General features: G+C 68.5%; 60 protein-coding genes (2 of these 60 running past the window's edge). 31 read left to right on the forward strand and 29 right to left on the reverse strand.

Annotation, left to right across the window (positions count from 1 at the left end; all coding sequences use genetic code 11):
* A protein-coding gene (locus VEB62_RS10415; RefSeq protein WP_324798995.1) for an ArsR/SmtB family transcription factor crosses the window boundary here: on the reverse strand, positions 1-4 show its start. Its footprint begins 593 nt before the window's first position; 4 of the gene's 597 nt are visible here — the first part of the coding sequence; its start codon is at positions 2-4; the stop codon falls past the left edge of the window.
* Positions 5-46: 42 nt separating this feature from the next.
* Positions 47-1360, reverse strand: coding sequence for a diguanylate cyclase domain-containing protein (locus VEB62_RS10420; protein ID WP_324798997.1), 1314 nt, complete (start codon positions 1358-1360; stop codon positions 47-49).
* A 258-nt stretch (positions 1361-1618) separates the two neighbouring features.
* Between VEB62_RS10420 and VEB62_RS10425 the strand changes: the two genes are divergently transcribed.
* Positions 1619-2473 carry a YihY/virulence factor BrkB family protein gene (locus tag VEB62_RS10425; RefSeq protein ID WP_414642031.1) on the forward strand — a complete coding sequence of 285 codons (855 nt, stop codon included), beginning with the start codon at positions 1619-1621 and terminating at the stop codon, positions 2471-2473.
* On the opposite strand, the gene VEB62_RS10430 is transcribed toward VEB62_RS10425, so the two are convergent.
* Both VEB62_RS10430 and VEB62_RS10435 read right to left on the reverse strand, forming a co-directional pair.
* The gene (locus VEB62_RS10430; protein WP_324799003.1) at positions 2436-2666 is read right to left on the reverse strand and encodes a sulfurtransferase TusA family protein; all 231 of its coding nucleotides are present in this window, start codon (positions 2664-2666) and stop codon (positions 2436-2438) included. The genes VEB62_RS10425 and VEB62_RS10430 overlap by 38 nt on opposite strands.
* Entirely contained in the window at positions 2663-3154 is a 492-nt protein-coding gene (locus VEB62_RS10435; RefSeq protein WP_324799005.1) for a CinA family protein, read from the reverse strand. The genes VEB62_RS10430 and VEB62_RS10435 overlap by 4 nt, the downstream gene beginning before the upstream one ends.
* An 81-nt stretch (positions 3155-3235) precedes the next feature.
* On the opposite strand from VEB62_RS10435, the gene VEB62_RS10440 reads away from it, so the two are divergent.
* A complete protein-coding gene (locus VEB62_RS10440; RefSeq protein WP_324799007.1) occupies positions 3236-5545 on the forward strand; it encodes a fused MFS/spermidine synthase in 2310 nt (769 codons plus the stop codon).
* On the opposite strand, the gene VEB62_RS10445 is transcribed toward VEB62_RS10440, so the two are convergent.
* On the reverse strand, positions 5546-6697 hold the full coding sequence (locus VEB62_RS10445) for a bifunctional 2-C-methyl-D-erythritol 4-phosphate cytidylyltransferase/2-C-methyl-D-erythritol 2,4-cyclodiphosphate synthase (RefSeq protein ID WP_324799012.1): 1152 nt from the start codon (positions 6695-6697) through the stop codon (positions 5546-5548).
* Positions 6698-6760: 63 nt separating this feature from the next.
* On the opposite strand from VEB62_RS10445, the gene dusB reads away from it, so the two are divergent.
* The 7 genes from dusB (at position 6761) to VEB62_RS10480 (ending at position 15131) form a co-directional block, all read left to right on the forward strand.
* On the forward strand, positions 6761-7813 hold the full coding sequence (gene dusB / locus VEB62_RS10450) for a tRNA dihydrouridine synthase DusB (RefSeq protein WP_324799296.1): 1053 nt from the start codon (positions 6761-6763) through the stop codon (positions 7811-7813).
* A complete protein-coding gene (locus VEB62_RS10455; protein WP_324799015.1) occupies positions 7810-10101 on the forward strand; it encodes a sensor histidine kinase NtrY-like in 2292 nt (763 codons plus the stop codon). The genes dusB and VEB62_RS10455 overlap by 4 nt, the downstream gene beginning before the upstream one ends.
* A gap of 9 nt (positions 10102-10110) precedes the next feature.
* Positions 10111-11529: a nitrogen assimilation response regulator NtrX gene (gene ntrX / locus VEB62_RS10460; protein ID WP_324799018.1), complete on the forward strand. Its 1419-nt coding sequence runs from the start codon at positions 10111-10113 to the stop codon at positions 11527-11529.
* On the forward strand, positions 11526-12389 hold the full coding sequence (locus VEB62_RS10465) for a D-amino-acid transaminase (protein ID WP_324799021.1): 864 nt from the start codon (positions 11526-11528) through the stop codon (positions 12387-12389). The genes ntrX and VEB62_RS10465 overlap by 4 nt, the downstream gene beginning before the upstream one ends.
* Before the next feature lie 106 nt (positions 12390-12495).
* Positions 12496-12741: an RNA chaperone Hfq gene (gene hfq, locus VEB62_RS10470; RefSeq protein WP_055830158.1), complete on the forward strand. Its 246-nt coding sequence runs from the start codon at positions 12496-12498 to the stop codon at positions 12739-12741.
* Positions 12742-12828: 87 nt separating this feature from the next.
* Positions 12829-14160 (forward strand): GTPase HflX, encoded by a 1332-nt coding sequence (gene hflX, locus VEB62_RS10475; protein WP_324799023.1) that lies wholly within the window; start codon positions 12829-12831, stop codon positions 14158-14160.
* A 47-nt stretch (positions 14161-14207) separates the two neighbouring features.
* Positions 14208-15131, forward strand: coding sequence for a 5'-nucleotidase (locus tag VEB62_RS10480; RefSeq protein ID WP_324799026.1), 924 nt, complete (start codon positions 14208-14210; stop codon positions 15129-15131).
* A 37-nt stretch (positions 15132-15168) separates the two neighbouring features.
* Here VEB62_RS10480 and mazG read toward each other — a convergent pair whose 3' ends face one another.
* A complete protein-coding gene (gene mazG, locus VEB62_RS10485; RefSeq protein ID WP_324799029.1) occupies positions 15169-15957 on the reverse strand; it encodes a nucleoside triphosphate pyrophosphohydrolase in 789 nt (262 codons plus the stop codon).
* Positions 15954-17330 (reverse strand): MFS transporter, encoded by a 1377-nt coding sequence (locus VEB62_RS10490; protein WP_324799032.1) that lies wholly within the window; start codon positions 17328-17330, stop codon positions 15954-15956. The genes mazG and VEB62_RS10490 overlap by 4 nt, the downstream gene beginning before the upstream one ends.
* 221 nt (positions 17331-17551) lie before the next feature.
* Between VEB62_RS10490 and VEB62_RS10495 the strand changes: the two genes are divergently transcribed.
* From VEB62_RS10495 to ygiD, 3 genes are all read left to right on the forward strand, one after another.
* Complete coding sequence (locus VEB62_RS10495) at positions 17552-18436, forward strand: D-alanyl-D-alanine carboxypeptidase family protein (RefSeq protein ID WP_324799035.1); 885 nt, start codon at positions 17552-17554, stop codon at positions 18434-18436.
* On the forward strand, positions 18433-18900 hold the full coding sequence (locus tag VEB62_RS10500; RefSeq protein ID WP_324799039.1) for a hypothetical protein: 468 nt from the start codon (positions 18433-18435) through the stop codon (positions 18898-18900). Before VEB62_RS10495 ends, VEB62_RS10500 begins: the two co-directional genes overlap by 4 nt.
* Positions 18901-18966: 66 nt before the next feature.
* Positions 18967-19737 carry a 4,5-DOPA-extradiol-dioxygenase gene (gene ygiD, locus VEB62_RS10505; protein WP_324799042.1) on the forward strand — a complete coding sequence of 257 codons (771 nt, stop codon included), beginning with the start codon at positions 18967-18969 and terminating at the stop codon, positions 19735-19737.
* Here ygiD and VEB62_RS10510 read toward each other — a convergent pair whose 3' ends face one another.
* Both VEB62_RS10510 and VEB62_RS10515 read right to left on the reverse strand, forming a co-directional pair.
* On the reverse strand, positions 19738-20130 hold the full coding sequence (locus tag VEB62_RS10510) for a DoxX family protein (protein ID WP_324799045.1): 393 nt from the start codon (positions 20128-20130) through the stop codon (positions 19738-19740). It abuts the gene before it with no gap.
* A 64-nt stretch (positions 20131-20194) separates the two neighbouring features.
* Positions 20195-21748, reverse strand: a complete 1554-nt coding sequence (locus tag VEB62_RS10515) for an AMP-binding protein (RefSeq protein ID WP_324799048.1) — start codon at positions 21746-21748, stop codon at positions 20195-20197.
* 164 nt (positions 21749-21912) lie between these two features.
* On the opposite strand from VEB62_RS10515, the gene lipA reads away from it, so the two are divergent.
* The 7 genes from lipA (at position 21913) to VEB62_RS10550 (ending at position 26540) form a co-directional block, all read left to right on the forward strand.
* On the forward strand, positions 21913-22875 hold the full coding sequence (gene lipA / locus VEB62_RS10520) for a lipoyl synthase (protein WP_324799051.1): 963 nt from the start codon (positions 21913-21915) through the stop codon (positions 22873-22875).
* Between the two features lie 7 nt (positions 22876-22882).
* A complete protein-coding gene (locus VEB62_RS10525; protein ID WP_324799054.1) occupies positions 22883-23338 on the forward strand; it encodes a type II toxin-antitoxin system RatA family toxin in 456 nt (151 codons plus the stop codon).
* The gene (locus tag VEB62_RS10530) at positions 23335-24447 is read left to right on the forward strand and encodes an NAD(P)/FAD-dependent oxidoreductase (protein WP_324799057.1); all 1113 of its coding nucleotides are present in this window, start codon (positions 23335-23337) and stop codon (positions 24445-24447) included. The genes VEB62_RS10525 and VEB62_RS10530 overlap by 4 nt, the downstream gene beginning before the upstream one ends.
* A complete protein-coding gene (locus VEB62_RS10535) occupies positions 24440-24970 on the forward strand; it encodes a GNAT family N-acetyltransferase (RefSeq protein WP_324799060.1) in 531 nt (176 codons plus the stop codon). The genes VEB62_RS10530 and VEB62_RS10535 overlap by 8 nt, the downstream gene beginning before the upstream one ends.
* Before the next feature lie 31 nt (positions 24971-25001).
* On the forward strand, positions 25002-25517 hold the full coding sequence (locus tag VEB62_RS10540; RefSeq protein ID WP_324799063.1) for a GNAT family N-acetyltransferase: 516 nt from the start codon (positions 25002-25004) through the stop codon (positions 25515-25517).
* Positions 25518-25642: 125 nt separating this feature from the next.
* Positions 25643-25825 (forward strand): 50S ribosomal protein L32, encoded by a 183-nt coding sequence (rpmF, locus tag VEB62_RS10545; RefSeq protein ID WP_123286562.1) that lies wholly within the window; start codon positions 25643-25645, stop codon positions 25823-25825.
* Between the two features lie 112 nt (positions 25826-25937).
* On the forward strand, positions 25938-26540 hold the full coding sequence (locus VEB62_RS10550; protein WP_324799068.1) for a hypothetical protein: 603 nt from the start codon (positions 25938-25940) through the stop codon (positions 26538-26540).
* A gap of 1 nt (position 26541) precedes the next feature.
* Here the strand turns inward: VEB62_RS10550 and VEB62_RS10555 are convergent, their stop codons facing one another.
* Positions 26542-26952, reverse strand: coding sequence for a VOC family protein (locus VEB62_RS10555; protein ID WP_324799070.1), 411 nt, complete (start codon positions 26950-26952; stop codon positions 26542-26544).
* 116 nt (positions 26953-27068) lie between these two features.
* Here VEB62_RS10555 and eno point away from each other — a divergent pair, with 116 nt between their 5' ends.
* From eno to lpdA, 7 genes are all read left to right on the forward strand, one after another.
* Complete coding sequence (gene eno / locus VEB62_RS10560) at positions 27069-28346, forward strand: phosphopyruvate hydratase (RefSeq protein ID WP_324799073.1); 1278 nt, start codon at positions 27069-27071, stop codon at positions 28344-28346.
* Positions 28347-28449: 103 nt separating this feature from the next.
* Positions 28450-28767, forward strand: coding sequence for an FtsB family cell division protein (locus VEB62_RS10565; protein WP_324799299.1), 318 nt, complete (start codon positions 28450-28452; stop codon positions 28765-28767).
* 147 nt (positions 28768-28914) lie between these two features.
* Complete coding sequence (gene pdhA / locus VEB62_RS10570) at positions 28915-29940, forward strand: pyruvate dehydrogenase (acetyl-transferring) E1 component subunit alpha (RefSeq protein ID WP_324799076.1); 1026 nt, start codon at positions 28915-28917, stop codon at positions 29938-29940.
* 2 nt (positions 29941-29942) lie between these two features.
* Positions 29943-31313, forward strand: coding sequence for a pyruvate dehydrogenase complex E1 component subunit beta (locus VEB62_RS10575; RefSeq protein WP_324799080.1), 1371 nt, complete (start codon positions 29943-29945; stop codon positions 31311-31313).
* A complete protein-coding gene (locus tag VEB62_RS10580; protein WP_324799083.1) occupies positions 31310-31636 on the forward strand; it encodes a DUF5076 domain-containing protein in 327 nt (108 codons plus the stop codon). The genes VEB62_RS10575 and VEB62_RS10580 overlap by 4 nt, the downstream gene beginning before the upstream one ends.
* A 4-nt stretch (positions 31637-31640) precedes the next feature.
* Positions 31641-32915 carry a pyruvate dehydrogenase complex dihydrolipoamide acetyltransferase gene (locus tag VEB62_RS10585; protein ID WP_324799086.1) on the forward strand — a complete coding sequence of 425 codons (1275 nt, stop codon included), beginning with the start codon at positions 31641-31643 and terminating at the stop codon, positions 32913-32915.
* A 10-nt stretch (positions 32916-32925) separates the two neighbouring features.
* Complete coding sequence (lpdA, locus tag VEB62_RS10590; protein WP_324799089.1) at positions 32926-34329, forward strand: dihydrolipoyl dehydrogenase; 1404 nt, start codon at positions 32926-32928, stop codon at positions 34327-34329.
* A gap of 21 nt (positions 34330-34350) precedes the next feature.
* Here the strand turns inward: lpdA and VEB62_RS10595 are convergent, their stop codons facing one another.
* From VEB62_RS10595 to VEB62_RS10645, 11 genes are all read right to left on the reverse strand, one after another.
* Positions 34351-34533, reverse strand: a complete 183-nt coding sequence (locus tag VEB62_RS10595; protein WP_013269402.1) for a DUF3606 domain-containing protein — start codon at positions 34531-34533, stop codon at positions 34351-34353.
* Positions 34534-34647: 114 nt separating this feature from the next.
* Positions 34648-35598 (reverse strand): TolB family protein, encoded by a 951-nt coding sequence (locus tag VEB62_RS10600; RefSeq protein ID WP_324799100.1) that lies wholly within the window; start codon positions 35596-35598, stop codon positions 34648-34650.
* 150 nt (positions 35599-35748) lie between these two features.
* A complete protein-coding gene (locus VEB62_RS10605) occupies positions 35749-36045 on the reverse strand; it encodes an Hpt domain-containing protein (RefSeq protein WP_324799101.1) in 297 nt (98 codons plus the stop codon).
* Entirely contained in the window at positions 36029-36403 is a 375-nt protein-coding gene (locus tag VEB62_RS10610; RefSeq protein ID WP_324799104.1) for a response regulator, read from the reverse strand. Before VEB62_RS10610 ends, VEB62_RS10605 begins: the two co-directional genes overlap by 17 nt.
* Before the next feature lie 29 nt (positions 36404-36432).
* The gene (locus tag VEB62_RS10615) at positions 36433-38433 is read right to left on the reverse strand and encodes a PAS domain S-box protein (RefSeq protein WP_324799106.1); all 2001 of its coding nucleotides are present in this window, start codon (positions 38431-38433) and stop codon (positions 36433-36435) included.
* Positions 38430-39875 carry a glycosyltransferase family 2 protein gene (locus tag VEB62_RS10620; protein WP_324799109.1) on the reverse strand — a complete coding sequence of 482 codons (1446 nt, stop codon included), beginning with the start codon at positions 39873-39875 and terminating at the stop codon, positions 38430-38432. Before VEB62_RS10620 ends, VEB62_RS10615 begins: the two co-directional genes overlap by 4 nt.
* Positions 39875-40936 (reverse strand): HEAT repeat domain-containing protein, encoded by a 1062-nt coding sequence (locus tag VEB62_RS10625; RefSeq protein ID WP_324799112.1) that lies wholly within the window; start codon positions 40934-40936, stop codon positions 39875-39877. The genes VEB62_RS10620 and VEB62_RS10625 overlap by 1 nt, the downstream gene beginning before the upstream one ends.
* The gene (locus VEB62_RS10630) at positions 40936-42000 is read right to left on the reverse strand and encodes a YaiO family outer membrane beta-barrel protein (protein WP_324799114.1); all 1065 of its coding nucleotides are present in this window, start codon (positions 41998-42000) and stop codon (positions 40936-40938) included. Before VEB62_RS10630 ends, VEB62_RS10625 begins: the two co-directional genes overlap by 1 nt.
* A complete protein-coding gene (locus VEB62_RS10635) occupies positions 41981-42391 on the reverse strand; it encodes a response regulator transcription factor (protein WP_324799116.1) in 411 nt (136 codons plus the stop codon). The genes VEB62_RS10630 and VEB62_RS10635 overlap by 20 nt, the downstream gene beginning before the upstream one ends.
* Positions 42392-42557: 166 nt before the next feature.
* Entirely contained in the window at positions 42558-43427 is an 870-nt protein-coding gene (locus VEB62_RS10640; RefSeq protein WP_324799119.1) for an NAD(P)-dependent oxidoreductase, read from the reverse strand.
* Between the two features lie 10 nt (positions 43428-43437).
* Positions 43438-43935 (reverse strand): flavin reductase family protein, encoded by a 498-nt coding sequence (locus tag VEB62_RS10645; RefSeq protein WP_324799122.1) that lies wholly within the window; start codon positions 43933-43935, stop codon positions 43438-43440.
* Positions 43936-44073: 138 nt separating this feature from the next.
* Between VEB62_RS10645 and VEB62_RS10650 the strand changes: the two genes are divergently transcribed.
* Positions 44074-44976, forward strand: a complete 903-nt coding sequence (locus VEB62_RS10650) for a flagellar motor protein MotB (RefSeq protein ID WP_324799124.1) — start codon at positions 44074-44076, stop codon at positions 44974-44976.
* Positions 44977-45100: 124 nt separating this feature from the next.
* The gene (locus VEB62_RS10655; protein ID WP_414642026.1) at positions 45101-45835 is read left to right on the forward strand and encodes an arginyltransferase; all 735 of its coding nucleotides are present in this window, start codon (positions 45101-45103) and stop codon (positions 45833-45835) included.
* On the opposite strand, the gene VEB62_RS10660 is transcribed toward VEB62_RS10655, so the two are convergent.
* The 8 genes from VEB62_RS10660 to VEB62_RS10695 all read right to left on the reverse strand — a co-directional run bounded on the left by VEB62_RS10660 (position 45832) and on the right by VEB62_RS10695 (position 53628).
* Positions 45832-46854, reverse strand: a complete 1023-nt coding sequence (locus VEB62_RS10660) for a M48 family metallopeptidase (protein WP_414642028.1) — start codon at positions 46852-46854, stop codon at positions 45832-45834. The genes VEB62_RS10655 and VEB62_RS10660 overlap by 4 nt on opposite strands.
* Positions 46855-46857: 3 nt before the next feature.
* Positions 46858-47436, reverse strand: a complete 579-nt coding sequence (locus VEB62_RS10665) for a LemA family protein (RefSeq protein ID WP_324799127.1) — start codon at positions 47434-47436, stop codon at positions 46858-46860.
* Between the two features lie 240 nt (positions 47437-47676).
* Positions 47677-49878 (reverse strand): DNA topoisomerase IV subunit A, encoded by a 2202-nt coding sequence (gene parC, locus VEB62_RS10670; protein ID WP_324799130.1) that lies wholly within the window; start codon positions 49876-49878, stop codon positions 47677-47679.
* A gap of 32 nt (positions 49879-49910) precedes the next feature.
* Complete coding sequence (locus tag VEB62_RS10675) at positions 49911-50489, reverse strand: hypothetical protein (protein ID WP_324799133.1); 579 nt, start codon at positions 50487-50489, stop codon at positions 49911-49913.
* A gap of 121 nt (positions 50490-50610) precedes the next feature.
* Positions 50611-50919 (reverse strand): hypothetical protein, encoded by a 309-nt coding sequence (locus VEB62_RS10680; RefSeq protein ID WP_324799136.1) that lies wholly within the window; start codon positions 50917-50919, stop codon positions 50611-50613.
* A 66-nt stretch (positions 50920-50985) separates the two neighbouring features.
* Positions 50986-52098, reverse strand: a complete 1113-nt coding sequence (locus tag VEB62_RS10685) for an alkaline phosphatase D family protein (protein WP_324799139.1) — start codon at positions 52096-52098, stop codon at positions 50986-50988.
* Between the two features lie 277 nt (positions 52099-52375).
* A complete protein-coding gene (gene recO, locus VEB62_RS10690; protein WP_324799141.1) occupies positions 52376-53107 on the reverse strand; it encodes a DNA repair protein RecO in 732 nt (243 codons plus the stop codon).
* A gap of 44 nt (positions 53108-53151) precedes the next feature.
* Positions 53152-53628: a nuclear transport factor 2 family protein gene (locus VEB62_RS10695; RefSeq protein ID WP_324799143.1), complete on the reverse strand. Its 477-nt coding sequence runs from the start codon at positions 53626-53628 to the stop codon at positions 53152-53154.
* 294 nt (positions 53629-53922) lie between these two features.
* Between VEB62_RS10695 and VEB62_RS10700 the strand changes: the two genes are divergently transcribed.
* The 3 genes in view from VEB62_RS10700 to VEB62_RS10710 are tightly spaced (at most 41 nt apart) and all read left to right on the forward strand, a layout consistent with a single transcriptional unit that may run on beyond the window.
* Positions 53923-54270 (forward strand): ArsR/SmtB family transcription factor, encoded by a 348-nt coding sequence (locus VEB62_RS10700; protein ID WP_324799145.1) that lies wholly within the window; start codon positions 53923-53925, stop codon positions 54268-54270.
* On the forward strand, positions 54254-54760 hold the full coding sequence (locus tag VEB62_RS10705) for an SRPBCC family protein (RefSeq protein WP_324799147.1): 507 nt from the start codon (positions 54254-54256) through the stop codon (positions 54758-54760). The genes VEB62_RS10700 and VEB62_RS10705 overlap by 17 nt, the downstream gene beginning before the upstream one ends.
* Before the next feature lie 41 nt (positions 54761-54801).
* Positions 54802-54891 carry the beginning of an SRPBCC family protein gene (locus tag VEB62_RS10710; protein WP_324799150.1) on the forward strand. Its footprint extends 390 nt past the window's final position, so the window shows 90 of its 480 coding nt (coding positions 1-90); it begins with the start codon at positions 54802-54804; the stop codon falls past the right edge of the window.

A 54891-nucleotide genomic window follows, 5' to 3' on the forward strand; every position in this document is an offset into this window, starting at 1 on the left:
TCATGTCCCGAACCTGCATTAGACAATCATAGTTGTCAAATGATGGTCAACTGGAAGCCCGGATGTCCTTCGAGGCGCGTTCGAGCACCGCGGCGGGGGATTCGCCGGGCCCGACCTCGGCCACGCCCACATCGAACTCCACCACGAAGGGGGAGCGATCGGGTCCGGCGTCGAAGGCGGTGCAGCCGATGACGGCCGCGATCCGGTCGGCCGCGACGCGCCCGGACGGGCCATGGGTGGCGGGCAGGGCCAGGGCGAAGACGTCGGACGACAGGCGGGCGGCGGTGTCTTCGGTGCGGATCAGCCGCGAGACCATGGCTCCGATCTGGGGCAGGGCCCGGTCGAGCCATCCGCCCTTGCGGGCCTCGACCACGGCCGGGGTGTCGGAAACGCGCAGCACGACGACGGACAGAGGCCGACGGCGCAGGCGGGCGCCCTCGGCGACGCGGGCGAGGTGGCTGGCGAACAGCTCCGGCGTGAACAGGCCGGTGGCGGGATCGGTCAGGCCGGAGCCGCGCGCGCTTTCCAGCGCCTTCCTAATCGCGATGTGCCGCCGATGATGACGCGCCAGGGCCACGATCCGTTCGGCCGTCTCTTCCTCGGGCGTATCGGCCGCGGCGACGTCGGCGAAGCCGCGGTTGTAGAGCTCCGACAGATTGATCTCGCCGGAGCCGCGCAGATAGAGCACCGCCGGAATGTGATAGAGGCGGGTGTTCCGCTTCATGCCCGAGGCGATGGACAGGGCCGGTGCGTGGTCCTCGGCGCCCCACAGCACGGCGGCGTCGAACGGCCGCTCATGGAGGTAGTCGAAGGCGGTATAGGGGGTGGGAGCGGCCACGACCTCGCAGCCATGGCCGACGAGGGCGTTGGAGAGGGCGAGGAAATGGCGGTCGGGCTTGCCGGCGGCCAGCACCCGGAGCGGACTGGCGTCGAGATCGGCCATCGGCAGGGGTTCGCCCCGCGCGGCGAAGGTCGCCTCGCGCAGGGTGACCTCTTCCTCGGCGATCGCGGCCCGGACGAGGTTTTCAAGGCGCAGGGCGGCTTGGGCCGCGTGCGGCGGCCCGGACATGGCGATGTCGGCGACGCCGGGGGGCCAGTCCAACGCCTCCGGGCCGATGGCCATGACCGGCAGCCGACGCGGCGATACGGTCTGGCGCAGGGCGGCGACGCCCGCGGCGGCGTCGGGCATGCGGGCGTCGAGGATCACCGTCTCCAGAGGCCAGTCGATCAGGACCTGCACGGCCCCGGCCAGCGTTCGGGCGGTGACGGTGCGCCATCCCAGCGCGTCCAGCCCCTGGCACAGGGACCCGACCAGGTCGTCATCCGGGGCGACGACCAGAATGCGCGGATCGGAAGTCAAGGCGATGTCTCCAGCGGCCCCCCACCCGGGCCGTGCTCTCAAGCGGGCGGACCATAGCGAGGGTCGCCGTGGCGAGGCAACCGGCGCGCCATCCTTTCCCCGGCGGAGAATTGGGTTAAAGGAATCGCATCGGGGGCGGGACGGGACATCGGTTTGCAGGCCAGGGCGGATATCAGGGAAGCCGTGCGCTGGGCGACGCCCGCGCTGTGGGGGCGTCTGGCGGTCAAGGCGTTCGCGCGCAGCTGGGGCCGGGACGTCATGCTCTATACAGGCGGGGTATCCTTCTTCGCCCTGCTGGCGGTGTTTCCCGCCATCGCCATCCTGATCGGCTTCTACAAGGCGGTGTTGTCGATCGGGCAGGTCAGCGAGCAGGCCGCGGCGCTCGCCGACGTCATGCCGCACGCGGCGCGTACCATCTTCATGACCGAGATCGAGCGGCTCGCGAACGCCTCGGCCAGCACGGTCTCCGCCCAGAGCGCCTTCGCCCTGATCATCGGCGGCTATGCGGCCCATCGTGGATTCAAGGCCTTGCTGGCCGGACTTAATCTGATCCACGACGAGACGGAGCCGCACGGCTTCCTCAAGTTCAACTTGTTGGCCTTCTTCGTGGCCCTGTTCGCCTTCGCCCTGTTCACGATCGTGTCGGGCGCCGTGGTGACCTCGCGCCTGCTGGAGCATGCCGGGCCCGGCGCGGTCGCCGACGGCGGAGGGGCAGGCGCGGCCTTCGTCGGCCTGTGGCCGGCCCTCGGCCTCGGCGTGGGTCTGACCATGCTCTATCGCTACGCCATGTCCCATCGGACTCCGGTGGCGTGGGCGCCAGCCATCGTCGGCGGCGTGGTGGCGACGGTGATGTCGACCATCTCGTCCTGGCTGTGCGCCATCTATGTCGAGCAGATCGCCCCGCTGGGCGCGACCTACGGCTCGGTCGGCGCGATCGTGGTGCTGCTGATCTGGCTGTCGTGGAACGTCAACGCCATCTTCTATGGCGGGGCCTTCGCGACCGAGATGGAGATCGTCCAGCGGTCGAGCGGCGCCCCCGTGCTGGAGCCGGCCGATCCCCTGCCGGAGTCCGTGGTCAGCCTGTCGGAGCGGCGGGCGTCTCGACCTCGATAGTCAGGACGCCGCCGGCCTCGTCGATCGAGACCACGCGCCCGCCGATCCCCGCCATCAGGTGCGGCACATCGATCCGGGCCATCGGGTCGGTGGCCAGCAGGATCAGGCGCGCGCCCGGGCCGGTCTCGTGCATGGCCTTCTGCAGCCTGAGGCTGGGGGTCGGGCAACGGTGGCCGCGGGCGTCGACGATCATGCGCCGATCCGGTCCAGCAGCAGACCCAGCGCGATGCGGACGCTGTCCAGCCTGACGCCTTCGCGCCCGATGTCGCCCAAGCGGCGCTCGACGTGAATCATGCCGCCGGGACCGGCCGCGGCGAAATGGACCAGGCCGACGGGCTTGTCCGGCGATCCGCCGCCGGGTCCGGCGATTCCGGTGACGGCGACCGAGACCTGTGCGGCGGACCGGGCGAGGGCGCCCCCGGCCATGGCGCGCGCGACGGGTTCCGAGACGGCGCCGTGGCGCTCGATCAAGCCGGCGGGAACGCCCAGCAGCTCGACCTTGGCGGCGTTGCTGTAGGTCACGAAGCCCCGCTCGACGACGGCCGAGGACCCCGGCACGGCGGTCAGGGCGCCGGTGACGAGGCCGCCGGTGCAGCTCTCGGCCGCGGCGATCGTCAGGCCCCGCGCGCCGGCGGCTTCGATGACCTCCCGGGCCAGGATTTCGATATCGTCGGGAAACATGAAACGGGGTCTTCCGAAGCGGCGGCGAGTCGGTCCAGGGTGGCGCGACGCGCCCGGGCGGCGCCAGCATACGGGGCGGGCATGAGCGACACCACCGGCGACTCCCGGCTTTCCGCGGCGCCCGACCGGCCGGTCGACCGGCTGACCCCGATGCTGTTCGCCCTGGCCATCTTCACCTCCGCGTCACTGGTGTTCGTGGTTCAGCCGATGGTCACCAAGCTGGTGCTGCCGACGCTCGGCGGCTCGCCGGCGGTGTGGAACACGGCGATGGTGTTTTTCCAGGCGGCGTTGCTGGCCGGCTACCTCTATGCGCACCTGCTGCAGCGGATCGCCTCGATCAAGCTGCAGGTCGGGGTTCACCTGGCCCTGCTTCTGCTCGCGGCGCTGTTCCTGCCGCTGCACATCAACGGCTGGCTCGGGGATCCCGACCCCGCCGCGCCGATCGGCTGGCTGCTGGCCACCCTGGCCCTGTCCGTCGGCGCGCCGTTCGCGGTGCTCTCCGCCACGGCGCCCCTGCTGCAGGCGTGGTTCGCGCGGGTGCGGGCCGGCTATCCCGACGGCAAGAACCCCTATGTCCTCTACGCCGCCTCCAACCTGGGCAGTTTCCTGGCCCTGCTGTCCTATCCGTTCCTGATCGAACCGCTGACCAACCTGCTGCAGCAGCGGATGGCCTGGAGCGGCGGCTACGGGGTCTTCCTGCTGATGGTGGCGGCCCTGGCGTTCGTGGTCTGGAGCCGCCGCCTCGACCGCGACGCCGAACCGGCCCAGCTCGCCGCGACGCCGCCGATCCCGTGGCGCGAGAAGGGGATCCTGGTCCTGCTCGCCGCCGCGCCCTCAAGCCTGATGCTGGGGGTGACGTCCCACCTGTCGACCGACGTCGCCTCGGCGCCCTTTCTGTGGGTCATCCCGCTGGCGCTGTACCTGCTGACCTTCGTGATCGCCTTCCAGGCGCGGCCGTGGATTCCCCTGCCCATCACCCTGGCGGTGCAAGGCGCGATCGGGGCGGTCTGCGTCCTGCTGGTGGCCTTCCGGACGCTGGAATGGCCGATCGCCTTCGCGGTCCACATCCTCGCCTTCTTCTTCGCGGCGCTGATGTGCCACCAGACGCTGGCGGCGCGGCGGCCGCCGGCGGACCGGCTGACGGAATTCTACCTGCTGCTGTCGGTGGGCGGGGTCGTCGGCGGGGCCTTCACGGCCCTGCTGGCTCCCGTGATCTTCAACATGGTCTGGGAGTATCCGCTGGTGCTGGTGCTCGTCGGGCTTGCCCGGCCGTGGGGCAAGGGCCGGTTGCGTCCGGAAGAGACGGGGGCCCTGGTCGCCGCGGGGGTGCTGGCCCTGATTCCCGTGTCTCTGTCGGCATGGCTGAGCCACGACGCCGCCGCCTGGGCGAAATTCTATTCCATGGTTCCATTCGGGCTGGACCAGGTGGCGCTGTGGATTCTCGGGCCGGCGGCGATCTGCGCTTTCCTGCTGAGGGATCGCGCGCTCGCCTTCGTCGCCGTGCTGGCGATGATCGCCCTGTCGTCGCAGTACGTCGTCCGCGTCTATGACTGGAGCTATTCGGAGCGCAGCTTCTTCGGTGTCATGCGGGTGGCGAAGATCGAGGATGCGCGCATGGGCGGCGACGTCCACGTGTTGATGCACGGCACGACCCTGCACGGCGCCCAGGCCCGTGACGGCCGCTTCGATTGCCAGCCGACGCTCTACTACAACGCCCTGACGCCGATCGGTCAGGCGGCGGATATCATCGAGGCCCGGGGGCCGGCGAAGATCGGCGTCGTCGGCCAGGGATCGGGAGCCATGGCGGCCTACAAGCGCGCCGAGGACAGCCTGACCTTTTTCGAGATCGACCCTATGGTCGACCGGCTGTCGCGCGACCCGCGCTGGTTCACCTACATCTCGGGTTGCGCGGCCGGGGAAGTCCGCACGGTGCTGGGTGACGCGCGCCTGACCCTCGAGCGGGAACCGGCGGGATCGTACGACCTGCTGATCATCGACGCCTTCTCGTCCGACGCCGTGCCGACGCACCTGCTGACCGTCGAGGCGATCGAGGGCTATCTGAAGCTGCTCAAGCCCGATGGCGTGGTGCTGCTGCACCTGTCGAACCGCAACCTCGACATCACCCTGCCGGCCGTCGCCGCGGCCCGGGCGCTCGGCAAGCCCAGCCTGCACAACCTGTACCTGGAAAACGGCACCATGCCTGACATGGCGATCGCGTCGACGGAGGCGTTGATCATTTCTCCGACCGAGGCGGGTCTGGCCGGGTTCCGGTCACATCCCGACTGGGCCGCGTCGCCGGCGACGTCGGTGCGGCCGTGGACCGACGACTACGTCAATCTGTTCGGCTCGCTGTGGCGCGCCTTCCGGCCGCCGCCCGAACGGCCGACATAGTCAGGCCGGCAGGTCGATCGTGGCCACGGCCTGGGCGGCGAGGCCCTCGCCCCGGCCGGTGAAGCCCATGGCCTCGGTCGTGGTGGCCTTGACGCTGACGGCGTCGAGCGGGAGCGACAGCAGGTCGGCGAGCCGTTCGCGCATGGCCTGGCGGTGCGGCTTCACCCTGGGTCGTTCGCAGATCAGGGTGACGTCGACATTGACCAGCCGGCCGCCGCGGGCGCGCAGTCGTTCGACGGCGTGGGCCAGGAATCGGTCCGAAGAGACGCCTTTCCACTGTGGATCGGTGGGCGGGAAATGGTCGCCGATGTCGCCGTCGCCCATGGCTCCCAGGAGGGCGTCGGTCAGGGCGTGCAGTCCGGCGTCGGCGTCGGAATGGCCGATCAGGGTCTGGTCATGGGCGATCTCGACCCCGCACAGCCAGACCGACGAGCCGGGGCCCCAGCGATGGGCGTCGAAGCCTTGGCCGACACGGGTCCGGCGCGGGATCAGGGCCTCGGCCATGGCGAAATCCTCGGGGAAGGTCAGTTTCATCAGCCGGGGATCGCCCTCGACGATCAGAACGTCGCCGCCGGCGCGCTCGACCACGGCCGCTTCGTCGGCGGCGACCTTGTCGACCGGCCAGGCGGCGTAGGCGTCGACGATGGTCCGGTACCGGAAGGCCTGGGGCGTCTGCGCCCGCCACAACGAGTCGCGCTCGACCGAGCCGGAGACCAGGCCGTCCGTCGCCCGGCGCAGGCTGTCGGCGACCGGCAGGGCGGGCAGAACGCCGTCGACGCCCGGCAGGGCCTCGAGCAGGCGGCGGATGACGTCAACGCCGAGCAGCGGACGCGCGGCGTCGTGGATGAGGACGGGTCGGGCGTCGGGGCCGCCCAGTGCTTCAAGGCCGTTGCGAACCGAGTCGGCCCGGGTCGCCCCGCCCGGTGCGGATCGCCAGCCGGACAGACCCGCGAGAGCGGCTCCGAGCTCGACCTCCGATCCCGGCGCGATGACGACGACCAGGTCCCCGGCGCCCGCCTCCAGCAGCGCCTCGACCGACCAGCGCACGACCGGCTTGCCGCCCAGCCTCCGCCATTGCTTGGCCCCGCCGGCGCGCGAACCGGAACCGGCGGCGACCACGATGGCCGCGAAGGCGGGGAGGGGTGATGTCATCCCGGCCTTCTAATCGCCGCCGTCGTGCTTGACGAGGGCGCGTGGAGCGGCGGTAAGGAGCCGATGGCGAACGGCGTGCAGATTGGCGACGTATGGGTGCCCGGACGGGTGCTGACCGCGCCCATGACCGGAATCACCGACCTGCCGTTCCGGCGGCTGGCCAGTCGACTGGGCGCGGCCTATGTCGCCACCGAGATGGTCGCTGCCGCCGAGCTGGCCCGCGCCCGCCCGGACGTTGTGCGGCGCGCGGCCGTCGGCGAGGGCCTGCCGCTGACCGTGATCCAGCTGGTCGGGCGCGACCCCGCCGCCATGGCCGAGGGCGCGCGCATGGCCGAACGGGCCGGCGCCGACATCATCGACCTCAACTTCGGCTGCCCGGCCAAGGAAGTGACGGGCTCGGCCTGCGGCTCGGCCCTGATGCGGACGCCGGACCTGGCCTGCCGGCTGATGGAGGCGGCCGTGAACGCCACATCGCGGCCGGTCACGGTCAAGATGCGGCTGGGCTGGGACGACGCCAGCCGCAACGCGGCGGCGCTGGCGCGGCGGGCCGAGGCCATCGGCGTCCGCGCTGTGACGGTGCACGGCCGCACGCGCCAGCAGTTCTATACAGGGATCGCCGACTGGACCGCCGTGGGCGAGGTCAAGGCGGCGGTCAGCGTGCCGGTCATCGTCAACGGCGATATCGTCACCGCCGACGATGCGCGTGCGGCGCTGCTCCAGTCCGGCGCCGACGCGCTGATGCTGGGCCGCGGCGTCTATGGCCGGCCATGGCTGGCGGCGCATCTGGAGCGGGCGCTGGCCGACGGCACGGTGCTTGAGGAGCCCGATGCGGATGAGCGTCGGGCCATCGTCATCGAACACCTCCGCGCATCGGCGTCCTTCTACGGCCTGCCGCTGGGCCTGAAGATGTTCCGCAAACACCTCGGCTGGTACGTCGAACAGGCCCCGTGGCCGGCGGACCCGCTGGAGCGCCGCGCCGCGAAGGCTCGCCTTTGCCGGCTGGAGACACCCGAGGCGGTGGAGGTCGCCCTGGCCGAGCTATGGCGACCGGTGACGCTTTCCGGCAACTCGGCTGTTGATATTGAGCCACAGTTCGCCGAAGCTGGAGCCGCATGACGGACACGCCCTCCACGGCAACCGGACCCGACGCCGCCCCGCTCCGGGGGCCGGCGCGCTGGTTCGCCGGCTGGTCGGAGGAGCGCCGGCGCAACGCCTTCCTCATCGCCTACACCGTGGCGTTCCTGGTCACCATCGCGGCGATCTGGCTGGTGGCGGTGGCCCCGGGCGCCAGTGGCGAGGGTGCACGCGCCATTGCCAGCCAGGCTGTGCTGGTCATCCTGGCCATCAACCTGTTGCTGATTGGCGGCCTGGCGATCGTCGTCGGGCGGCGGGTGTTTTCGCTGTTCCAGCGCCGTACCCACGCCGGGGCCCGGCTGCATCTGCGGTTCGTGACCCTGTTCTCGCTGGTGGCCCTGGTGCCGGCGGTGCTGATCGCCCTGGTGTTCGGCGTCCTCGTCAACCGGGGCGTCGACCAGTGGTTCAGCGGCAATGTCCAGGCCGCGGTCGAGAACGGCGCAACGATCGGACGGGCCTATCTGGAGGACGTGTCGGACGAGATGGACTCGGATCTGGCGGTCATCTCGGAACAGCTGGGAGGGGCCCAGCCGCTGTTCGAGAACCGCATCCAGTTCTCCGACGCCCTGGTCCAGATCGCCGAACTGTTCGGCTATCCGGCGATCTACATCCTCGGGCCCGACGGCGAGGTGCTGGCGAGCGGCGAGAGCGCGGACGCGCCGCCGTATCTGGCCCCGCCGCGAGAAATGCTCGAGGCCGCGTCGGAAGACGGCCCCCCGCCGCAGCAAACGACGGAAGGCCCGGACGCCGTGCGGTCGCTGATGGCGCTGCCGGCCTATGGCGACGCCTACCTCTATCTGGTCCGCCCGCTGCAGCCCGGATTGATCGCCCAGATGCGCAACGGCGAGGAATCGATCGTCGCCTACCGCGAGGCGCAGGAGAGCCGCGAACGCATCCAGGCCGCCTTCGCCCTGAGCTATATCGAAACGGCCCTGCTGGTGCTGGTCGGCGCTGTCTGGCTGGGCATGTCGGCCGCCAGCGCGATCTCGGCGCCGATCGGGCGACTGGTTGAAGCGGCGGACCGGGTCGCCGGCGGCGATCTGACCGCCCGGGTCGAGGGCGAGGAGGGGCCGGGCGAGATCAAGACCCTGACCGCCGCCTTCAACCGGATGACCGGCGACCTGGAGGCGCAGCAGGCCGCGCTGAGGGCCGCCAGCGAGGAGGCCACGGGCCGCAGCCGGTTCATTGAGACGGTGCTGTCGGGCGTTTCGGCCGGCGTCATCGGAGTCGATCGGCGGCGGCGGGTGTCGGCGATCAACGACAGCGCCGTCGAACTTCTGGCCCTGTCGGACGCCCAGATCATCGGTCGGCCCCTGGGAGAGGCGGCGCCGGAACTGAGCGAATTGGCCGGGCGGGCCGAAGCGCATATCGAGGAGGAGATCGACGTCAGTCGGGGTGGCGAGACGCGCCGCCTTCGGGTGCGGATCGAGGGCGGCGTCGGCGGCGAGATGGTCCTGACCTTCGACGACATCACCCGGCTGGTTACGGCCCAGCGCAACGCCGCCTGGCGCGACGTGGCCCGCCGTATCGCCCACGAGATCAAGAACCCGCTGACGCCGATCCAGCTGTCGGCCGAGCGGCTGCGGCGGCGGTATCGCAAACAGGTCGGCGACGACGTCGAGGTGTTCGACCGCTGTACGGAGACCATCATCCGCCAGGTCGGCGACATTGGCCGGATGGTCGATGAGTTTTCGTCGTTCGCACGCATGCCCGCGCCCCGCTTCACCGCCGAGAACCCGGCCGAACTGCTGCGCGAGGCGGTGTTCGCCCAACGCGTGGCGGCGCCCGACATCGGAGTCGATCTGGTCGAGCCGCTGCCCAAGGTCGTCCTGCACGCCGACGGCCGGATGGTCGGACAGGCGCTGACCAATATCCTGAAGAACGCCGGCGAGGCCGTGGCGGCCCGGCGGGCGACGGCGCCGAAGGCCGGCGACGGCAAGCGCCCCGGCGTCTCAGCCCGGCTGGAGGTCGCCGACGGCATGGCCACCTTCATCATCGAGGACGACGGCGTCGGCCTGCCCGCCAAGGATAGGGACCGGTTGACCGAGCCCTATGTGACCACGCGCGAGAAGGGCACGGGCCTCGGCCTGGCCATCGTCAAACGCATCTGCGAGGAACACGGCGGCGAACTGAAGCTGGCCGACGCCGAGCAACTTGCGGGCGCCCGGGTGTGCCTGATCTTCCCCCTGAAATCTCCACTGCAAGCGGCCGCGGCCGGAGGCAAGGACGCGAAGGCGTCCCGTCCCTCGACCGTCGCGGCCGGCGAATAGCGAGGCGACATGCGATCCACGGGAGCCGATATTCTGGTCGTCGACGACGAGGCCGACATCCGCGAGCTGGTCTCGGGCCTGCTCGAGGACGAGGGTCATGCCGTGCGGACGGCCTCCAACTCCGACGAGGCGCTGGCGGCGATCCGGGCGCGCAAGCCGTCACTGGCCCTGCTGGACATCTGGATGCAGGGCGGCGGGCTGGACGGGCTGGAGCTGCTGGATGTCATCAAGGAGCTCGATCCCGACCTGCCCGTGGTGATGATTTCCGGCCACGGCAATATCGAGACGGCGGTCACCGCCCTGCAACGCGGGGCCTATGACTTCATCGAAAAGCCCTTCAAGTCCGACAGGTTGGTGGTCGTAGTTCAACGAGCGCTGGAAGCGACCTCGCTGAAGCGCGAGAACCGGCGCCTGCGGGCCCAGGTCGCGGCGCCGACGGGTTTCATAGGCCGGTCCGCGGCCGCCCAGACCCTGCGCAGCACGATCGCCAAGGTCGCGCCGGCCAACAGTCGGGTGCTGATCTCCGGCCCGCCGGGCAGCGGCAAGGAGCTGGTGGCGCGCCAGATTCACGAGGCCAGCGCCCGGGCGCGCGGCGAGTTCGTGGCCATCGCCGCCGCCGGCATGACGCCCGAACGGCTCGACCTGGAGCTGTTCGGCGAGGAGGGCCAGGACGGACGGCCGAGCAAGATCGGCGTGTTCGAGCGGGCCCACAACGGCACCCTCTACCTCGACGATGTCGGCGACATGCCGCGCGAGAGCCAGAGCCGCATCCTGCGCGTGCTGGTCGAGCAGCGCTTCCGCCGGGTCGGGGGCGAGCAGGACGTGCAGGTCGACGTGCGGGTGATCACCTCGACCTCGCGCGACCTCAAGCAGGAGATCGCCGAAGGCCGCTTCCGCGAGGACCTGTTCCACCGGCTGAATGTGGTGCCGATCCGCGTGCCCGCCCTGTCGGAGCGGCGCGAGGACATCCAGGAACTGGTCGATTATTTCATCGAGACGCTGGCGGTGTCGCAGGGCCTGCCCCGGCGGCGGCTGGGCGACGACGCGATCGCCGTCCTGCAGGTGCACCCCTGGCCGGGCAACGTCCGCCAGCTGAGGAACAACGTCGAACGGCTGCTGATCCTGGCGACCGGCGACGTCAACGAACCGATCGGGGCCGACGCCCTGCCGCAGGAGGCGACCAGCGCGGGATCAAGCGGCTCCCTGGGGGCCGAGCGGATCATCGCCCTGCCGCTGCGCGAGGCCCGCGAGGTGTTCGAACGGGAATATCTGACGGCCCAGATCATGCGCTTCGGCGGAAATATCTCGCGCACGGCCGCCTTCATCGGCATGGAGCGGTCGGCGCTGCACAGGAAGCTGAAGTCGCTGGGCGTGTCGCCCGCTCGCGGCGTGGTCGAAGACGAGGAAGAGGGAGCCGTCGAGGCATGAGTCGGGTCGCCTATGTCAACGGAACCTACCGGCCGCACGGCGAGGCGACGGTCCATGTCGAGGACCGCGGCTTCCAGTTCGCCGACGGGGTCTATGAGGTCTGGTCGGTGTTCGACGGCCGCATGGCCGACTTCGACGGCCATATGACCCGCCTGCACCGCAGTCTGAACGAGCTGCGCATTGACACTCCGATGAGCCGAGAGGCCCTGACCCGGGTGCTGCAGGAGACCATCCGGCGCAACCGGGTGCGCAACGGCATCGTCTATCTGCAGGTCACGCGAGGCACGGCGCGGCGCGACCATCCGTTCCCGGCCGAGGGCACGCCGCCCAGCGTCATCGTCACCGCGAAGTCGATCAGCGCGGCGAAGAGCGAGGCCATGGCGGCGAAGGGCGTCGCGGTGATCACCACCCCCGACATCCGCTGGGGCCGATGCGACATCAAGACCGTCGGCCTGCTGCCGAACGTGCTGGCCAAGCAGGAGGCGCGAGAGCGCGGCGCCTATGAGGCCTGGATGGTCGACGAGATGGGGCTGGTCACCGAGGGTTCCTCCACCAACGCCTGGATCGTCGACGAGAACGGCAAGCTGCGCACGCGGGACACCCAGGCCAACATCCTGAAGGGGATCACCCGCACCGCCCTGATGGCGATCATCGAGGACGAGGGCGTCGAGCTGGACGAACGCCCGTTCAGCGTCGACGAGGCCAGGCGCGCCAGGGAGGCCTTCTTCACGGCCGCCGGCGCCTTCGTCATGCCGGCGGTGTCGATCGACGGGGTGAAGATCGGCGACGGCAAGCCCGGGCCCATCACGACGAAACTGAGGACGCTATATCTCGAACAGGCGAAACGCGACGCCATCTAGGTTGCGGCGCCGCACGACGGGTGGCTAAGGTGGCGGGCCGGACGTCCGATCTGGTCCCGACCGCTCCCCCGGCCGGCGAAACAATCAAGAACAGGCTGAACCTGCCATGTCGCAAGACAAGTCCAAAAACCTTCAGGACACCTTCCTCAACAGCGTCCGCAAGACCAAGACGCCCCTGACCATCTTCCTGGTCAACGGGGTCAAGCTGCAGGGGATCGTCACCTGGTTCGACAACTTCTGTGTGCTGCTGCGCCGCGACGGCCAGTCGCAGCTGGTCTACAAGCACGCCATCTCGACCATCATGCCGTCGGCGCCGGTGCAGCTGTACGAGCCCGAGGCCGACGAGGACTGAGCTTCGGCCGATCCCCGGGGATAGCCCCGCGGCCGTGGGATCCCTATCTGTCGTCATCGCCCGACCACCAGAAAGCTGCACGCCCACTTGGCCACCCCACTGATCGACCACGCCGTCCCGCTGATCCGGGCCATCGTCATCCACCCCGAGCGTTCCGGCTTTGGCGCCAGCGAGAGCTCGCGGCAGGCTGAAGAGCGTCTCGAGGAGGCCGTCGGCCTCGCCCGGGCCCTGGACCTCGACGTCCGCGCCGGGGAGGTCGTGCGCGTGCGCAAGCCCGCGCCCGCCACCCTGTTCGGCTCGGGCAAGGTCGAGGAGCTGGCCGCGTTGGTCCGCGCCGCCGAGGCCGAGGCCGTGGTCGTCGACGACGACCTGTCGCCCGTCCAGCAGCGCAATCTGGAGAAGGCCTGGGACTGCAAGGTCATCGACCGCACCGGCCTGATCCTGGAGATCTTCGGCCGCAGGGCGCGGACGAAGGAGGGCCGGCTGCAGGTCGAGCTGGCGCGGCTCGACTATGAGCGCTCGCGGCTGGTGCGGACCTGGACCCACCTCGAGCGCCAGCGCGGCGGCACCGGCTCGACCGGCGGTCCCGGCGAAACCCAGATCGAGCTGGACCGGCGCCTGATCGCCGACCGGATCGTCAAGCTGAAGACCGAGCTGGAGGAGGTGCGCCGCACACGCGGTCTGCATCGCAAGCAACGCCAGAAGGTCCCGTTCCCGGCCGTGGCCCTGGTCGGCTACACCAACGCCGGCAAGTCGACGCTGTTCAACCGGCTGACCGGTTCGGACGTGGTGGCCAAGGACCTGCTGTTCGCCACCCTCGACACCACCCAGCGCACCATCCGCCTGCCGCAAGGGCGACCGGCGATCGTGGCGGACACCGTCGGCTTCATCTCCGACCTGCCGCACGAACTGGTCGAGAGCTTCCGCGCCACGCTGGAGGAGGTCGGCGAGGCCGACCTGATCCTGCACGTCCGGGACATTGCGTCGCCGGACTCGGACGCGCAGGCGAAGGACGTCGAGGCGGTGCTGAAACAGATCGAGACGCCCCCCGCCCCCAATGGAGAGCCCAAGACGCGCCGGGTGCTGGAGGTCTGGAACAAGATCGACCGGCTGGACGACGAGGCCCGCGAGGCGGTGCTGGGCCAGGCGGAGCGGCTGCGGGCGCAGGGCAAGGCGGTGGCCGTGTCGGCCTGGACCGGGGAGGGGATCGAGGCCCTGCGCGAGACCATCGCTTCGCTGATCGACGACGACCCGGAAACGGAGCTGGTGCTCGACCCGTCGCAGGGTGAGGCGCTGGCCTGGCTGTACGAGAACGGCCGGGTCACGGGGCGCGACACGGACGACGAGGGCCGGACGCATGTGGTGGTGCGGCTGCACCCGGCGGCGCTGGGGCGGTTCGAGCGGCAGTTCGGCACCTAAGCATAGGGGGCTTGCGGACCGATGTTCCGCCACCCACTTCGCAACCTATGCCTTATCCGATCGAAGAGAAGCTGGTTGTCGGGATCAGCTCGACCGCGCTGTTTGACCTGACCAAGGAACATCAGATTTTCCTCGATGAAGGCCTGGAGGCTTTCCGAAAATACCAAGCAGACAATGCGGCAGTGCCGCCGGAGCCAGGCGCGGCCTATCCGTTCATCAAGCGGCTTCTGCATCTGAACAAGGTGTTTCCGGATCAAGCGCCCGTTGAAGTCGTGATGATGTCTCGGAACGATCCTGAGGCAGGGCGCCGGATGATGAACGCCATGCCGCACTATGGCTTGGACATCACGCGATCGTTCTTCTTGTCCGGATCAGCGCCTTATCCCTACATGAAATCCCTGAACGCTTGCTTGTATCTCAGTACGAACAAGGAGGAGGTGAAGGATGCCATCGCTCAAGGTCATCCTGCCGGGCATGTGCTGCCCTGCGCCGCCAAGGATGATGACGACGACAATCAGCTTCGGATTGCATTCGATTTCGATGGCGTCCTAGTCGACGATGAGGCCGAGGCTCGCTACGCCGACGGCGGACTCCCCCTGTTTCACCACTACGAGGTGGCCAACAAGGATCGACCGCTGAAGGATGGTCCTCTCATGCCGCTTCTTCAGAAAATTTCTGGCATTCAACAGATCGAGCGAGACAACGCGCACAAGGTGAATGACCCGGCGAAGGCAATTCGGGTCGCAATCGTGACCGCGAGAAACGCGCCCGCTCATGAGCGCCTGCTTAACACGATGAAGAATCTCGGGCTTGAAGCTGACGAGTTGTTCTTGTTGGGGGGTATTGAGAAGAAGAACATTCTTGATGTTCTGCGGCCGCAGATATTCTTCGATGATCAGATTGGTCACCTTGAGCCAGCTGCCGAGAGCACCCCGTGCGTTCACATCCCGTTCGGCATCCGCAATCAATGAGGCGGTGCGACCACGTGTTTGTTGAGTTCGGGGCCGTTTAGCTGACTCGCTCCGCCGCCTTCGCCGCGTCCCACAGTCCGTCCATCTCGGCCAGATCCGACTGTTCCGGGGTCCGGCCCTCCCTCGCCAGTTCCGCCTCGATGAACCCGAACCGCCGCACAAATTTGGCGTTCGCCCCGCGCAGTGCGTCCTCCGGCTCGACCCCCAGCTTCCGCGCCAGGTTGGCGACCACGAACAGCAGGTCGCCCATCTCGTCGCGGGCCTTGTCGAGGTCGCCGGCTGCGATTTCGGCGCGGAGTTCGGCGACCTCCTCGTCCAGCTTGTCGAACACTTCGTCAGTGGAGGGCCAGTCGAAGCCCACGCGGGCCGCCCGCTTCGTGAGCTTCGCCGCCCGCGCCAACGCCGGCAGGCCGACGGGCACGTCGTCGAGCACGCCGTGCTGTTCCTTCGACTTGCGCTCGGCGGCCTTGATGTCTTCCCAGCGCGCCTTCTGGGCCGCGCCGTCCGGCTTGGCCGCTTCGTCGCCGAACACGTGCGGATGGCGGCGCTCCAGCTTGTCGGCGATGGCGTTCGTGACGTCGTCGAAGGCGAACAGACCCTGCTCCTCGGCCATGCGGGCGTGGAAGACAACCTGGAACAGCAGGTCGCCCAGTTCGGATTTCAGCTCGTCCATGTCGCCGCGCTCGATGGCGTCGGCGACCTCATAGGCCTCCTCCAGCGTGTAGGGGGCGATGGTGGCGAAGGTCTGCTCCACGTCCCACGGACAACCGCCGACCGGGTCGCGCAGCTTCGCCATGATGGCGTTGAGGCGGTCGATGGGCGTCATGCGGGCTCCACGGCCGCGCCGTCGCGAGCCTCGAGCGCCTTGCGGATCTCATCATGCCGCGCGGGGGTCAGCGGATAGCCCTTCAGCACCAGCGCCGCCGCGGCCAGCAGCAGGCCCGGGACGAGGATGAACAGGATCTGCAACGTCAGCAGCGAGCCCTCGCTGTTGCCCTCCGGCCCCGGAAGGGCGCGAAAGCCGACCCACTGCAGGATCAGATAGGGGATCAGCGCCACGACATGGCCGATCTTGGTCGTCGCCGACAGGATGGAGAACATCAGGCCGGTGCGGTCGATTCCCGTGTCCAGCCGCACCTCGTCGCCCGCGTCGGCCATCATGGCCCGCAGCAGGAACAGGCCGGCGGCGTAGGGCAGGCCGGCGATGAACATGACGACGGCGGTGATCGCGAAATTGCCGCCCGGGACGAGAGTGGCCCCGATGTAGAGGACGGCGAAGATCAGGCTGGCGGTCGCCAGCGCCTTGTCCTTGCCGATCTTCGTCGCCAGCCACGCCCAGATCGGGGCGCCGAACAGGCCGGCGATGAAATACAGCAGCATGAACAGCGACGCCTCGGTGTGGTCGTAGCCCTTGATCTGGCCGAAGAAGAAGAACAGCAGCGAACCGGTGATGCCCGGCGCGACGCCCAGAAGCAGATCGGCGAACAGCAGCTTGCGCACGGTCTTCTTGCCGAACAGGGACAGGTAGGCCCTGGGCCCGCCGTGCGGGGCGGCGCCGGCGTTGACCGGCTCGGGCACGACGAACATCGCGAGGCCGATGGTGACGGGCAGGGCGATCATGATGGCCCAGCCCATGATGCGGACGCCGGCGGCGTAGTCGCCGATGCCGGTCTTCACCACCACGGTCGGCAGGATCAGGATCAGAATCACGCCGACGATGTTGAACACCTGCCACCAGCCATAGACCCGGCTGCGCTGGTCGTATTGCGGCGCCAGAACCGAGGCCCAGCCCAGCTGGCCGAGGGTGCCGACCGAGAAGCCGAGGTAGAGGACCAACAGCCAGCCGAACAGGTAGGCGGGGCCGGCCCCCGGCTGGACCACCACGAACATCATCAGCGCCGACAGCATGAGGATGGGCGTCGAAAGGGCCATCCACGGACGGTAGCGGCCCCACTTCGTCCTCGTCTTGTCCATGCCCCAGCCGATGAAGGGGTCGAAGACGATGTCGATCAGCCTGACGGCCATGAACACGGCGGCGACGACGCCGAGCTCCAGCCCGACGAAGGTGGCGTAGAATTCGGGCAAGGTCACGGGCAGGGCGACGCCGAAGGCCGCGAGCGGCAGGCATGGCCCCGAGAAGGCGGCGAGGATGGCGTTGGAGCGGCGCGGGGCGCTGGCGGCCGGGGCGACTTCGGTCATGGATGGGATCCGGAGGCGTCGGCCCCTGAGTCGGCCGCAGCGTCACCATGCCGGTTTTTGCGCCCACGCGCATGGCCCGGAATCGTGTCGCGGATGTCGTGGGTGTCGTCGTTGTCGCCGATCGGGATGTCGCGGTTGTCTTCGGGGGATTGTCTCTGTCGGGAGTCGGCTTTCGAAGACGGCCCCTTGCCCTCGGGCCCCGGCTCGGGCTTGCTTCGGTCATGGCGTTGACCCGTGCCTTCCTGAGTCTCGTCGTCCTCGGGGCCGCGCTCCTGGCGACACCGGAGCGCGCCCTTGCCCAGGCGCCCGGGAGCGCGGTCTGCGACGCGGGCGATATCGAATGGGGCGCACCCGCGCTGGCCAACGCCATCTCCCACTATTCGCTCGAGTGGGCTCCGTTCGGAGCGACCGAATGGGGCTGGGAGACCTATCTGCCCCTGATCCAGAAGGAACTGGGCACCGACTGTGCTCCCGGCTCTCCGGCCTTCGCCCGCGCCCTGGCCGGGTTCCAGGCCGCGCATGGCCTGCCCGCGACCGGCTGGTTCGACCAACCCACGTTCCAGGTGTTCCGCGGCGTCTGGCAGGAACGCCGCCCCTTCATCATGGCCCGGGTGCGCGATGAGCCATGCCCCGAGCCGCCGCCGCTGTATCAGCTGGGCTATCTGGTCGAGTCCGAGGAGCACGCCGACCGTCTGACCCGCCTGCTGCGCCGCGACGTGCTCGCCGCCTACCGGTTGATGGTCGCGGCGGCGCGGGAAGAGGTCCCCGAGGTCGCCGCCGATCCCGAGCTGCTGCAGATATTCTCCGCCTTCCGCGATCCGGAGGCCGACGCTGCGCGCTGCGCCGCCCAGGGCAATTGCGACGGACTGCGGCGCGCCGTCTGCTCGCCGCACCGGACCGGCACCGCCGTGGATCTGTATGTCGGGCAGATCGTCGGCCTCGGCGTCGACGACACCTCGCCCGCCAGCCGTCTGCACATGACCCGGAGCCCGACCTACCGCTGGCTGGTCCGCAACGCCGGACGGTTCGGCTTCGTGCCCTATGTCTATGAGCCGTGGCACTGGGAGTGGGTCAGCCCGGCCGGCGGCTATGCGGCGACGCCGTGATCCGGCCGCTGACGCCCGGCGAGACGGATCTGGCCGGAGAAGCCTTCGGCGAGCACCTGCGCACCGACACCGTCCGTTTCCTGTCGTCACCCTGGCCATTCGACCGCGCTTTCGTGGCGGGGCGCTGGTTCGGACGGGAGTGGATCGTCTGGCCCGGGCGGGCCCTTCCGGCGGACATCGCCGCCGCGCCGCTGCGAACCCAGGCCGTGTTGATTCATGAGCTGACCCACGTCTGGCAGGCGCAGCAGGGGATCAACCTGCTGACCGGCAAGCTCAGGGCCGGCGACCGGCCAGCGTCGTACGAATACCCCCTGGGCATGGACTGCGCCTGGGGCGATCTCAACATCGAGCAGCAGGCGATGGTGGTCGAGCACCGGTTCCGCCTGATCCGCGGCGGAGCGGCCCCGGCGGGAGCCGAGTTCTACGACCGGGTCTGTCCGCTGGGCCCGCGGGTCAACGGCTAGGCCCCCGGCTTGCCGCCGTGAGAACGGACCCCATATCGGGCACTGTAGTTGTTACGGATAACGCCCATGCTCCAGGCCATTGACCGCCAGCCCGCCATCTTCTTCGGCCACGGCTCACCCATGAACGCGCTTGGCGGGCCCCATGCGGACGCCTGGCGCGAGATCGGCGAGGCGGTCGGCAGACCGAAGGGCGTGGTCATGGTCTCCGCCCACTGGGAGACCGGCGGACTCGCCGTGACGGCTCAGGCTGAACCGGAAACCATCCATGATTTCGGCGGCTTCCCGGCTGAACTGCATGCGATGCAGTACCCGGCGCCGGGCTCGCCCCAGTTGGCCGCGCGGGTGTCGGAACTCACCGGCGCGACGCCGACAACGCAGTGGGGTCTGGATCACGGAACCTGGTCGGTGCTGGCCCACGTCTGGCCGGAGGCCGACGTGCCCGTGGTGCAGCTGTCGCTGGATCGGCGCCTCGACGCCCGGGGCCATTTCGATCTGGCTCGCCGGCTCGCGCCCCTGCGCGACGAGGGGGTGGTGATCGCCGGATCGGGCGACTTCGTGCACAATCTGCGCACCTGGAAGCGGGCGGGCGGCGAGCCCTACGAATGGGCCAGCCGGTTCAACGAGGCCGTCAAGGCGGCGCTGGTGCGAGGCGACGACGCGGCCCTGATCGACTGGGTCGGCCTGGCGGAAGACGCGCAGCTGAGCGTGCCGACCGACGAACATTTCCTGCCGTTGCTCTACGTCGCCGCCCAGCGCCTGCCGGGCGACGACGTCCGTTTCTTCAACGACGTCATCGAGGGCGGATCGATCTCGATGACGGGTGTAATGATCGGCTGATCAGCGGCGCTTCAACATCGCGTCCACCGACCACGGGCCGGCGCCGGCCGCGACGAAGTACAGCCAGACGAAGCAGTACAGGGCGATCGTCTCCCCTCCGTTGACGATGGGAAGGGCTCCCTGACCGGCGTGAACCATCCAGTAGCCAACGGCGCAGAAGCCGGAGGCCAGGAAGGCGGCCGGGCGGGTGAACAGGCCGATGACCAGCAGGGCGCCGAGAACCAGCTCCAGCGGGCCCGAGAGACCAGCGAGGCTCAGGCCCGGCGCCGGCAGGCCCTCGATGGCGGGGAAGCCGAGCACCTTGGCCACCCCATGGCTGACGAACAAAAGGCCGGCGACGATGCGCAGCAGGCTTAGAAGCTGCGGCTGCCAGGTGGAAACGCGGTCGAACATGAAACCCTCCTTCGATTGAGACGGATAGCCTGCAACAGTAACGGTTTCAGTTCAATGGCCAAGCTCAGGCGGCCTTGTCGAGCTCCGCCATCTGCTGGATCGCCACATAGTCGGTCTTGCCGGTGCCCAGCACAGGCACCTCTCCGACACGCATGATCTTCTTGGGCACGGCCAGTTCCGGCGCGCCGTGGCTGCGGGCCCATTCGGCGAGGCGGGACACGTCGGCGTCCTTGCGGTCGGTCACCAGCACCAGCTTCTCGCCCTTGCGGCTGTCGGGGACGGAAACCACCGCGTGGCGCGCCTCGGGCCAGACGGCGCTGGCCAGGCCCTCGACCGCGGTCAGCGACACCATCTCGCCGCCGATCTTTGCGAACCGCTTCACCCGCCCCAGGATGCAGACGTAGCCCTCCCGATCGATATCGACGATGTCTCCCGTATCGTGCCAGCCGCCCGCCAGCGGCTCGATCGCGTTCGGATCGTCCGGCGAGAGATAGCCCTTCATGACATTGGGTCCGCGCAGGAACAGCCGACCGCCGTGGTCGATGCCGTCGACCGCCTCGAGCTTCCATTCGATGCCCGGAAGAATCTGGCCGACCGTTCCGGGCCGGTTGCGGTCGGGGTGGTTCACGGCCACGACCGGCGCCGCCTCGGTGGCCCCATAGCCTTCGAGCAGCTTGAGACCGTGGAAGCGGGTGTTGAACAGGTGGTGAGTCTCGTCGCGGACCCGCTCCGCGCCGGCGACCACGAACTTCAGGGTCGAGAAGTCGTTCGGCCCGGCTACGCGCGCGTACTGGTTCAGGAAGGTGTCGGTCGCGAACAGTATGGAGGCCTTCACCTGCGGCAACAGTTCGACGATCTGCTTGGCGTGCAACGGCGAGGGATACTGGAACGCCTTAAGTCCCTGGAGCAGCGGCAGCAGCACGCCGCCGGTCAGGCCGAAGCAGTGGAAGGTCGGCAGGGGGTTGAACATGACCCAGGCGGGGTCCAGCGCGATGTGCTGCGCCACCTGGCGACAGTTGGCCACGAGGTTCCACTGGCTGAGCACCACGCCCTTGGGCGCGCCGAAACTGCCCGAGGTGAACAGTACGACCCCTGGCGACGAAGGCTCGGTCTTCACCCGGAACCGTTTCGGCATGAGGCCGGCCATCAGACCGTACAGCTTGTCCGGCAGGCCGATCGAGGCGCGCACGTCGTCCAGCCAGACGACCTCGGCGACCGTGCCGATCTCGGCGATCAGGTCGTCGATCTTCGCCTGGGTGACGAAGCGTCTGGCGGTTAGCACTTTCTTGACGCCGGCGGCCTTGATCGCCGCCTTGATATTGCTCACGCCGGCGGTGAAATTGATCATCACCGGCACGCGGCCGTGGGCGTGCAGGCCATAGAAGGTGACCACCACGCCCATGCTCGACGGGAGCAGAATGGCGACCCGCTCAGACGGCTCGGTCATGGCCGCGATCTTGCGGCCCAGGACGAAGGCGGCGCGGATCAGACCGGTGTAGGTGAGGGGCTTGCGATCCTGATCCTCCAGGATCTCCTTGTCGCCGTAGGTGTCGCGGGCCGCGATCAGGGCGTCGAAGATCGTTTCCTCGACGGCCTTGGGGTCCAGGGGTACGCGCAAAGACAGCCTCCGTGGCGCGTTGGCCGCGCCTTGTCGGGGGCAAACTAGAGCGCGGCGGGGACATTGAAAAGATACGTTACCTTGCGTGAGTTCCGTCCTCGCCTTGCCTTCGTCTCGTGGAAGGACGACATAGCGGTTTCGCACCGCCCGGAGTCCGCGACGCCTTGGTCACGCTGATCGACACCCTGACGAAGACGCCGGCCGAACTGCGTCACCCCGAAAAGCAGAACCGGCCCGAGACGGCGGTGCTGAAGAAGCCGGACTGGCTGCGGGTCAAGGCGCCCGGATCAGGGCAGTATAATGCGACGAAAGCCATTGTCCGCGACAAGGGGCTGCATACGGTCTGCGAGGAGGCGGCCTGCCCGAACATCGGCGAGTGCTGGAGCCAGAAGCACGCCACCCTGATGATCATGGGCGACACCTGCACGCGGGCCTGCGCCTTCTGCAACGTCAAGACCGGCCTGCCGCAGCCGCTGGACCCGGAAGAGCCGGCCAAGGTCGGGCTGGCCGTTCAGCAGATGGGCCTGAATCACGTTGTGATCACCTCAGTCGATCGGGATGATCTCTCGGACGGCGGCGCGGCGCACTTCGCCGAGGTGGTCCGCCAGATCCGCCTGCAGGCGCCGGGCACGACCATCGAGATCCTGACCCCCGACTTCCTGCGCAAGGACGGGGCGGCCGAGGTGATGATCGACGCCACACCCGACGTGTTCAACCACAATCTCGAGACCGTGCCGCGGCTGTATCTGAAGATCCGGCCCGGCGCCCGCTACTTCCACAGTCTGCGCCTGCTGCAGATGGTCAAGGAGCGCGACCCCAACCAGTTCACCAAGTCCGGCATCATGGTCGGCCTGGGCGAAACACGCGAAGAGGTCATGCAGGTGATGGACGACATGCGCTCGGCCAATGTCGACTTCATCACCATTGGCCAGTACCTGCAGCCGACACGCAAGCACGCAGCCATCGAGCGGTTCGTCACGCCGGAAGAGTTCAAGGCCTATGAGGCGATCGCCCGGGCCAAGGGCTTCCTGATGGTGTCGTCCAGCCCGCTGACCCGGTCCTCGCACCACGCCGGGGAGGACTTCGCCCGGCTGAAGGCGGCGCGTCTCGCCCAGACCGGACGCTGAGCCGCCGTTGGCCGTCCACCGCGTCACCCGCGTCCTTCCCTATGCTCCCGACCAGCTCGCAGCGCTGGTCGCCGACGTGCGCGCCTATCCGGAGTTCGTGCCGTGGGTGTCGTCGATGCGGGTCTGGGGGCCGCGCGAGGAGGCGCCGGGCGTGACTCTCGTGGACGCAGAGGCCGGGGTCGGTTTTTCCTTCCTGAAGGAGCGGTTCTCAACCTGGGTCCGGCATGATCGCAATGCGCCGAAGGTGGAGGTCGGCCTGCTGCGCGGGCCATTCCACCACCTGAAGAACCGCTGGGAGTTCTTCCCGCACCCGGATGGGACGCGAGTCGAGTTCATGATCGACTTCGCTTTCAAGGCGCGGATCCTGGACGTGATGCTGCAGGCCAACTTCGATCGCGCTGTCGGCAAGCTGATGCGCTGTTTCGAGGCACGGGCGGCGCATCTGTACGGCCCGAAGGGGTGAGCTTCGACTTCGACGCCGTGGTGGTCGGCGCCGGCGCGGTCGGGCTGGCCGGCGGGCGTTCGCTGGCGGCGCGCGGCCTCTCGGTTCTGGTGCTCGAGAAGGAACCCCATATCGGCCAGGGGGTGTCATCGCGGAACAGCGAGGTGATCCACGGCGGCCTCTACTATCCAACCGGATCGCTGAAGGCCCGATTGTGCGTCGAGGGACGGCGGCTTCTGTATGCCTTCCTCGACAGCCACAAGGTCGACTACCGCAAATGCGGCAAGCTGGTCGTGGCGACCGAGGACTCCGAGGTCGAGCAGATAGAGGATATTTTCCGGCAGGCGGTGGCCAACGACGTGGAGGGGCTGGAGCATCTGACCGGGCCCCGGGCGCGGGCGCTGGAGCCGGGGCTGAACGCCCACGCCGCCATCCTGTCGCCCGAGAGCGGCGTGTTCGACAGCCACGGCTACATGCTGGCCCTGCAAGGCGAGATCGAGGACGCCGGAGGCGCTGTGGTCGTTTCGACGCCGTTCGAGCGGGCCCGGCGGCTACGGGACGGCGGTTTCGAGGTCACGGCCGGAGGGGAGGGCGGGGCGACCCTGACGACCCGATTTCTGGTCACCGCGCCCGGACTCGCCGCGCAGGGTGTCGCCGCCTGCATCGAGGGCTATCCGGCCGAACACATTCCCGCCGGGCGTTTCGGCAAGGGCGTCTATTTCCGTCTGGCCGGCAAGGCGCCGTTCGAGCGGCTGATCTATCCGCCGCCAATCCCCGGCGCCCTGGGCACCCACTACCGCAAGGACCTCGGCGGGCAGGCGGTGTTCGGGCCGGACCTCGCCTATGTGGAGGCCGAGGACTATTCGGTCGATCCGGCCAGGGCGGCCGCGTTCGAGGGCTATATCCGCCGCTTCTGGCCCGGTCTGCCGGAGGGCGCCCTGACGCCCGATTACGCCGGCATCCGCCCGAAGCTGCACGGGCCGGGCGAGCCGCAGCCGGACTTCCAGCTTCGCGGCCGTGACGATCACGGGATCGACGGGCTGGTCGCCCTGTTTGGCATCGAGAGCCCCGGCCTGACCAGTTCGCTTGCCATTGGCGACGCCGTCGCCGAGATTCTGCACCATGACTGAGATCATCATCCGGGAGGCCGTAACGGCGGACATCCCCAACCTGCATCGCCTGATCGAGAGCGCCTATCGCGGCGAAGCGTCCCGCGCCGGCTGGACCACCGAGGCCGATCTTCTGGGCGGGCAGCGCACCGACCCGGACGATCTGGCCGGAATTCTCGCGGATCCGGCGCAGGCGCTGCTGACGGCGTGGCGGGGCGATGAGCTGGTCGGCTGCGTGCTGATCGCGGACCGGGGAGAGGGGACGGGCTATTTCGGCATGCTGTCCGTCAGCCCGACCCTGCAGGGCGGCGGGATGGGGCGTCGGCTGGTTGAAGCCGCCCACGGGGCCCTGGCCGGGCGTTTCGGTGCGCACCGGGTGCGCATCTCTGTCTTCCCGCAGCGTGAGACGCTGATCGCCTGGTACCGGCGGCTCGGCTACGAGGCGACGGGCGAGACCCTGCCGTTTCCCTATGACGATCCCCGGCTTGGCCTTCCGCTCCGGGACGATCTGCATTTCATTGTGATGGAACGCGCGCTGGCTTGACCGTTCCGGCGCGAGGCCGCACTCGCTGGACATGGAACTCGTCACGCCCCGACTGACCCTGCGCTCCGCGCGCCCGGACGATCTGGAGGCCATGCACGCCGTCCTGTCGGACCCGCGCGCCACCCGCTGGTGGTCCACGCCGCCCCACGACAGCCTCGACCAGACCGCCGCCTGGCTCGACAGCATGATCGCCAACGGCCCCGACCAGCCGGACTTCGTCATCGAACGCGACGGGCAGGTGATCGGCAAGGCGGGCTTCTGGCGCCTGCCGGACGTGGGCTACATCCTGCATCCCGACCATTGGGGGCAGGGGCTCGCGGGTGAGGCGGTGGGAGCCGCGATCGATCACGTCTTCATCGCCGGCGCGGTCGATGAACTGACCGCCGACGTCGATCCGGACAACGCCGCATCGATTCGTCTGCTGGAGCGGCTCGGCTTCGTGAAGACCGGGTTCGCCGAGCGGACCTGGAACGTCGGCGGCGAGTGGAAGAACAGCCTGTACTATGGCCTTTCGCGCGCCGTCTGGAGCGCGCGTCTCCAGACTTGAACTCCCCGACGGGTTCAGGCATAAGCCCGCCCTCACGTGGCGGCTCTTTCGAGGGCCGCCGCAGTTGTTTTCGCGCTTTCGGTCTCTGGATCGGGGCGCCCGACCTTAAGAAGATTGAGACGGACATGGCCGTTCCGAAGCGCAAAGTATCGCCCTCGCGTCGCAACATGCGCCGCGCCCACGACTCGCTGGGTTCGAACCCGCACGTCGAGGACAAGGACACCGGTGAGCTGCGCCGCTCGCACCACATCGACCTGAAGACCGGCACCTACCGCGGCCGCCAGGTTCTGACGCCCAAGGAAGACTAGGTCTTTCGACCGGCCTGGGCCGCCGGCCCGGCGAAGCTTTTCACGGCGCGCGATAGCCTCGCGCGCCGTTTTCGTGCGTTCTGTCCGGCGAACCCAATGCTGGAGACGTTCCATGTATCGCCTCGTCGCCTCCGTCGCCGTTCTCTCGCTGGCCGCCTGCGGCGCGCCGCCCGCCGAACCTGAGGCGCCGGCCCGGCCGCCCGAGCCAGCCTCGGCTCCCGCCGCGCCGGGACCGCCGGTCTCCGCCGCCAACAAGCTGACCGCCCAGGGCTACGGCCCGTTGCGCATCGGCATGACCCGCGCCGAGGTCGAGGCGGCGATGGGGCCGGACGCCGATCCGGAAGCCGTCGGCGGTCCCGATCCCGCGTCCTGCGACATGTTCCGGCCGGCCCGGGCGCCTGAGGGCCTGTTGGTCATGGTCGAGGACGGCGTGCTGACCAGCGTCTGGCTGAGCCGCAACACGGCGGTCGAGACCGACCGCGCCCTCAACGTCGGCGACACGGCGGCCGAGGTGAAGCGGGTTTACGGCGCCGCCGCCGAGGTCATGCCCCACAAGTACGGGGAAGCGCCGTCGGAATACATCACCGTCTGGTCGACGTCCGATCACAAGAGCGCCGCCGCGCGCGGCCTGACCTATGAGATCGGACCGGACGGTCGGGTGGAATCCATCGCCGGCGGCGGGCCGAGCATCCAGTACGTCGAGGGCTGCGCCTGACCTAGGCCGGCATTTCGAACGTCAGCGTCACGGCGTCGGCGGAGCGTTCCGCCGGGCCGTGATAGACGGCCTCGATATTGTTGCCGTCCGGATCGAACACGAAGGCGGCGAAATAACCGGGGTGGTAGATTTTCCGCTCGCCCGGAGCGCCATTGTCCCGGCCCCCCGCCTTCAAGGCGGCGTCATGGAAACGCCGGACCGTGTCTTCATCGGGAGCCTGAAAGGCGAGATGAACCCGGCTCTGCTGATCGCCGGCGTCGATCCAGAACTCGTCCGCCCAAAGGTGGGTCTCCGCCTCATGGACGGGGATGCGCAGCACTTCGAAGACGGCCTTGTAGAAGACCTTGCTCGCCGCGAGATCCCGGGCGCGCAGGTGGACATGGTCGATCAGGCGTCCACGTTTCAGTTCCATGGCCGGCTCCTTTCGCCGCTCAACGCGCGGACCGTATGCGAGGGTTCCTTGCCGTGCCCGTCGTGAGCGGGCTAAACGCAAGCCCTGACAGCCTCCCCGCAGCAAGAGCCACCGCCATGACCGACATCGCCGACATCGTCGCCCGCCAGATCCTCGACAGCCGCGGCAATCCTACAGTCGAGGTCGATGTGATCCTCGACGACGGCAGCTTCGGCCGCGCCGCGGTGCCGTCGGGCGCCTCGACCGGCGCGCACGAGGCGGTCGAACTGCGCGACGGCGACAAGGACCTGTGGGGCGGCAAGGGCGTCGGCAAGGCCGTCGACGCGGTCAACGGCGAGATCTTCGACGCTCTCTCGGGCATGGACGCCGAGGACCAGCGCCGCATCGACGAGGCGCTGATCTCACTGGACGGCACGCCCAACAAGGCCCGCCTCGGCGCCAACGCCATCCTCGGCGTCAGCCTGGCCTGCGCCAAGGCCAGCGCCATCTCGTCGGGCCTGCCGCTGTACCGTTACCTGGGCGGCGTCTCGGCCCGGATCCTGCCGACGCCGATGATGAACATCATCAACGGCGGGGCCCACGCCGACAATCCCATCGACATCCAGGAATTCATGATCCTGCCGACGGGCGCCGAGAGCTTCTCCGAGGCCCTGCGCATGGGCTCGGAAATCTTCCACGCGCTGAAGAAGCAGTTGAAGGACGCCGGCCACAACACCAACGTCGGCGACGAGGGCGGCTTCGCCCCCAACCTGGCGTCGGCCGAAGAGGCGCTGAGCTTCATCACCAAGGCGGGGCAGGCGGCAGGCTATCTGGCCGGGGAGGATTTCCACCTCGGCCTCGACGTGGCCGCGACCGAATTCTTCAAGGACGGCAAATACGTCATGGCCGGGGAGGGCAAGACGTTCGAGGCCGACGCCATGGTCGGCTACCTCGCCGACCTGTGCGAGCGCTTCCCGATCGTCTCGATCGAGGACGGCTGCGCGGAGGACGATTTCGACGGCTGGAAGCTGCTGACCGACCGGCTGGGCGACCGCGTCCAGATCGTCGGGGATGATCTCTTCGTCACCAACCCGGCTCGCCTGGCCGCCGGCATCGGCGAGGGCCTGGCCAACTCCATCCTGGTGAAGGTCAATCAGATCGGCACCTTGTCCGAAACTCTGGACGCCGTGGATATGGCGCATCGCGCCGGCTACACCGCCGTCATGAGCCACCGTTCGGGCGAAACCGAGGACTCGACCATCGCCGACCTGGCCGTGGCCACCAACTGCGGGCAGATCAAGACCGGCTCACTGGCCCGCTCGGACCGTACGGCCAAATACAACCAGCTGCTCCGCATCGAGGAGATGCTGGGCGACCAGGGCGCCTACTACGGCGACGGCATGCTGCTGAAGTAGGGTCAAGGGCTACGGCCAAGCTACGGTTCGTTAGGCATTTTCGGTCAGAACTCGTCAATCGTGAGTTCACGCTCAGAAGGAGCGTCCGTCAGTGCCTGAGCGGATGAAGCCGTATTTCCCGTCAGCCATGCTGCTGCTGTTGATCGCCTATCTGGGCGTTCAGGCCCTGACCGGGGAACGCGGCCTGCTGAGCGGCGGCGAGCGCGACGCCATGCTGCTGCGCCGCGAGGCCCAGCTGGCGGGAATCCTCGAGCAACGGCGCGACCTCGAAATCCGCGTCCGCTACCTGCGCACGGACAGTCTGTCCCGCGATCTGCTCGAGGAGCGGGCCCGGGCCGTGCTCGGATTCACTGATCCCCGCGACTATGTCATACGGGTCACGGCCCCCGCTCCGGACACGGCCAAATCGCCCAGAGCCTGATCGCGGATCAGGCTCCTCTTTCGTTCGCGCGTGAACTTTCGTTACAGCTTCACCGGCGCGCTTTGCGTTTCGGGAACGAAGGCTGCTAAAGCCCCTTTCCGTAACGACAAGAGCTCCTGGAGTCGGGGGCCAGCCGGGAGATGACGGATGGCGAAAGCCCCCGCCGCCAGGACTGATTCAAAGTCCTCGAAGATACCGAACACGCCGCAGGCCTCGAAGGAGGATCTGCTGCGCTTCTACCGCGAGATGGTGCTGATCCGCCGCTTCGAGGAGCGCGCGGGCCAGCTGTACGGCATGGGGCTGATCGGCGGCTTCTGCCACCTGTACATCGGCCAGGAGGCCGTCGCCGTCGGCGTGCAGGAAAGCGTGCGCCAGGGCCACGACAAGATCATCACCGGTTACCGCGACCACGGCCACATGCTGGCCGCCGGCATGGACCCGAAAGAGGTCATGGCCGAGCTGACCGGGCGCATCGGCGGCTCGTCCAAGGGCAAGGGCGGCTCGATGCACATGTTCGACACCGCCACGGGCTTCTACGGCGGTCACGGCATCGTCGGAGCGCAGGTGGCGCTCGGCACCGGCCTGGCCTTCGCCGGCAAATACCGCGGCGACGACAGCGTGGCCTTCATCTATTTCGGCGACGGCGCGGCCAACCAGGGCCAGGTCTACGAGAGCTTCAACATGGCCCAGCTGTGGAAGCTGCCGGCCATCTACATCATCGAGAACAACCAGTACGCCATGGGCACGAGCATCGAGCGCTCGTCCTCGACGACCGACCTGAGTCAGCGCGGGGCCAGTTTCGGCATCCCGGGCGAGCAGGTCGACGGCATGGACGTGCTGGCGGTGCGCGACGCTGTCGCCCGCGCGGTCAAGCGGGCGAGGGAAGGGGGCGGCCCCTTCATCCTCGAGGTGAAGACCTATCGCTACCGCGGCCACTCCATGTCGGATCCCGCGAAATACCGCACCAAGGAAGAGGTCGACGAGGTCAAGAAGACCCGCGATCCGATCGACCACATCAAGACCCTGCTGGACGCCGCCAAGGCGACCGAGGACGAACTCAAGGCCATCGACGCCGAGGTCAAGACCATCGTCGCCGAGGCTGTCCAGTTCGCCCAGGAAAGCCCGGAGCCGGATCCGTCCGAGCTCTACACCGACGTCTACGTGGAGGCCTGACCGTGACCGACATTCTCATGCCGGCGCTGTCGCCCACGATGGAAGAGGGCACGCTGACCAAATGGCACATCAAGGCGGGCGACACCGTGTCGGCCGGCCAGGTGATCGCCGAGATCGAGACCGACAAGGCCACGATGGAAGTCGAGGCCGTCGACGAGGGCGAGGTGCTTGAAATCCTCGTCGCCGAAGGCTCGGAGAACGTGAAGGTCAACACGCCGATCGCGCGTCTCGCCGGCGAGGACGGCGCGGCCGCTCCGACGCCGAAGGCCGACGCCGCTCCGGCCGCTGCGCCTGAAGCGACCTCGGACAAGTCGGGCGAGCCCGAGAAGAAGGACGTCACCGCCGCCGGCCCGAAGGTCGAGCTGCGCGACCCGGAAATCCCGGCCGGCGCCAAGCTGGTCAAGACGACCATCCGCGACGCCCTCCGCGACGCCATGGCCGAGGAGATGCGCCGCGACGAGGGCGTCTTCCTGATCGGCGAGGAGGTCGCCCAGTACCAGGGGGCCTACAAGGTCAGCCGCGAACTGCTGCAGGAGTTCGGCGACCAGCGCGTGGTCGACACCCCGATCACCGAGCACGGCTTCGCCGGCCTCGGCGTCGGCGCGGCCATGGCGGGGCTGAAGCCGATCGTCGAGTTCATGACCTTCAACTTCGCCATGCAGGCCATCGACCACATCATCAATTCGGCGGCCAAGACGCTCTACATGTCGGGCGGACAGATCCGCGCCAGCATCGTCTTCCGCGGACCCAACGGCGCCGCCAGCCGCGTCGGCGCCCAGCACAGCCAGGACTATTCGGCCTGGTACGCCCAGGTGCCCGGCCTGAAGGTCATCGCGCCCTATGACGCGGCCGACGCCAAGGGCCTGATGAAGTCGGCGATCCGCGATCCCAACCCCGTCGTCTTCCTCGAGCACGAGATGATGTACGGGCTGGAGTTCGACGTTCCGGACGTTGAGGACTATCTCGTGCCGATCGGCAAGGCCAAGGTTCGCCGCGAGGGGACCGACGTCACCATCACCGCCCACAGCCGCATGGTCGGCTTCGCCCTGCAGGCCGCCGAGAAGCTGGCGGAAGAGGGAATCTCCTGCGAGGTCGTCGACCTGCGCACCCTGCGTCCGCTGGACCACGAGACGATCGTCGAGAGCGTCAGGAAGACGAGCCGCCTGGTCTCGGCCGAGGAAGGCTGGGGCCCCATGGGCGTCGGGGCCGAGGTCGTGGCCCGGGTCATCGAGCACGCCTTCGATTATCTCGACGCGCCGCCGCTGCGGGTCCACCAGGAAGACGTGCCGCTGCCCTACGCCGCCAATCTGGAAGCCCTGTCGCTGCCGGGCGTGGACAAGATCATCAAGGCTGTGAAGCAGGTGATGGCATGACCGCCCAGGCGCTGCCGATTCCGGAAGAGATCCCCCCCGCCGGCGGCGAGGGCGTCACCGAACTGGCCCGCGTGTGGTGGAATGCGACCCAGCCAGCCATGATGATCCGTCCGGGGCTCCGCGATCCGGAGCTTATGGGAAGCGTTCTGGCCGAACTGGCGTGGCATTTCTCCCGCGCGTACGAGGGATCCCACGGAATGGACCAGGCGGAGACGCTGAAGGCCATCGTCAAGGGCTGGAACGACGCCCACGTCCGCGCCAAGGGGCTGAAGGCGCCGCCGCTGATGCCGACCGTGACGATCGACAAGACCGAAGAGGCCTGAGGCCATGACCGACATCCTGATGCCCGCCCTGTCGCCCACCATGGAAGAAGGCGTGCTGGCCAAATGGCAGGTCAAGGTCGGCGACGTGGTCAAGGCTGGCGACGTCATCGCCGAGATCGAGACCGACAAGGCGACCATGGAGGTCGAGGCCGTCGACGAGGGCGAGGTCACTGACATCCTTGTGGCCGAGGGCTCCGAAGGCGTGAAGGTCAACACCCCGATCGCTCGCCTCAAGGACGAGGGCGCCGCCGCCCCGGCTCCGAAGGTGGAAGCGCCGAAGGCCGAGGCGTCGACGACTGAGCCGACAAAAGCTGAACCGGCCAAGGCCGAGCCCGCCAGGGTCGAGGCGCCGAAGGCCACGCCGGCAAAGGCTGACGGCGAACGCATCTTCGCCTCGCCGCTGGCGCGTCGCATCGCGGCCCAGGCGGGCGTCGACCTGAAATCCCTCAAGGGCACCGGGCCACACGGCCGTATCGTCAAACGCGACGTCGAAGCGGCGGGCAAGGGCGGCGCCCAACCCGCAGCTGCCGCCAGTCCGCCGACCGAAGCGCGCAAGGTGCAGTCGCTGGCCCAGATGGGCATCCCCGACGGCACCTACGACCTCGTGCCGCTGGACGGCATGCGCAAGGCTATCGCCCGGCGCATGACCGAAAGCTTCCGCGACGTGCCGCATTTCCCGCTGACCATCGACTGCGAGATCGACGGCTTGCTGGCCGCGCGGACCAGGGTCAACGCCCTGCTGGAGAAGGATGGGGTCAAGGTTTCGGTCAATGACTTCGTCATCAAGGCCTCGGCCATGGCCCTGAAGGCCGTGCCGGACGCCAACGCCAGCTACTCGCCCGAGGGGCTGGCCCTGCACCACAGCGCCGACGTGGCCATGGCCGTGGCCATCGAGGGCGGACTGATCACCCCGATCATCCGCAAGGCCGAGACCAAGACCCTGTCGCAGATCGCGACCGAGTCCAAGGATCTCGCCAAGCGCGCCCGCGACCGCAAGCTGAAGCCCGAGGAGTTCCAGGGCGGCACCTTCAGCGTGTCCAACCTCGGCATGTTCGGCATCAAGTCGTTCGCCTCGATCATCAACGAGCCGCAGGGCGCGATCATGAGCGTCGGGGCAGGGGAGCAGCGCCCGGTCGTCAAGAACGGGCAACTGGCCGTCGCGACCATCATGTCGGTCACCCTGACATGCGATCACCGGGTCGTAGATGGCGCCACCGGCGCAAAATTCCTGCAGGTCTTCAAGGCGATGATCGAAGATCCTGTGACGATGCTGGCGTAAGGAAGAGACCGTGGCTGAATTCGACCTGATCGTGATCGGCTCCGGCCCCGGCGGCTATGTCGCGGCGATCCGCGCCTCGCAGCTGGGCCTGAAGACGGCCATCGTCGAACGCGAGGCGCTGGGCGGCATCTGCCTGAACTGGGGCTGCATCCCGACCAAGGCGCTGCTCAAGTCGGGCGAGAAGTACGAGAGCCTGTCGCACCTGAAGGACTACGGCCTGTCGGCCGGGAACGTCGGTTTCGATTTTGACGCCATCATCCAGCGCTCGCGCGGGGTGGCCGCCCAGATGAACAAGGGCGTCGCCTTCCTGATGAAGAAGCACAAGGTCGAGGTGATCGAGGGCTCGGCGAAGCTCGAAAAGGGCAAGGACGCGCCGAAAGTGGTTATCGCCCTGAAGGCCGGCGGGTCGCGCACGGTCGAGGCGAAGACCGTCATGCTGGCGGTTGGGGCCCGCGCCAAGGCCATCCCGCAGATCGGCCTGGAGGCCGACGGCGACCGCATCTGGGCCTATCGCGAAGCCATGGCGCCGAAGAAGATGCCGACCTCTATCGTGGTCATCGGGTCGGGCGCCATCGGCGTTGAATTCGGCAGCTTCTACAGAGCTTTGGGTGCGGAAGTTACGATCGTGGAAGCGGTCGACCGGATCATGCCGGTCGAGGACGAGGAGGTCTCCAAGGCCGCCCAGAAGGCCTTCGAGAAACGCGGCATGAAGTTCCGCACCGGCTGCAAGGTCACCAGGGTGTCGAAGGCCGGGAAGGGTGTGCAGGTCGCTATCGAGGCCGGCGGGAAGGCCGAGACCCTGGAGGCCGAGGTGTGTATCTCGGCGGTCGGCATCACCGCCAACACCGACGGCATCGGCCTTGAGGCGCTGGGCGTGGCCATGGACCGAGGCCACATCACTATCGACGGCCACTGCCAGACGAACGTGAAGGGCCTCTACGCCATCGGCGACTGCGCCGGCGCACCCTGGCTGGCGCATAAGGCCTCGCACGAAGGCATCCACGCCGCCGAGCACATCGCCGCCTTCAAGACACCCAATGTCCATTCGCCTATCGCCGGCTGCACCTACGCCCAGCCGCAGGTCGCTTCGGTCGGGATCACCGAGCAGGGGGCCCGCGAGGCGAAGCGCGAGGTCAAGATCGGCCGCTTCCCGTTCCGGGTGAACGGCAAGGCGGTGGCCGCCGGCGAGATCGAGGGCTTCGTCAAGACCATCTTCGACGCGAAGACCGGCGCCCTGATCGGCGCCCACATGATCGGGGCCGAGGTCACCGAGATGATCCAGGGCTATGTCACCGCCATCGCCATGGAGGCGACGGAAGAGGACATCCACGGGATCGTCTATCCGCATCCGACAATGTCGGAGGCGATGCACGAGGCCGCGCTCGACGCCTACGGGCGGGTTCTGCACATCTGAGGCGACCGCTGGTCGTCGGGTTCAGCGCTTCTTGCCGAGCTCGGCGGCGATGTCCTTGACCATGCGGCCTGCCTTGCGGTGGGCGGCGGTGATCTGGTCGCGGGTGACGCCCCAGCGCTTCATCCAGTATTCGACGGCCTGACGTTCCGACAGGTCCAGACGGTCCTTGTCGATGAAGCCGCGCTTGTCTTTCAGGCCCGCCATGGTCTCTCCTTGTCCGGAAGACGCCTAGCGCGAGGGGAGCGGATTGGCGAGGCCCCGGATGCCGGTCCGATTTGCGCCTAAGATATATTATGCGAAATCAAGGACGGCCCGAGCCTAAGGCCTGGCGCGCTCAATCACCGTGGCGGAAACCGCATAAACGCGGGATGGCTGGTCGGTCTTGATCGCAGCTCGGCGGGTGAAAAGTAGCAAGCGGCCATCTCGCGTGACGCTTGGCCCCATCTCCCAGCCGGTTGAATTGACTTCGGGCCCCAAGTTTTCTGGCTCCGACCACCCACCATCCGTCGACCTGAAGGCGACGTAGAGGTCATGCTCACCGAAGCCGCCCGGTCTGTCGGAATGGAAAACCAGATACGATCCGTCCGCGGCGATGAACGGGTCGGAATCGTTGCTGATGTCGAGGTTCACAGGAGCGCCGAGCCGTTCGATGTGGGTGTAGTCCCCGGTTGCAGTCGGTCGAGCGCAATAGATATCCGCCTTCCCGTCGTGCCGGCCGCGCTCGGAGGCGAAATAGATGGTGCCGTCGTCTGCAAGGGTCGGATGCCATTCGCTCGATCGAGAATTGAGTGGTGGTGGCAGCCGCCTGGGTTCTCCCCACTCGGCGCCCAGGCGGTCGGCGACGTAAATGTCGGTTTCACCGGACTGAACGATTCCCGCAGATCCCGCCATTCCAGTCTCGTCCGACCTGCCGCCTGCGCGAGCAGAGACGAAATAGAGATGGCGCCCGTCGCGACTTATGAAGGGTTCGCCTCCATCCTTCCCGGGGCCCCAAACGATCGGAAGTGGTTCGAACGATGACCAGAGTCCGTTTCGGCGAACGGAACGGAGAATCCCGCGGTAATTCCAGTCGGCATCCGCGACCGAGAGATAGTATTCTCGACCGTCGGGCGCGAAGGCTGAATATTGATCGAAGCGCGTGGGATCGAGAAGCTCTGGTGCTGGTGAAAAAACTGAGACGGTGCGCTCGTCACTCTTGACTTGCCCATGAGAACAGCCCGCGGCCACAGCAAAGACAGACGCGAAAGCAATGACACCGCAGCGCTTCATTCAGCCCTCCCCTACGCGTGCCCCGGATCATACTACTTGAGATGCGGGGCGGGCAAACTTGGTTGCTCGTATGAGATGTCGTCCGCAGTGGGTTGAAAGATGCGGTATGGGCCACGCTAAAGGTTTCTGGATGAGTGGCTGTGCCCCGGGTCATGTTGGAGTGTCGGGGTTTCTGGTGTGGTGCGGCGTCCCGATCGCCCTTTCCAGAGCCTGAAGCAAGGTCTGGACCTCCTCCGGCGCAGGAGTCGGACCGTATCGCGCCCGGTCGTCGACCACAGCGGCGGCTTCGCTGACCTCCGGATAACCGAATGATCCGGCCGATCCGGCGAGCTGGTGGGCGATGGGCCCCAGATCAGGATCGTCCGATTCCAGGCGCCTGAGCCGTTCCAGATCGGTCCGGCACCGCTCGATGAACAAGGCCCGCAGCAGCTCAAGCGGATCGGTCATCAGAATGATCCTCCAGCAAAGCACGCACTTGCTGTCCCAAGGTCATGGGATCGAACGGTTTTATGACAACTCCCACGGCTCCCAACGCCATCAGGCGCGCCACCTCGTGGTCCTGCGTCTGCGCCGTCATGAAGATGATGGGCGTGTCCCGGTGCGCGGGGAGTTCGCGCACCCCGGCCAGTACGGCGGGGCCGTCCATGTCAGGCATCATGACATCCAGCAGGATGAGGTCCGGCTGCAGTCCCTCCCCCAGCGCTTCCAGGGCCTCGACGCCGGATGCGGCGGACCGGACCTCCCCGTCGCCGGTCAGGGTGAAGGCGAGCGCGGTGAGAGCCCGGATGTTCTCGTCGTCGTCCACGTGAAGGATGCAGAATCCTGCCATCGTCGTTACTCCGGAAGTCCCAGCGGAACCTCGAACCAGAACGTCGACCCCTGGCCGGGCACGCTCTCCACCCCGACCTTTCCCCCCATGAGTTCGACCAGTTCCCGCGAGATCGCCAGGCCCAGGCCCGTGCCGCCGAAGCGACGGCTGGTCGACTGGTCCGCCTGGACGAACCGCTCGAACAGGAGTTTGGCGGCCTCAGGCTCCACGCCCACGCCGGTGTCCGAAACGGCGATGCGGACCTGGGTCCGGTTTTCCGGAAGGGGGGTGGCGCCGACCGTGACGCTGACGCCGCCGCGCCCGGTGAATTTCGCGGCGTTGCCGAGGAAGTTCAGCAGAATCTGCCGCAAGCGCCCCGGATCGCCGATCATGGTCGGAGGCACGGCTTCGGCGACGTCCTGGGAGTACCAGAGCCCCTTCTCCTCGATCTGGCCGAGGATGATCTCCCCCGCTTCCTTGAGCACGGTCCGTATATCGAACGGCCGCTGCTCGAGACTGACGGCCCCCGCCTCCAGCTTCGAATAGTCGAGGATGTCGTTTATCACCGTCAGCAGAATCTCCCCCGCAAGGTTGATCCGGTCCGCGCACTGGCGCTCGACCGGTCCCAGCTCCCGAGCCTGCAGTATCCGGGAAAAGCCGATGACGCTGGTCAGCGGCGTCCTCAATTCGTGGCTCATGTTCGAGAGGAACCGGGACTTGGCGTCGGACGCAGCCTCCGCCCGGTCCCGCGCCTCGCGCAGCTCTTCCTCCAGATGGCGCCGCTCAGAGATGTCGCGGATCACCGCGATGATCTCGACCGTCGCGCCGGCCTCGTCGATCACGGACTGGAAGCTGGTTTCGACCCACACCGAGGTCCCGTCCTTGCGGAGCGCGCGCTGCTGCAGCGTGCATCGGCGCAGTCCAGCCGACAGCTTCCGGAACGCCTTGAGCAGCTCGAGGCGGTCGTCGGGATGCACGAAATCCTGCGCCGGCCGACCGGCCATCTCCCCCGGCCTGTACCCGAGGAGCGACTTCACCGCCGGAGAGATGTAGCTGCTGCGGCCATCCGGGCGGAGCCGGGTCACGACATCATCCATATGGGTGGCGAGCAGCCGATACCGCGCCTCGCTGCGCCGCAGGTGGTCCATGGCCGTGTGGCGCTCGGTGATATCCTGCACCACCCCGAACACCGCATCGACCCGACCGTCCCTGTCCAGTTGCCGCAGCGCGCTGGCCACGACCCGCCGGCGCTCCCCGTCCGGACGGACAATGGTCGCCTCAAACTCCTCCTCGCTGCCGTCCTCGATCACCCTTCGCATCATGGCGTCGCGCTCGGCGCGATCCTCCGGGGTGTAGACGGCTGAAACCGCCTCGCGCGACAACGGCTGGTCGGGAGGAAAGCCGTAGATGCGATAGACCTCGTCGGACCAGGTGACCTCGCCCGTGTCGACTTGCAGGCGCCAGTGCCCGACGCGGGAGACGGCTTCGACCAACTCCAGCAGGCGCCGCTTTTCCCCGGCCTCGTGCCGTTCGCCGGTCAGCTCGATCTGTTCGATCACGAGGTCGGCGAGTTCGCGCAGCCGCTGCGCGTCAGCTTCGCTGAAGGTCCTCGGGACCCTGTCCTTGATGCAGAGGGTTCCGATGTTGTGGCCTGAGGAGGTCGTCAGAACGGCCCCGGCATAGAAACGCACCCCGCCGGGGGCCGTCACCATGGGATTGTCGGCGAAGCGCGGGTCTTTCGAGGCGTCAGGCACGATCATGACCCCATGGGGCGGCGACTGGATCGCGCGACTGCAGAAGGCGTCCTCCCGCCGGGTCTCCACAAGGTCCATACCCTGACGGGATTTGAACCACTGCCGGTCCCCATCGACCAGTGACACCAGAGCCGTCGGCACACCGAAGAGGCTGGCCGTCAGTCGGGTCAGGCGGTCGAACCGCGGCTCCGGCGGCGTGTCGAGAATCCGGAGCGCCCTCACCGCTTCAAGCCGCGCGCGCTCCGCTTCGCTTGATGATCCGGCGGCGGTCACGCGACCTTCCCCTTCACAGGCGCGGCGGCGGGCGCGAAGCCCCTGCGCGTCATGGTCCCCCATGACTGGCTACGGCGCAGATACTGCCAGATGCCGCGCAGCCGCCACAGGTTGTTGAGCTGCCGGTAGCCGAAATTCTCCAGCACCGCGACGAGGGTCAGGAGCACCAGATCCCGTGCGCGCGGGAACCGCCGCAGTTCGGATTCCTCAAGCGCCAGCGCACCCACCGAGATGACGATGCCGAAGGTGAAACTGACCGCGACAAAGGCCAGCACGTATTCGGCCGAGAGAACCCCTGACAGCCAGAACATCGGGATCAGCAGGTAACCGAGCAACTCCACCACAGGCCCCAGGACATCAACCAGAAGGATATAGCCAAAGCCGACCAGGGCCACCCGGCCGTATCTCGGCTTGAACAGAACGTCCCAATGCCGCTCGAAGGTTTCGAGCGCGCCTCGATGCCAGCGGGCCCGTTGCCGGCCAAGTACGCCGAAGTCCTCCGGAACCTCCGTCCAGCAGACCGGCTCGGGGACGAAGGAGATCCTGTACGGCAGGCGCTTGTCGCGCATGAGGCGATGAAGCTTGACCACCAGCTCCATGTCCTCGCCCACCGTGCCGTGGGTGTAGCCGCCCGCCTCGATGACCCGGGCCCGGCGGAACAGGCCAAACGCGCCGGATATGATGGTCAGGGCGTTGATCCGGCTCCAGGCGAGGCGCGCCATCAGGAAGGCGCGCAGGTATTCGACCGTCTGCAGCAGGGCCAGCACGTTACGGGGCAGGCCTACGTCGAGCACCCGTCCCTGAGCAATCCGGCAGCCGTTGGCGACCCGCACCGTCCCCCCGACCGCCACCGTCCGCTCGGGATCCTCCACAAAAGGGCGCACCGCGCGCAGCAGGGCGTCCGGCTCCAGCAGGGAATCGGCGTCCATCGAGCAGAAGATCGGCGCGCGCGAGACATTGATGCCGGCGTTGAGTGCGTCCGCCTTGCCGCCGTTCTCCTTGTCGACCACGATCAGGCGCGGCTGGTGGGCGGCGCCGTAGACACCCCGGATCGGGCGGTGCGTGATGGCCAGTTCATAGTGGCGTTGGATCGGCCGCAGCTCGAAGGTGTCGATCAGGACCTCAAGTGTCGCATCACTCGAGCCGTCATTGATCACGATGACCTCGAAGCTCGGATACTGCAGCGAGAGCAGCGACTGGATGCTTTCGGCGATGGTCATCGCCTCGTTGTAGGCGGGCGCCAGCAAGGCGATCGGCGGAGCCGCGTCGGCGTACCGCCGCCACAACAGGCCGCTTGAGGCCGTTGGAGGCGTCTCGATCAGGGCTGCGGCGGCCAGCGCCAGCTGCACCAGATAGACCAAATTCTGCAGCAGGCCGACGGTGATCACGAACAGCGCGAGGATCGCCGCCCCGTCATGCAGGATTTCGGCGATCGGCGGCATCACACCGCTTCCACAGCCAGCCCGCGCTCGGCCAGAACCATCGAGGCGGTTCGTCGGGACAGATCGCCGCCAAAAGCGGCCCGGGCGCGCAGACGATCCTGCCCCTCCTGACCGAGGCCGGCCAGCGCCTCGCCGGCCCTGAACCGCACCCACCACACAGGATCATCGAGCTGCGCCTCCAGCTGGGGCATGGCGGAGCGCAGGCCGATGCGGCCCGCAGCCTCGCAGGATGCCGCCCGCACGACCCAGACGCCGTCCGCAAGACCGGCCAGGATCGTCGGCTCGGCCGCCGGGTGCCCCAGCGCCGCCAGCCCGCGGATGGCGGCGATGCGCAACTCGACGTCGGGCGCCCGCGCGGCGATGCAGAGAGGCTGCAGCATCCTGTAGTCGCCGCTGGCGCCGAGCGCCTCCGCAAGGATCACCCGTGCTTCGCCGGTGACCTGCGGATCGCCGAACGCCTTCAGGGCCGTCATCGGGTCGTCGGCGACCAGCCGCGCGATCAGCGGCAGATAGAGCAGCGAGTCAGAGGCCCTGCGGCCGCCAAGGTCGGCCAGCACCTCCCGCAGGGCGGGCGGGGCGCCGATTTCGATCAGGGACCGCATCAGACCGACGCGGAGCTCTCCCACGCGCGCGCGCCTCAGCGCCCGGCGCAAGGCCACGCAGGTGCGCTCTCCCGGAAACACGGACAGGGCCTCGGCCGCGACGACCCGTCCGGCGATCGAACCGAGCGACAGACGGCGGCAGAAGATGTCGTCGACCCGGAAGGCGGTCAGCGCCGAGATCAGCCGCTCCCGCTCGCCGCCCCGCACGAGGGCGATCACCTCGAGCAGCGCCTCGGCCATAAGCCGGGCGCGGCCTTTCACATCCCTAAGACGGCCCACGGCGTCGCCCGAGCCGCTCATGATGTCGAGGAAGGCCTGCTGGATCAGGCGCATGTCGTGGCGCCGCCGGTTCTCGCCTCCTTCCCGCAGCACGCGCGCGACCACCAGACTGGACATCCAGATCAGCGCCACGGCCGCGAGGACGACCGAAGCCGACCATATCAGCAGCAGCGCGCTCATCAGAACCGCCAGCCCAGCCCCAGCGACAGCTCCTCACGGTCGTAGGCGTCCCGGTCCTCGGACAGCAGGCCGATCCGGAGCGTGAGACGGTCCGTGACGCCCAGATCGGCGCCCAGGTTCCCGGCCTTCACGTCGACGGTCGCCCCTTCCGAAGACTCCGGTGCGTCCGCATAGCCCGCCCGGAGTGCGACCCGGTCGGTCGCCTGCCATCGGGCGAGGGCCGAATAGCCGCTGCGGTGGACGCCGTTCTCGTCCCGGACGTTGATCCATCGGGCCGACAGTTGAATCCGGTCCCCAGGCAGGGTCGCCCGGAGGCCGGGATGCAGGCCGATCACCGTTCCGGTCGGGTATCGCGCCGCCGAGGCGTCCAGAGTGGCGTCGATCCGGGGCGCCAGCCGCGCGTGCCCGCCCACGGCGAACGCGATCTCCGGGCGATAATCCGCGTCCGGAGCCCCGCCCAGGGCCAGATAGAGGCCGCCGCCGTCGAACGCCCGGTCCATCCGGGCTTCGAGGTAGACGTCCGTATTGTCGAAACGCTCGGTGATCTCGACCGCCGCCCCCGCGCTCCAGCCGTCCCCCAACCGGCGGGAGAGCGACACGCGCGCCTCGGTCCAGTCCGGGAGGCCGCCGGAAAGGCGGCTCCTCGCCGCTCCAACGTCCAGACGCCATGGCGGAGACGGTTCAAGGGACGCCTGCAGCGCGCTGACTTCGGCGTCCCCCGGCGCCAGGCGGGCGGCTTCGGAGGCGGCGAGGCGGGCCGCCGGCAGGTCGTGGCGCCGTTGCCGGATACGCGCGAGGCCGACCCAGGCGTCCACATACGTCGGCGCGCGCCGGGTCACCTCGACAAGGGCGGCCTCCGCCTCGTCGAGGCGCCCGAGCGCCAGAAGCGCCAGGCCCAGGTTGACCCTTGCGTCGACGTCATCCGGCCGGACGGCAAGGACCTGTTCGAGTTTGGGGACGGCCTCGGCCGGGCGTCCCGCGAGGCGGTCGGCCACCGCGGACCGGTAGAGGTTTTGCGGATCGACCTGGACGACGGCCGCGGGCTCAGGCGGGACGACGATCACGGCTCCCCTCCTCCGCCGGTTTCCCCATCTGCAGCAGACGCCTGACCCGGTGGCCGAGTTCGTCGGGAATGAACGGCTTGACCAGATAGTCTGCCGCGCCGAGCTGAAGAGCCCCGACGATGTCCTGTTCGCGCTTGAGCGCGGTCAGCATGATCACCGGGGCATCCGACAACCCGCCCCCCTTCAGGCGGCGCAACACCTCGAAGCCGTCCATGACGGGCATCAGGGCGTCGAGAACGATCAGATCCGGTTGCTGCTGCGCGACAGCCTCGAGCGCCTGGCTTCCGTTTTCCGCCGTCGCCACCTCATACCCGTCGGCGGTGAGCCTGTGCACGAGCAGGGCGCGTAGCAGCGGATCGTCGTCAGCAATCAGTATTCGGCTTGCGCTCATTGGGGCCACGGACCTCCGCTAGCGCCCCCGAACAACCTTATCCGGCAGGTGCACTGAAAGAACTCCTACGGACGGCGAAGTTTCCGCCGCGCAGCGCCTCATCTCAGCGTCCAATGGCGCCGGGGAGCCTCCGATCCGCTTCGCACAGCGACCAGATATCCGCGGTTCAGGATCGGTTGGACCGCCCTTGCAGCCGGGCTGTCAGGCTCGAGGTGTCCCAGCGCGCGCCGCCCATGGCCTGCACCTCGGAATAGAACTGGTCGACCAGGGCCGTAAGCGCCAGATGGGCGCCGTTGGAGCGGGCCTCGTCGAGCACCAGGCCCAGATCCTTGCGCATCCAGTCGACCGCAAAGCCGAACTCGAACTGGCCGGCCGCCGCGGTCTTCCAGCGGTTGTCCATCTGCCAGGACTGCGCCGCGCCCCTCGATACGGCGTCATAGACCGCGTCGGTGTCCAGACCGGCGGCCTGGGCGAAGTGAACCGCCTCGGCCAGGCCCTGGACCACGCCGGCGATGGCGATCTGGTTGACCATCTTGGTCAACTGGCCGCTGCCTGACGGCCCCATGTGTTTGACCGCCTTGGCGTAATGCATGAGCACCGGCTCGATCCGCGCGAGGCCCGCCGCGTCGCCGCCAGCCATGATGCTGAGCTGGCCGTTCTCGGCCCCGGCCTGACCGCCGGAGACGGGGGCGTCGATGAAGACAGCGCCCTGCCCCGACGCCAGATCGGCCATCTCGCGGGCCACCTTCGCCGAGGTCGTGGTGTGGTCGGCGATGACCGCTCCCTTGTTCAGCGACGGCAGCGCCGCCGCGGCCACGGCGCGGACGTCGTCGTCATTGCCGACGCACAGGATGAACAGGTCGGCGCCGGTGGCGGCTTCCCCGATCGTCGCGGCGAACCGGCCGCCCGCCGCTTCGGCCCAGGCCCGCGCCTTGTCCGGCGAGCGATTGTAGCCGGCGACATCATGCCCGGCCGTGACCAGATGCCGCGCCATCGGGCCGCCCATGACGCCCAGGCCGGCGAAGCCGATCTTCATGTCCTGATCCTCAAGTCTGCGGTTCGGTCGCGGTCCCGTAGCGGCCGCGGTAGTAGGTCAGGGCGTCGCCGGGACGGGTCTCGAAGCCCTGGACCTCGCCGACGATGGTCAGATGGTCGCCCATGACGATGCGCTCGCGGGCCACGCAGTCCAGACGCGTCAGGGCGTTCTTGAGCCGCGGGGGTTCGGAGCTGGAGCTGTCGAACTCGTCGGACGACAGCCGGCAGATGCCCCAGGCGAAGCGATCGGACATCTCGCGATCCTCGACCGGCAGCATGTGCACGGCGAAGCGTTCGGCCTTGGCGAAGGCGTCATGCCGCCACGAGGCGCGGTCGAGACACCACAGGATCAGCGGGGGGCGGAGCGAGACCGAGGTGAAGGAGTTGACCGTGATGCCGAACGGCCCCTCGTCGGTGTGGGCCGTGACCACGCACACGCCGGTCGCGAAGCCGCCGAGGGCCCGTCGATAGGCGGTGACATCGAGTTCGTCGGCGGCTGAAGGATCCACATCGAACGACTAGGCGAGGCCCCGGGGTCGGGCAAGGCAGGATTCTGTATCGCGTGCGTGGTGAGCGGTTATCGCAAACGGGTTCTTAACGCCGACTGCCGACTCTGGGCCGAACGCAAGCGTCTCGCGAGTCTCCCGATGTCCATGAGCGATCGTCCGATCCTCATCAAGAAGGTCAAGAAGGTCATCGGCGGCGGCCACCATGGCGGCGCGTGGAAAGTGGCCTATGCGGACTTCGTGACCGCCATGATGGCCTTCTTCCTGCTGATGTGGCTGATCAACACGACGGATCCGGAGCAGAAGCGCGGCATCGCCGAATATTTCGCCCCGGCCAGCGTGTCGGCGACGACTTCGGGCTCGGGCGGCATCCTCGGCGGGACCTCGCTGGGCGACGACGGCGCCAAGGGCTCGGGCGCGCAGTCGGTCATCAGCCAGCTGGCGCCCGAGGCGCCGCCGGACGCGCCGCAGGACGTGGGGCAGAAACAGAACCTCGCGGCGGCGAGCGAAGAGGCGCTGCGCGAGGAGATCGCCCGCCGCGAGGCCGCCGAATTCGCCTCCGCGGCCGAATCCCTGCGCCAGGCCATGCAGTCGATGCCCGAACTGGCCGAACTGTCCAAGCAACTGATCATCGACCAGACCCCCGAGGGCCTGCGCATCCAGCTGGTCGACCAGGAGGGCCGCTCGATGTTCGAGCAGAACTCGGCCCGGCCCAACCCGCGCGCCCAGCTGCTGCTGCGGGCCATCTCGCGGGTGATCAACCAGCTGCCGAACCGCATCTCCGTGACCGGCCACACCTCGGCCGCGCCGGGCTCGAACCGCGCCACGGGGCCGAACGACTGGACCCTGTCGGCGGCGCGGGCCGACGCCTCGCGGCTGATCCTGCAGGGCGCCGGCGTGGACGCCGACCGCGTCTACCAGATCTCGGGCAAGGCGGGATCGGACCCTTTGTATCCGGACGATCCCACGCTGGCCGGCAACCGGCGGATCGCCATCGTGCTGCTGCGCGAGGCCCCGGTCCTGCCGACGGACACCAGCCTGTGACCGCCCGCCCGCCGCTCAGGCGCCGGGCGAATGGGCTTGCCGTGCGGCCCGGCGCGGGGCCAAATCAGGGGATGCAGCAACGGGCGCCAAACTGTCGTCGGAATTGGGTGGGGAGCTGTCGCCCGTGACCCAGTTCGTACCCACGCGTCAGCTTCGCTTCTACATGACCTCGGTGGCCCCCTGCCCTTACCTGCCGGGCCAGACCGAGCGGAAGGTGTTCGCCAACCTGCCGTTCAGCGAAGGGGCGCACGTCAACGACGAACTGACCCAGGCCGGATTCCGGCGCAGCCAGAACATCGCCTACCGCCCGGCCTGCGAGGGCTGCGACGCCTGCGTCTCGGTGCGGCTGCCGGTTCCCGAGTTCAGCTTCTCAAGGTCCGAGCGCAAGGTGCTGAAGCGCAACGCCGATCTGACCCGTGACCTGGTCGAGGCCGAGGCGACGATGGAGCAGTTCGACCTGCTGCGGCGCTATCTGCATGGTCGCCACGCGGGCGGGGGCATGAGCTCCATGGGCTGGCTCGACTATGTGGCGATGGTCGAGGATACGGCCGTCCGGACCCACCTGATCGAGTACCGCCTGCCCTCCCCCGCCGACGGGCCGGGCGATCTGGTCGGGGTCTGCCTGACCGACCTGCTCTCGGACGGGCTGTCGATGGTCTACAGCTTCTTCGATCCGGCGCTGGAGGCGCGCAGCCTGGGGCGGTTCGCCATTCTGGACCACGTCAGGCAGGCGGCGACGGTAGGGCTGCCGTTCGTCTACCTGGGCTACTGGGTCCGGGGCTCGAAGAAGATGGACTACAAGGCCGGGTTCCGGCCGCTGGAGCAGCTGACCCGGCTGGGCTGGGAGCGGCTTCCCTAACCCGCCATCGGCACCGAGGTGTCCCAGGCCGAGGGCGCCTCGCCCGACCAGGGCCCGGGGTCCCGGCCCCCGCCGAACCTCACCAGGGCGTCGATCCGTTTCTGGATCGGCGGATGGCTGGCGAACAGGCCTTCGAGGCCGACGCCGTCGGGCTGGTTGTCGAGGAACAGCTGCTGCACCTCGTCAGGCCCCTTGATCGAGGAGCGGCCCTCGATCTTGCGCAGGGCCGAGATCATGGCGTCGGGGTTCTTGGTCAGTTCGACCGCGCCGGCGTCGGCGACGAACTCGCGGCTGCGCGACAGCATCATGCGGATGACGAAGGCCAGCACGAAGCCGATCACGGCGAAGGCCAGGCCGATCAGGATCAGCGGCATGGCGTTCTTGTTGTCGCGCCGGCCGCCGCCGCGCGAATAGAGCAGGCCCCGGAAGACCAGTTCGGCGATGACGCTGATGATGCCGGCGAAGATCGAGGCGATCACCATGGTCCGCACGTCCTTGTTGATCACGTGGGTCAGCTCGTGGGCCAGCACCGCCTCCACCTCGTCGCGGTTGAGGGTGTTGACCAGCCCCCGGGTGACGGTGACGCTGTAGCGGCCCTCGTGCAGGCCGGTGGCGAAGGCGTTGAGGCTGTCGGTCTCGATCATGCGCAGCGCGGGGGTGCGCAGACCGCGCGAGATGGCGAGGTTTTCCAGCAGGTTGTAGAGCTCGGGCTCGGTCTTCCGCTCGATTTTGCGGGCCCCGGTCATGACGTCGATCATGGCCTGGCTGCCGAAGTAGGAGATGGCGAACCAGATGCCGGCGATGACGAAGGCCGTCGGCACGGTCCAGCCCAGCCATGACGCCGCCAGGGCCATGTCGTCGCCCAGGCCCTTGCCGGTCCCGGGCAGGAAGCCGAATCCCATCAGGATCAGCTGGACACCGTACAGGATGCCGATCATCAGCACCGGGAAGGCGGCGAGCAGCAGGATCGACCGCGTGTTGTTCGCCCAGATGTGGGTCTGAAGCCCGACGGCGCCCATGGATCAGGCCTGGAAGCTCACCGTGGGCGGCGCGGCGCTCATCGCGGCCCGGTCGGCCTCGCCGAGGTCGAAGAACGGCTTGTCATGCCCGAAGCCGACCATGCCGGCGAACAGCACGGTGGGGAACTGGCGGCGCACGGCGTTGAACTCGCTGACGGCGTTGTTGAAGAAGCGGCGGGCGGCGGCCAGCTTGTTCTCGATGTCCGACAGCTCGGACTGGAGCTGCTGGAAATTGGTGTTGGCCTTGAGGTCCGGATAGGCCTCGGCGACGGCGAACAGCCGGCCCAGGGCGCCGGTCAGCATGTTCTCGGCCTGGACCTTGTCGTTGACCGAGGTGGCGCCGGCGGCGGCGGCGCGCGCCTGGGTGACGGCGTCGAGGGTGCCGCGCTCGTGCGTGGCGTAGCCCTTCACCGTCTCGACCAGGTTGGGGATCAGATCCTGGCGCTGCTTCAGCTGGACGTCGATGTCGGCGAATGACTGGTCGGCCCGCTGGTCCAGCGCGACCAGCTTGTTGTAGCCGCCGACGACGAGGAACAGCACGACGGCGACGATGACGCCGATGACGATCAGGGTCGTGAGCATGTCGATCTCCAATCCCGGCCGGGCTCCGGCCACGGTTGAATATGGGGCCGGCGCGGGTCTGCGGATAGTGAAATCCGCGCAACCCCGTTCCCACCGTCACCCTCGGGCTTGACCCGAGGGTCAGAGGCGAAGCCAGGCTGTACGATCGGGATGGTCCGACGACCGATCCGCAAGCGCCCATCGACGAGCACCGGACCGTCTGATCCTCGGGTCAAGCCCGAGGATGACGACCCTGGGGACTCACCGGAACTTTCTCAGCCCGCGCGGACCCTGCCGCCCCGCTCCGGCGCGCTTGCCGAGCCAGTCCTTCCAGTCGGGCCAGTTACGGCGGCGGCCGCCGCCGTCGACCCATTCCGGGCCGTGGGCGCCGTCGAAGACCGCGACGTCGGCGAGGCCGCCCTGTTTGTAGGACTGCAGTTTGACGCCCTTGCCGCGGCCCATCTCGGGCAGTTCAGCGAGCGGGAAGATCAGCGCCTTGATGTTGTCGCCGACCACAGCGACGTGGTCGCCGGTCACGCGCAGGGCGGCGGCCATCTCGCCGTTCAGCACCTGTTTGCCGCCGCGCTTCTGGGCCAGAAGCTCGTCCTCGGGGGCGATGAAGCCGTAGCCGGCCTTTGACGCCACCAGCAGCCTGCCGCCGGGCTGGTGGGCCAGCAGGCTGACGATGTCGGCCTTCTCGTCGAGGTCGATCATCAGGCGCAGCGGCTCGCCGTGGCCGCGGCCGGAGGCCAGCTTGTCGGCGCCGACGGTGAAGATCCGGCCGTCGGAGGCCGCGACCAGCAGCTTGTCCGTGGTGTAGCCCGGGACCAGGAAGGCGAGGCTGTCGCCTTCCTTGAACTTCAGCTCGGACGGATCGTCGACCTTGCCCTTCGCGGCGCGGATCCAGCCGCGCTCGGACAGGATGACGGTGATGGCCTCGCGCGGGATGAAGGCCTCGATCGAGGCGATGGCGGAGCTGTCGACGGCTTCGGCGATGGTCGTACGCCGCGGCGAGACCAGCGCCTTGCGGACGGCCTCGAGGTCCTTGCCGACCTGTTTCCACTGTTTGGCCGACGAGGACGACAGTGATTGCAGAGCCGCAAGTTCGTCGGCCAGAGTCTTGTATTCATTCTCGATCGTCATTTCCTCGATCCGCGCCAACTGGCGCAGTCGGGTGTCGAGGATGAAGTCGGCCTGGAGTTCGGACAGGCCGAAGCGCGCGATCAGAACGGCCTTGGGCTGCTCTTCCTCGCGGACGATGCGGATGACCTCGTCGAGGTTGAGGAAGACGATCCGCAGGCCTTCCAGCAGGTGCAGCCGCTTCTCGACCCGCTCGATGCGCCAGTTGGCGCGGCGGACCAGCACCTCGCGACGGTGGTCGAGGAAGGCCTGCAGACAGGCCTTGAGCCCCATGACGCGCGGCGTGCCGGTGGCGTCCAGCACGTTCATGTTGATCGGGAAGCGGACCTCCAGGTCGGAGAGCCTGAACAGGCTCTCCATCAGCACCTCGGGCTCGATGGTGCGCGATTTGGGCTCCAGCACCAGCCGGATGTCCTCGGCCGACTCGTCGCGAACATCGCCGAGCAGCGGGGCCTTCTTGTTCTCGATCAGGTCGGCGAGGTCCGAGATCAGTTTGGACTTCTGAACCTGGTACGGCATCTCGGTGACGACGATGCGCCAGACGCCGCGGCCCAGATCCTCGGTCTCCCAGCGGGCCCGCAGGCGCACGCCGCCGCGCCCGGTCTCGTAAGCGTCGAGGATCGAGGCGTGGCCCTCGACGGCGACGCCGCCGGTCGGGAAGTCGGGGCCCGGAACAATCGTGGCCAGTTCTTCGGTCGTGGCGTCGGGGCGATCCAGCAGGACATGGCAGGCGTCGATCAGCTCGCCGACGTTGTGCGGGGGGATCGAGGTGGCCATGCCGACGGCGATGCCCGACGAACCGTTGGCCAGCAGGTTGGGGAAGCCGGCGGGCAGGACGACCGGCTCCTCGTCCTGATCGTCATAGGTGGCTTTGAAATCGACCGAGTCCTGGTCGATGCCCTCCATCAGCAGGACGGCCGCGGGCGTCAGCTTGCACTCGGTGTAGCGCATGGCCGCGGCGTTATCGCCGTCGATGTTGCCGAAATTGCCCTGGCCGTCGACCAGCGGATAGCGCTGCGAGAAGTCCTGGGCGAGGCGGACCAGGGCGTCGTAGATCGAGGCGTCGCCGTGCGGGTGGTAGCCCCCCATGACCTCGCCGACGACCTTGGCGCATTTGCGCGCCGCCGCCTGCGGGTTCAGCCGCATCTGGTGCATGGCGTACATGATGCGCCGGTGCACCGGCTTGAAGCCGTCGCGCACGTCCGGCAGGGCCCGGTTGGTGATGGTCGAGAGCGCATAGGCGAGATAGCGGCGCGACAGCGCCTCGCTCATGGGTTCGTCGACGATGCGGCCGCCTTCCGGCGGCGGGGTGTGAACGGTCATGGGGTCCGAATCGGCAATCTGAGCCCCCGAGTCTAGCGGTTGGGGTCGAAGTGGCCGCGAATTTCGTCGGCCACTTCGGCCACTTCGGCCAAATCAGCCGCCTCTTCCACAGCTTCGTCGTCAACCCAGCCCTGCGGATCCATCATCTGGGCCCGCATCTGGTCGGCGGGGGTGAAGGGATCATGGCCGACGTCGTGGCGATCGCCGACCTGTCCCGCCAGCCGGGCCACACGCAGCCAGGCGGCCGCTTCGGCCGCGCCCCCAAGGGCGGCGGTTTCCGCAGCTCTGCGAAAGGCGAAGCCGCCGAGGCCGGCGGCGCTCGGCACGAACAGGAGCTCGTACATGTCCTCGCCGTTCAGGTTTTCTATGGCGGCGAGTTCCGGCCGCTCGCGAAGGTCGGCCCGGAGCCGGTCGCGGAGCCGGTTGTAGAGCCCGGGAGCGTCCTCCCGGGACCAATTTTGCGCGAGCGCCCGGCGGCGAACGGTGCGGACGGCGAGGCCGTAGCGCTCGGCGACGATGGCGGCCGGCGTCCCGGCGACATAGTCGCGGCGGGCGGCCTCCCAGGTTTCGGCGGAGCGGCGGGTGTGGGGTGGATGAGGGTGCAGTGTCATCCGCCTATCGTAAGGCGGCTGGAAGGGGCGCCATGAATATAACGCTGACGCGGGTTCCGGGCGTTGATTTCAAAGGTGTTTTCGGCGGGTAATATGAAGGCAGGACATTACAGCCGACCGATCAGAACAGGGGACGACCGCGCGTCAGCCTGTGGGCAAGCATGATTCCGACGCCGGCGCCGGCCAGTCCTCCGACGCCCAGCCCAACCAGACCCCAGATAGCCATCGTCAATCCCTGCCCGTCGCCGCCGCTGCCCGGGTAGGGATAGAGCAGCCACGCTCCGAACAGTCCCGCGGCTGCGAGCGCGAAGGCCACGCCCACCGAGCAGACGGCGATGCTCGCCAGATAGACCGCGATGACCCGAGTCGGCCGGAACAGGGCCAGGAGGCCGCAGACGCCGACGCCCGCCAAGCCGAACATGAGCGTCATCCGCCGACCCTCGCGGAAACCCGCAGGGCTGTCAAAACCGCCAGCCTCTGGGAAGCTTGTCGATCGTCAGGGCCTGCCCGCCACCAGATCGTCCAGCCGGATCGCCTGTTCCAGCCGCACCGCGCCGGAGACGTCGCGGATCTCGGCCAGGACGGTCGGGCGGGCGGCGTCCCAGGCGATCGTCAGCAGACCGAAATTCTGGTCGCGGAAGGCCTCGCCCACCCGTCGCGCATTGGGCGGCAGCACGGGCCAGACCTCGGTCAGGCCGGACGAGGCGATGTCCCACAGCGGATAGGGCGTGTTGACGTCCAGCCGCGAGATCTCGGCGTAGTGGGTGTCGCCCGACAGACAGATCAGGCGGTCGGCCCGGCGCTCGCGGATGGCGGCGATCAGCCGCTGGTGGTCCCGGGCGAAGTTGATCCAGCCTTCCCAGCCGGGGAAATCGGCCACCACCTGCAGGCTGGAGCCGAACAGGCGAAGATCGGCCGGGACCGACAGCTGCTCCTCCAGCCACCGCCACTGGGTCTCGCCGAGCTGGGTGGCGACATCCTCGGGATTGCGGGCGTAGGGGCCGGGCGTGGACAGGCCTTCGGCGGCGCGGTGCTCGACCCAGGCGTCGTAGTCCTGATCGCCCAGCTCCAGCGACAGCAGCGGGGTGCGGTTCCAGCGCAGGTCGGGCAGGATGACCTGGACCCGGCGCCCCGGGGGGCCGAAGACGTGGGACGTATAGATGCCGTCGCGGGTCCGGCGCGGACTGTCGGCGGCCTCGCCGAAGAAGTCGAGGAACTGGCGGCGCGACTCCTCCTTCATCGGATAGTCCACGCCGGCGTCGTTCTCGCCGTAGTCGTGGTCGTCCCAGATGGCGAGGATGGGCACGGTGGCCTTCAGGCGCTGGAAGCCGGGCTGGGCGGCCAGGGCCGCGTATTTGCGGCGCATGACCTCCGGGTCCCGGGTATCGAGATAGACGTTGTCGCCGAGCAGAATGAACAGGTCCGGCCGGGCCGCCAGCACCGCGTCCCAGATCGGCTGCGGCTTGTCGCCGTCCGCGCAGGACCCGAAGGCGATGCGGGTCAGGGTCCGGTCCGACCGGGGGTGGGGGTCCGCCCGGGCGGCCACCGCGCCGGCGAGGCTCGCGACGGCGGTTCCGGCGACCAGACCGCGTCTGGATATCGAGGTCATCGCATGCTCCAGGGGCCGTCGGCGGATGACGGGTTCTAGCGGTTGCGAGGGCGGACTCAAAGGCGGTCGCCTGGAGTCGCATCCAACCGTCCCCGTCAGCCTCGGGCTCGACCCGAGGATCAGACGTGGGACGGGGCTGTGCGACGGAGACGGCCCTGTGAACGTGACCGCATCTGGTTCCACCGAGCACCGGACGGTCTGATCCTCGGGTCGAGCCCGAGGATGACGACGGAGGGAGGGTGAAGGCCGCCCGCGCCGTGGAGGATGTGTCCGGACCCTAGAGCCGTCCCGCCTCGGCCAGCTTGTCGATCATCCACACCCGCGCCGGCGGGATCGGCCTGTTCTGCGGGTGGAAGACGAACTGTTCGAGGAAATGGCCGGTCAGGGCGAGGCCCGCGCCGACGTCGCCCTCGCCCAGCCCCGCCTGGGCGCCGAGCATGAAGGGCGGCAGGTTCAGCAGCTTGTCGGCATAGGGCGCGCCCGCGTCGCGGCTGACGGCGCGGCCGGTGCGCGGACTGACCCAGACCAGGTCGTCCATGGTCCCGGTCACGGCGCAGCGCGACAGGTCGAGGCCGAAGCCGAGGTCCTCTAGCAGGCCCGCCTCGAAGCGCACGAAGATGGCCGGCCAGACGTCCGGCAGGGCGAAGGCGGCCATCAGGGCCTCGAAGGCGAGAAAGGCGCCGGGATGCGGTTCACGCTCGGGCAGCGCCCCCTGGGCCACCGAGGCGGCGGCGGCCAGGCCGGTCAGGGCCAGCGGGTCGTCGAACAGGGCGCTGGGTCCCTCCCCCACCGGCTCAAGCCGGGCCGAGCCCAGGTGGTCCGAGGTGCGGGCGCGGTAGTCGGCGACGACCCGGGCCCCGGCCTGCAGGAAGGGCTTCATCTTGCGCGAGGCCCCGCCGGCGACATAGGCGGCGCGCCGGCCGTGTTCCGCCGTCAGCAGTTCGACCACCACGCCGGTGTCGCCGTGCGCCCGGGCGGAGAGGACGAAGGCGTCGTCGGTGAAATCCATCGCCTCCGTTAGCCCGGACGGCGGGAGTTGGCCATACGTTCCGCTTATCGGGCCGCCTGGTCCGCCCCGCGGATCGCCGCGACGACCGCGCCCGCCCTGTCGTTCGGGACGGCGAAGCTGAGAACATACTGTTCGATCTTCCAGCCGTCGCGGGTCAGGCGCAGGACGCCGGAGCCGCGGGTTTCGCCATAGCTGTCGTTGGTCAGCTTCTCCTCGAACCAGGCGATGCAGCGGCAGTCGATCGGGGCGATGGTGATGGTCCGCTCGGCGGCCGGATAGGACCAGCCGTTCCCGCGCTCGAAATGCGGGGCGGCGAAGGCGCGGAATTCGGCCAGCGTCCAGTGCTCGGTCGCGTCGGTGCCGATGAAGCGGGCGTCGGGCGTGAACAGGTCGAAATAGGCGGCGCCGTCGGCGGCGCTCGAGGCGGCGTTGAGCCGGTCGAGCACGGCCGCGACTTCGGCCTCGGCCGGATCGGGGGCGGCGTGGAGGACGGCGGCGAGGGTCAGGGCGATCAGGGACATGGGCGGATCATAGGCCCGAGCTGGCCCGGGCGTCATCCCTCCGTCCGCCTGCCTGCCCGCCGTCATCCTCGGGCTTGACCCGAGGATCAGACGCAGGGCCGGGCTGTGCGACGGAGACGGCCCCACGAGTATGACCGCAACCGGCTACCGAGCACCGGTCGGTCTGGCCCTCGGGTCAAGCCCGAGGGTGACGGCGTGGAGTTTGAGCGGGCGAGGATTTTATTTAACCACCCGGTTGACAACCCTTCCGGATCGATGCATTTAACCTGTCAGTTACACACGAAGCCCTGACCCATGCAGACCGATCCCCTCTCCGCCAAGTTCGCCGCCCTGGCCGACCCGACCCGTCGGGCCATCCTGGCGCGGCTGTGCGAGGGCGAGGCCAGCGTCAACGATCTGGCCGAGCCGTTCGACATGAGCCTGCCGGCCGTGTCGAAGCATCTGAAGGTGCTGGAGAAGGCCGGGCTGATCAGCCGGGGCCGCGAGGCGCAGTGGCGCCCGGCCCGGCTCGAGCCGATGGCGCTGAAGGGCGTCGCCGAATGGCTGGAGCACTACCGCCGCTACTGGGACGCCAGCTTCGACCGGCTGGATGCCTACCTGAAGAAGATTCAAAAAGGAGACGACCGTGGCCCAAGAAACTGAGTCCAACCCCTGCAACACCGACGGCGTCGCCCATCAGCATGCCCTGGTCCTGCGCCGCGTCATCGACGCCACGCCGGAGCGGATCTGGAAGGCCTGGATGACGCCGGAATTGCTGCGGCAGTGGTTCGCCCCGCGGCCGTGGACGATCTCGGACGTGCAGGTCGATCCCCGCCCCGGCGGCGTGTTCAACTTCGTCATGCACGGACCGGACGGCGAACGCTTCCCCAACAGCGGCATCTTCCTCGAGGCGATCCCGAACCGCCGCTGGATCACAACCGACGCCCTGACCCCGGACTGGCAGCCCGCCGGCCAGCCGTTCATGGTCGGCACGGTCGAGCTGACCCCGAGGCCGGACGGCAAGACCGACTACGTCGCCACCGCGCGCCACTGGAACGCCGAGACGATGAAGCAGCACGAGGCCATGGGCTTCCATGAAGGCTGGGGCACCTGCGCCGACCAGCTGGCCGAACTGCTGAAGAAGCCGAACTAACCCTCCCCGCCCTCGCCCGGACCCGTTGAAGAGCCCGCCCGATGACCTTCGTCGAAACCATCGCCGCCCGTCCGACCCTGCAGATGCAGCGCTTCTTCGATGCGCCGCGGGCGCTGGTGTGGCGGGCGTGG

This window comes from Brevundimonas sp., from assembly GCF_035626975.1.
Taxonomy (GTDB): domain Bacteria; phylum Pseudomonadota; class Alphaproteobacteria; order Caulobacterales; family Caulobacteraceae; genus Brevundimonas.

Bases quoted from the DNA above. Each gene is read 5' to 3' on its own strand.
- VEB62_RS10425 (WP_414642031.1), top strand. From the start codon at position 1,619: ATGCTCTATACAGGCGGGGTATCCTTCTTCGCCCTGCTGGCGGTGTTT.
- VEB62_RS10430 (WP_324799003.1), bottom strand. From the start codon at position 2,666: ATGATCGTCGACGCCCGCGGCCACCGTTGCCCGACCCCCAGCCTCAGG.
- VEB62_RS10435 (WP_324799005.1), bottom strand. From the start codon at position 3,154: ATGTTTCCCGACGATATCGAAATCCTGGCCCGGGAGGTCATCGAAGCC.
- VEB62_RS10440 (WP_324799007.1), top strand. From the start codon at position 3,236: ATGAGCGACACCACCGGCGACTCCCGGCTTTCCGCGGCGCCCGACCGG.
- VEB62_RS10445 (WP_324799012.1), bottom strand. From the start codon at position 6,697: ATGACATCACCCCTCCCCGCCTTCGCGGCCATCGTGGTCGCCGCCGGT.
- dusB (WP_324799296.1), top strand. From the start codon at position 6,761: ATGGCGAACGGCGTGCAGATTGGCGACGTATGGGTGCCCGGACGGGTG.
- VEB62_RS10455 (WP_324799015.1), top strand. From the start codon at position 7,810: ATGACGGACACGCCCTCCACGGCAACCGGACCCGACGCCGCCCCGCTC.
- ntrX (WP_324799018.1), top strand. From the start codon at position 10,111: ATGCGATCCACGGGAGCCGATATTCTGGTCGTCGACGACGAGGCCGAC.
- VEB62_RS10465 (WP_324799021.1), top strand. From the start codon at position 11,526: ATGAGTCGGGTCGCCTATGTCAACGGAACCTACCGGCCGCACGGCGAG.
- hfq (WP_055830158.1), top strand. From the start codon at position 12,496: ATGTCGCAAGACAAGTCCAAAAACCTTCAGGACACCTTCCTCAACAGC.
- VEB62_RS10480 (WP_324799026.1), top strand. From the start codon at position 14,208: ATGCCTTATCCGATCGAAGAGAAGCTGGTTGTCGGGATCAGCTCGACC.
- mazG (WP_324799029.1), bottom strand. From the start codon at position 15,957: ATGACGCCCATCGACCGCCTCAACGCCATCATGGCGAAGCTGCGCGAC.
- VEB62_RS10490 (WP_324799032.1), bottom strand. From the start codon at position 17,330: ATGACCGAAGTCGCCCCGGCCGCCAGCGCCCCGCGCCGCTCCAACGCC.
- VEB62_RS10495 (WP_324799035.1), top strand. From the start codon at position 17,552: ATGGCGTTGACCCGTGCCTTCCTGAGTCTCGTCGTCCTCGGGGCCGCG.
- ygiD (WP_324799042.1), top strand. From the start codon at position 18,967: ATGCTCCAGGCCATTGACCGCCAGCCCGCCATCTTCTTCGGCCACGGC.
- VEB62_RS10510 (WP_324799045.1), bottom strand. From the start codon at position 20,130: ATGTTCGACCGCGTTTCCACCTGGCAGCCGCAGCTTCTAAGCCTGCTG.
- VEB62_RS10535 (WP_324799060.1), top strand. From the start codon at position 24,440: ATGACTGAGATCATCATCCGGGAGGCCGTAACGGCGGACATCCCCAAC.
- VEB62_RS10540 (WP_324799063.1), top strand. From the start codon at position 25,002: ATGGAACTCGTCACGCCCCGACTGACCCTGCGCTCCGCGCGCCCGGAC.
- rpmF (WP_123286562.1), top strand. From the start codon at position 25,643: ATGGCCGTTCCGAAGCGCAAAGTATCGCCCTCGCGTCGCAACATGCGC.
- VEB62_RS10550 (WP_324799068.1), top strand. From the start codon at position 25,938: ATGTATCGCCTCGTCGCCTCCGTCGCCGTTCTCTCGCTGGCCGCCTGC.
- VEB62_RS10555 (WP_324799070.1), bottom strand. From the start codon at position 26,952: ATGGAACTGAAACGTGGACGCCTGATCGACCATGTCCACCTGCGCGCC.
- eno (WP_324799073.1), top strand. From the start codon at position 27,069: ATGACCGACATCGCCGACATCGTCGCCCGCCAGATCCTCGACAGCCGC.
- VEB62_RS10565 (WP_324799299.1), top strand. From the start codon at position 28,450: ATGAAGCCGTATTTCCCGTCAGCCATGCTGCTGCTGTTGATCGCCTAT.
- pdhA (WP_324799076.1), top strand. From the start codon at position 28,915: ATGGCGAAAGCCCCCGCCGCCAGGACTGATTCAAAGTCCTCGAAGATA.
- VEB62_RS10580 (WP_324799083.1), top strand. From the start codon at position 31,310: ATGACCGCCCAGGCGCTGCCGATTCCGGAAGAGATCCCCCCCGCCGGC.
- VEB62_RS10585 (WP_324799086.1), top strand. From the start codon at position 31,641: ATGACCGACATCCTGATGCCCGCCCTGTCGCCCACCATGGAAGAAGGC.
- VEB62_RS10595 (WP_013269402.1), bottom strand. From the start codon at position 34,533: ATGGCGGGCCTGAAAGACAAGCGCGGCTTCATCGACAAGGACCGTCTG.
- VEB62_RS10600 (WP_324799100.1), bottom strand. From the start codon at position 35,598: ATGAAGCGCTGCGGTGTCATTGCTTTCGCGTCTGTCTTTGCTGTGGCC.
- VEB62_RS10605 (WP_324799101.1), bottom strand. From the start codon at position 36,045: ATGACCGATCCGCTTGAGCTGCTGCGGGCCTTGTTCATCGAGCGGTGC.
- VEB62_RS10620 (WP_324799109.1), bottom strand. From the start codon at position 39,875: ATGCCGCCGATCGCCGAAATCCTGCATGACGGGGCGGCGATCCTCGCG.
- VEB62_RS10625 (WP_324799112.1), bottom strand. From the start codon at position 40,936: ATGAGCGCGCTGCTGCTGATATGGTCGGCTTCGGTCGTCCTCGCGGCC.
- VEB62_RS10635 (WP_324799116.1), bottom strand. From the start codon at position 42,391: ATGAGCGCAAGCCGAATACTGATTGCTGACGACGATCCGCTGCTACGC.
- VEB62_RS10640 (WP_324799119.1), bottom strand. From the start codon at position 43,427: ATGAAGATCGGCTTCGCCGGCCTGGGCGTCATGGGCGGCCCGATGGCG.
- VEB62_RS10650 (WP_324799124.1), top strand. From the start codon at position 44,074: ATGTCCATGAGCGATCGTCCGATCCTCATCAAGAAGGTCAAGAAGGTC.
- VEB62_RS10660 (WP_414642028.1), bottom strand. From the start codon at position 46,854: ATGGGCGCCGTCGGGCTTCAGACCCACATCTGGGCGAACAACACGCGG.
- VEB62_RS10665 (WP_324799127.1), bottom strand. From the start codon at position 47,436: ATGCTCACGACCCTGATCGTCATCGGCGTCATCGTCGCCGTCGTGCTG.
- parC (WP_324799130.1), bottom strand. From the start codon at position 49,878: ATGACCGTTCACACCCCGCCGCCGGAAGGCGGCCGCATCGTCGACGAA.
- VEB62_RS10675 (WP_324799133.1), bottom strand. From the start codon at position 50,489: ATGACACTGCACCCTCATCCACCCCACACCCGCCGCTCCGCCGAAACC.
- VEB62_RS10680 (WP_324799136.1), bottom strand. From the start codon at position 50,919: ATGACGCTCATGTTCGGCTTGGCGGGCGTCGGCGTCTGCGGCCTCCTG.
- VEB62_RS10685 (WP_324799139.1), bottom strand. From the start codon at position 52,098: ATGACCTCGATATCCAGACGCGGTCTGGTCGCCGGAACCGCCGTCGCG.
- recO (WP_324799141.1), bottom strand. From the start codon at position 53,107: ATGGATTTCACCGACGACGCCTTCGTCCTCTCCGCCCGGGCGCACGGC.
- VEB62_RS10695 (WP_324799143.1), bottom strand. From the start codon at position 53,628: ATGTCCCTGATCGCCCTGACCCTCGCCGCCGTCCTCCACGCCGCCCCC.
- VEB62_RS10700 (WP_324799145.1), top strand. From the start codon at position 53,923: ATGCAGACCGATCCCCTCTCCGCCAAGTTCGCCGCCCTGGCCGACCCG.